At 47.4% G+C, this 57,671-nt stretch carries 58 protein-coding genes (2 of these 58 running past the window's edge); 9 read left to right on the forward strand and 49 right to left on the reverse strand.

Features of this window, described 5'->3' with window-relative positions:
- The 8 genes from KNO95_RS04470 to KNO95_RS04505 form a co-directional block, all read right to left on the reverse strand.
- Positions 1 to 251 carry the start of a M15 family metallopeptidase gene (locus KNO95_RS04470; RefSeq protein ID WP_214878381.1) on the reverse strand. 622 nt of this gene lie to the left of the window's left edge, so only the first 251 of its 873 coding nucleotides appear in the window; its start codon is at positions 249 to 251; the stop codon falls past the left edge of the window.
- A 78-nt stretch (positions 252 to 329) separates the two neighbouring features.
- Positions 330 to 746 carry an acyl-CoA thioesterase gene (locus KNO95_RS04475; protein ID WP_026825868.1) on the reverse strand — a complete coding sequence of 139 codons (417 nt, stop codon included), beginning with the start codon at positions 744 to 746 and terminating at the stop codon, positions 330 to 332.
- 31 nt (positions 747 to 777) lie between these two features.
- Positions 778 to 3,036, reverse strand: coding sequence for an AAA family ATPase (locus tag KNO95_RS04480; RefSeq protein ID WP_214878384.1), 2,259 nt, complete (start codon positions 3,034 to 3,036; stop codon positions 778 to 780).
- Between the two features lie 56 nt (positions 3,037 to 3,092).
- Positions 3,093 to 3,770, reverse strand: a complete 678-nt coding sequence (locus KNO95_RS04485; protein ID WP_214878386.1) for a hypothetical protein — start codon at positions 3,768 to 3,770, stop codon at positions 3,093 to 3,095.
- A 102-nt stretch (positions 3,771 to 3,872) separates the two neighbouring features.
- Entirely contained in the window at positions 3,873 to 5,438 is a 1,566-nt protein-coding gene (locus KNO95_RS04490) for a BCCT family transporter (protein ID WP_214701940.1), read from the reverse strand.
- A 125-nt stretch (positions 5,439 to 5,563) separates the two neighbouring features.
- Positions 5,564 to 6,058: a DUF3939 domain-containing protein gene (locus KNO95_RS04495; protein WP_251125023.1), complete on the reverse strand. Its 495-nt coding sequence runs from the start codon at positions 6,056 to 6,058 to the stop codon at positions 5,564 to 5,566.
- A gap of 107 nt (positions 6,059 to 6,165) precedes the next feature.
- On the reverse strand, positions 6,166 to 8,880 hold the full coding sequence (gene acnA, locus KNO95_RS04500) for an aconitate hydratase AcnA (RefSeq protein WP_026825863.1): 2,715 nt from the start codon (positions 8,878 to 8,880) through the stop codon (positions 6,166 to 6,168).
- A gap of 193 nt (positions 8,881 to 9,073) precedes the next feature.
- Entirely contained in the window at positions 9,074 to 10,672 is a 1,599-nt protein-coding gene (locus KNO95_RS04505; protein ID WP_026825862.1) for a peptide chain release factor 3, read from the reverse strand.
- Positions 10,673 to 10,850: 178 nt separating this feature from the next.
- Between KNO95_RS04505 and KNO95_RS04510 the strand changes: the two genes are divergently transcribed.
- The gene (locus tag KNO95_RS04510; protein ID WP_026825861.1) at positions 10,851 to 11,282 is read left to right on the forward strand and encodes a DUF2621 domain-containing protein; all 432 of its coding nucleotides are present in this window, start codon (positions 10,851 to 10,853) and stop codon (positions 11,280 to 11,282) included.
- A 315-nt stretch (positions 11,283 to 11,597) separates the two neighbouring features.
- Here KNO95_RS04510 and KNO95_RS04515 read toward each other — a convergent pair whose 3' ends face one another.
- A complete protein-coding gene (locus KNO95_RS04515; RefSeq protein ID WP_026825860.1) occupies positions 11,598 to 12,050 on the reverse strand; it encodes a CcdC family protein in 453 nt (150 codons plus the stop codon).
- Positions 12,051 to 12,069: 19 nt separating this feature from the next.
- Positions 12,070 to 12,768: a cytochrome c biogenesis CcdA family protein gene (locus KNO95_RS04520; RefSeq protein ID WP_026825859.1), complete on the reverse strand. Its 699-nt coding sequence runs from the start codon at positions 12,766 to 12,768 to the stop codon at positions 12,070 to 12,072.
- A 188-nt stretch (positions 12,769 to 12,956) separates the two neighbouring features.
- Here KNO95_RS04520 and KNO95_RS04525 point away from each other — a divergent pair, with 188 nt between their 5' ends.
- A complete protein-coding gene (locus KNO95_RS04525; RefSeq protein ID WP_026825858.1) occupies positions 12,957 to 13,139 on the forward strand; it encodes an aspartyl-phosphate phosphatase Spo0E family protein in 183 nt (60 codons plus the stop codon).
- A 76-nt stretch (positions 13,140 to 13,215) separates the two neighbouring features.
- Here the strand turns inward: KNO95_RS04525 and KNO95_RS04530 are convergent, their stop codons facing one another.
- Together KNO95_RS04530 and KNO95_RS04535 are read right to left on the reverse strand one after the other, a co-directional pair.
- Positions 13,216 to 14,979: an ABC transporter ATP-binding protein gene (locus KNO95_RS04530; RefSeq protein WP_214878388.1), complete on the reverse strand. Its 1,764-nt coding sequence runs from the start codon at positions 14,977 to 14,979 to the stop codon at positions 13,216 to 13,218.
- Entirely contained in the window at positions 14,969 to 16,723 is a 1,755-nt protein-coding gene (locus KNO95_RS04535) for an ABC transporter transmembrane domain-containing protein (protein WP_214878901.1), read from the reverse strand. The genes KNO95_RS04530 and KNO95_RS04535 overlap by 11 nt, the downstream gene beginning before the upstream one ends.
- 144 nt (positions 16,724 to 16,867) lie before the next feature.
- Here KNO95_RS04535 and tnpB point away from each other — a divergent pair, with 144 nt between their 5' ends.
- Positions 16,868 to 18,040 (forward strand): IS200/IS605 family element RNA-guided endonuclease TnpB, encoded by a 1,173-nt coding sequence (gene tnpB / locus KNO95_RS04540; protein ID WP_214878390.1) that lies wholly within the window; start codon positions 16,868 to 16,870, stop codon positions 18,038 to 18,040.
- Between the two features lie 176 nt (positions 18,041 to 18,216).
- Here tnpB and KNO95_RS04545 read toward each other — a convergent pair whose 3' ends face one another.
- From KNO95_RS04545 to KNO95_RS04565, 5 genes are all read right to left on the reverse strand, one after another.
- Positions 18,217 to 18,450 carry a YneF family protein gene (locus KNO95_RS04545; protein ID WP_026825854.1) on the reverse strand — a complete coding sequence of 78 codons (234 nt, stop codon included), beginning with the start codon at positions 18,448 to 18,450 and terminating at the stop codon, positions 18,217 to 18,219.
- A 125-nt stretch (positions 18,451 to 18,575) separates the two neighbouring features.
- Positions 18,576 to 20,567: a transketolase gene (tkt, locus tag KNO95_RS04550; protein WP_214701935.1), complete on the reverse strand. Its 1,992-nt coding sequence runs from the start codon at positions 20,565 to 20,567 to the stop codon at positions 18,576 to 18,578.
- Between the two features lie 199 nt (positions 20,568 to 20,766).
- Positions 20,767 to 21,000, reverse strand: a complete 234-nt coding sequence (locus KNO95_RS04555; RefSeq protein WP_026825852.1) for a DUF896 domain-containing protein — start codon at positions 20,998 to 21,000, stop codon at positions 20,767 to 20,769.
- 60 nt (positions 21,001 to 21,060) lie between these two features.
- Positions 21,061 to 21,705, reverse strand: a complete 645-nt coding sequence (locus tag KNO95_RS04560; RefSeq protein ID WP_214699933.1) for a YneB family resolvase-like protein — start codon at positions 21,703 to 21,705, stop codon at positions 21,061 to 21,063.
- Between the two features lie 71 nt (positions 21,706 to 21,776).
- Positions 21,777 to 22,013: a hypothetical protein gene (locus tag KNO95_RS04565; RefSeq protein WP_026825850.1), complete on the reverse strand. Its 237-nt coding sequence runs from the start codon at positions 22,011 to 22,013 to the stop codon at positions 21,777 to 21,779.
- A 203-nt stretch (positions 22,014 to 22,216) separates the two neighbouring features.
- On the opposite strand from KNO95_RS04565, the gene lexA reads away from it, so the two are divergent.
- The gene (gene lexA / locus KNO95_RS04570; RefSeq protein WP_026825849.1) at positions 22,217 to 22,837 is read left to right on the forward strand and encodes a transcriptional repressor LexA; all 621 of its coding nucleotides are present in this window, start codon (positions 22,217 to 22,219) and stop codon (positions 22,835 to 22,837) included.
- Positions 22,837 to 23,277: a metal-binding protein gene (locus KNO95_RS04575; protein WP_214701933.1), complete on the forward strand. Its 441-nt coding sequence runs from the start codon at positions 22,837 to 22,839 to the stop codon at positions 23,275 to 23,277. The genes lexA and KNO95_RS04575 overlap by 1 nt, the downstream gene beginning before the upstream one ends.
- 134 nt (positions 23,278 to 23,411) lie before the next feature.
- Here the strand turns inward: KNO95_RS04575 and glnA are convergent, their stop codons facing one another.
- The 4 genes from glnA to hflX form a co-directional block, all read right to left on the reverse strand.
- Positions 23,412 to 24,752 carry a type I glutamate--ammonia ligase gene (gene glnA / locus KNO95_RS04580; protein ID WP_214701932.1) on the reverse strand — a complete coding sequence of 447 codons (1,341 nt, stop codon included), beginning with the start codon at positions 24,750 to 24,752 and terminating at the stop codon, positions 23,412 to 23,414.
- A gap of 47 nt (positions 24,753 to 24,799) precedes the next feature.
- Positions 24,800 to 25,204, reverse strand: coding sequence for a MerR family transcriptional regulator (locus tag KNO95_RS04585; RefSeq protein WP_026825846.1), 405 nt, complete (start codon positions 25,202 to 25,204; stop codon positions 24,800 to 24,802).
- A 92-nt stretch (positions 25,205 to 25,296) separates the two neighbouring features.
- Positions 25,297 to 26,595, reverse strand: a complete 1,299-nt coding sequence (locus tag KNO95_RS04590; protein WP_214701931.1) for a methionine gamma-lyase family protein — start codon at positions 26,593 to 26,595, stop codon at positions 25,297 to 25,299.
- Positions 26,596 to 26,597: 2 nt separating this feature from the next.
- A complete protein-coding gene (hflX, locus tag KNO95_RS04595; protein WP_214701930.1) occupies positions 26,598 to 27,845 on the reverse strand; it encodes a GTPase HflX in 1,248 nt (415 codons plus the stop codon).
- 101 nt (positions 27,846 to 27,946) lie between these two features.
- On the opposite strand from hflX, the gene KNO95_RS04600 reads away from it, so the two are divergent.
- Positions 27,947 to 28,951 carry a tyrosine-type recombinase/integrase gene (locus tag KNO95_RS04600; protein ID WP_214701929.1) on the forward strand — a complete coding sequence of 335 codons (1,005 nt, stop codon included), beginning with the start codon at positions 27,947 to 27,949 and terminating at the stop codon, positions 28,949 to 28,951.
- Between the two features lie 42 nt (positions 28,952 to 28,993).
- On the opposite strand, the gene KNO95_RS04605 is transcribed toward KNO95_RS04600, so the two are convergent.
- A complete protein-coding gene (locus KNO95_RS04605) occupies positions 28,994 to 30,049 on the reverse strand; it encodes an enoyl-CoA hydratase/isomerase family protein (RefSeq protein ID WP_214878392.1) in 1,056 nt (351 codons plus the stop codon).
- An 88-nt stretch (positions 30,050 to 30,137) separates the two neighbouring features.
- Entirely contained in the window at positions 30,138 to 30,935 is a 798-nt protein-coding gene (locus tag KNO95_RS04610) for an enoyl-CoA hydratase (protein ID WP_214878394.1), read from the reverse strand.
- Positions 30,936 to 31,096: 161 nt separating this feature from the next.
- Here KNO95_RS04610 and KNO95_RS04615 point away from each other — a divergent pair, with 161 nt between their 5' ends.
- Positions 31,097 to 31,516 (forward strand): MarR family winged helix-turn-helix transcriptional regulator, encoded by a 420-nt coding sequence (locus KNO95_RS04615; protein ID WP_214701925.1) that lies wholly within the window; start codon positions 31,097 to 31,099, stop codon positions 31,514 to 31,516.
- 48 nt (positions 31,517 to 31,564) lie between these two features.
- Here the strand turns inward: KNO95_RS04615 and KNO95_RS04620 are convergent, their stop codons facing one another.
- Positions 31,565 to 32,113: a GNAT family N-acetyltransferase gene (locus KNO95_RS04620; protein ID WP_214878396.1), complete on the reverse strand. Its 549-nt coding sequence runs from the start codon at positions 32,111 to 32,113 to the stop codon at positions 31,565 to 31,567.
- Positions 32,114 to 32,531: 418 nt separating this feature from the next.
- Here KNO95_RS04620 and KNO95_RS04625 point away from each other — a divergent pair, with 418 nt between their 5' ends.
- Positions 32,532 to 33,080, forward strand: a complete 549-nt coding sequence (locus KNO95_RS04625) for a DUF4256 domain-containing protein (RefSeq protein ID WP_214878398.1) — start codon at positions 32,532 to 32,534, stop codon at positions 33,078 to 33,080.
- A gap of 257 nt (positions 33,081 to 33,337) precedes the next feature.
- Here KNO95_RS04625 and KNO95_RS04630 read toward each other — a convergent pair whose 3' ends face one another.
- From KNO95_RS04630 to KNO95_RS04735, 22 genes are all read right to left on the reverse strand, one after another.
- Positions 33,338 to 34,519 carry a glycine C-acetyltransferase gene (locus KNO95_RS04630; RefSeq protein WP_214701922.1) on the reverse strand — a complete coding sequence of 394 codons (1,182 nt, stop codon included), beginning with the start codon at positions 34,517 to 34,519 and terminating at the stop codon, positions 33,338 to 33,340.
- A 13-nt stretch (positions 34,520 to 34,532) separates the two neighbouring features.
- Entirely contained in the window at positions 34,533 to 35,609 is a 1,077-nt protein-coding gene (gene tdh / locus KNO95_RS04635) for an L-threonine 3-dehydrogenase (protein ID WP_214701921.1), read from the reverse strand.
- 166 nt (positions 35,610 to 35,775) lie between these two features.
- A complete protein-coding gene (locus tag KNO95_RS04640) occupies positions 35,776 to 36,036 on the reverse strand; it encodes a stage V sporulation protein S (protein WP_026825833.1) in 261 nt (86 codons plus the stop codon).
- Between the two features lie 26 nt (positions 36,037 to 36,062).
- Positions 36,063 to 36,857, reverse strand: a complete 795-nt coding sequence (locus KNO95_RS04645; RefSeq protein ID WP_214698846.1) for a TIGR00282 family metallophosphoesterase — start codon at positions 36,855 to 36,857, stop codon at positions 36,063 to 36,065.
- 48 nt (positions 36,858 to 36,905) lie between these two features.
- Positions 36,906 to 38,468, reverse strand: coding sequence for a ribonuclease Y (gene rny, locus KNO95_RS04650; protein ID WP_214701920.1), 1,563 nt, complete (start codon positions 38,466 to 38,468; stop codon positions 36,906 to 36,908).
- Positions 38,469 to 38,655: 187 nt separating this feature from the next.
- The gene (gene recA / locus KNO95_RS04655; protein WP_026825830.1) at positions 38,656 to 39,705 is read right to left on the reverse strand and encodes a recombinase RecA; all 1,050 of its coding nucleotides are present in this window, start codon (positions 39,703 to 39,705) and stop codon (positions 38,656 to 38,658) included.
- A 76-nt stretch (positions 39,706 to 39,781) separates the two neighbouring features.
- On the reverse strand, positions 39,782 to 41,008 hold the full coding sequence (locus KNO95_RS04660; protein WP_214701918.1) for a competence/damage-inducible protein A: 1,227 nt from the start codon (positions 41,006 to 41,008) through the stop codon (positions 39,782 to 39,784).
- 63 nt (positions 41,009 to 41,071) lie between these two features.
- Positions 41,072 to 41,650, reverse strand: a complete 579-nt coding sequence (gene pgsA / locus KNO95_RS04665) for a CDP-diacylglycerol--glycerol-3-phosphate 3-phosphatidyltransferase (protein ID WP_026825828.1) — start codon at positions 41,648 to 41,650, stop codon at positions 41,072 to 41,074.
- A 32-nt stretch (positions 41,651 to 41,682) separates the two neighbouring features.
- Positions 41,683 to 42,555, reverse strand: a complete 873-nt coding sequence (locus KNO95_RS04670; protein WP_214698850.1) for a helix-turn-helix domain-containing protein — start codon at positions 42,553 to 42,555, stop codon at positions 41,683 to 41,685.
- Positions 42,556 to 42,582: 27 nt separating this feature from the next.
- Positions 42,583 to 43,359 (reverse strand): YmfK family protein, encoded by a 777-nt coding sequence (locus KNO95_RS04675; RefSeq protein WP_012726484.1) that lies wholly within the window; start codon positions 43,357 to 43,359, stop codon positions 42,583 to 42,585.
- Between the two features lie 93 nt (positions 43,360 to 43,452).
- Positions 43,453 to 44,166, reverse strand: coding sequence for an elongation factor P 5-aminopentanone reductase (gene ymfI / locus KNO95_RS04680; RefSeq protein ID WP_235181838.1), 714 nt, complete (start codon positions 44,164 to 44,166; stop codon positions 43,453 to 43,455).
- Positions 44,145 to 45,404, reverse strand: coding sequence for an EF-P 5-aminopentanol modification-associated protein YfmH (gene yfmH, locus KNO95_RS04685; RefSeq protein WP_214878400.1), 1,260 nt, complete (start codon positions 45,402 to 45,404; stop codon positions 44,145 to 44,147). The genes ymfI and yfmH overlap by 22 nt, the downstream gene beginning before the upstream one ends.
- Positions 45,401 to 46,639, reverse strand: coding sequence for an EF-P 5-aminopentanol modification-associated protein YfmF (yfmF, locus tag KNO95_RS04690; protein WP_084483590.1), 1,239 nt, complete (start codon positions 46,637 to 46,639; stop codon positions 45,401 to 45,403). The genes yfmH and yfmF overlap by 4 nt, the downstream gene beginning before the upstream one ends.
- A 7-nt stretch (positions 46,640 to 46,646) precedes the next feature.
- Entirely contained in the window at positions 46,647 to 47,198 is a 552-nt protein-coding gene (locus tag KNO95_RS04695) for a cob(I)yrinic acid a,c-diamide adenosyltransferase (RefSeq protein ID WP_026825823.1), read from the reverse strand.
- Between the two features lie 49 nt (positions 47,199 to 47,247).
- Complete coding sequence (locus tag KNO95_RS04700; RefSeq protein WP_214878402.1) at positions 47,248 to 48,957, reverse strand: sensor histidine kinase; 1,710 nt, start codon at positions 48,955 to 48,957, stop codon at positions 47,248 to 47,250.
- The gene (locus tag KNO95_RS04705; protein WP_214701914.1) at positions 48,954 to 49,670 is read right to left on the reverse strand and encodes a response regulator transcription factor; all 717 of its coding nucleotides are present in this window, start codon (positions 49,668 to 49,670) and stop codon (positions 48,954 to 48,956) included. The genes KNO95_RS04700 and KNO95_RS04705 overlap by 4 nt, the downstream gene beginning before the upstream one ends.
- A 160-nt stretch (positions 49,671 to 49,830) precedes the next feature.
- Positions 49,831 to 51,015 (reverse strand): c-type cytochrome biogenesis protein CcsB, encoded by a 1,185-nt coding sequence (gene ccsB / locus KNO95_RS04710; RefSeq protein WP_026825820.1) that lies wholly within the window; start codon positions 51,013 to 51,015, stop codon positions 49,831 to 49,833.
- Positions 51,015 to 52,559, reverse strand: coding sequence for a cytochrome c biogenesis protein ResB (gene resB / locus KNO95_RS04715; RefSeq protein ID WP_214701913.1), 1,545 nt, complete (start codon positions 52,557 to 52,559; stop codon positions 51,015 to 51,017). Before resB ends, ccsB begins: the two co-directional genes overlap by 1 nt.
- 19 nt (positions 52,560 to 52,578) lie before the next feature.
- The gene (locus tag KNO95_RS04720) at positions 52,579 to 53,160 is read right to left on the reverse strand and encodes a redoxin domain-containing protein (protein WP_214701912.1); all 582 of its coding nucleotides are present in this window, start codon (positions 53,158 to 53,160) and stop codon (positions 52,579 to 52,581) included.
- A 136-nt stretch (positions 53,161 to 53,296) separates the two neighbouring features.
- The gene (locus KNO95_RS04725; protein WP_034771018.1) at positions 53,297 to 54,055 is read right to left on the reverse strand and encodes a pseudouridine synthase; all 759 of its coding nucleotides are present in this window, start codon (positions 54,053 to 54,055) and stop codon (positions 53,297 to 53,299) included.
- Between the two features lie 4 nt (positions 54,056 to 54,059).
- Positions 54,060 to 54,653 (reverse strand): SMC-Scp complex subunit ScpB, encoded by a 594-nt coding sequence (gene scpB, locus KNO95_RS04730; protein ID WP_026825818.1) that lies wholly within the window; start codon positions 54,651 to 54,653, stop codon positions 54,060 to 54,062.
- Complete coding sequence (locus KNO95_RS04735; RefSeq protein WP_026825817.1) at positions 54,631 to 55,401, reverse strand: segregation and condensation protein A; 771 nt, start codon at positions 55,399 to 55,401, stop codon at positions 54,631 to 54,633. Before KNO95_RS04735 ends, scpB begins: the two co-directional genes overlap by 23 nt.
- An 83-nt stretch (positions 55,402 to 55,484) precedes the next feature.
- Between KNO95_RS04735 and KNO95_RS04740 the strand changes: the two genes are divergently transcribed.
- Entirely contained in the window at positions 55,485 to 55,952 is a 468-nt protein-coding gene (locus KNO95_RS04740; protein ID WP_214701911.1) for a DUF309 domain-containing protein, read from the forward strand.
- Positions 55,953 to 56,094: 142 nt separating this feature from the next.
- Here the strand turns inward: KNO95_RS04740 and KNO95_RS04745 are convergent, their stop codons facing one another.
- The 3 genes from KNO95_RS04745 to KNO95_RS04755 all read right to left on the reverse strand — a co-directional run.
- Positions 56,095 to 56,451 carry a GCN5 family acetyltransferase gene (locus KNO95_RS04745; RefSeq protein ID WP_026825815.1) on the reverse strand — a complete coding sequence of 119 codons (357 nt, stop codon included), beginning with the start codon at positions 56,449 to 56,451 and terminating at the stop codon, positions 56,095 to 56,097.
- An 89-nt stretch (positions 56,452 to 56,540) separates the two neighbouring features.
- The gene (locus tag KNO95_RS04750; RefSeq protein WP_026825814.1) at positions 56,541 to 56,981 is read right to left on the reverse strand and encodes a peptidylprolyl isomerase; all 441 of its coding nucleotides are present in this window, start codon (positions 56,979 to 56,981) and stop codon (positions 56,541 to 56,543) included.
- 114 nt (positions 56,982 to 57,095) lie between these two features.
- Positions 57,096 to 57,671, reverse strand: the 3' portion of a protein-coding gene (locus KNO95_RS04755) for a pyrimidine-nucleoside phosphorylase (RefSeq protein ID WP_214698869.1). 726 nt of this gene lie beyond the right edge of the window; 576 of the gene's 1,302 nt are visible here — the last part of the coding sequence; the start codon falls outside the window, past its right edge; its stop codon occupies positions 57,096 to 57,098.

Raw genomic sequence — 57,671 nt, forward strand, 5'->3', positions numbered from 1 at the left:
TCCATCTCTGTAGATGGATCCGGTTCAGTTGGCTGTCCGTCGACTTCTGGTTTATCATCTGTCGACTCTTCGTCAGTAGGTGACTCCGTATCCACATCGTCTTCACGATCTGAGTTTGGTGATGTCTGTGATTCATCTATTGTTGGTGACTGTGTCGTTGGTTCTTTCGGTTCAACTTGCTCGTTTGTCATACAACCGACCAATGTAAACGTCAAGGCGCCGCAAACCATCAGGAATGATGGATAACGCATGCGATCTTCCCCTTTCTAAATATCAAAAAGTACCGTCAAGATATGATACCACACTGACGGTACGAAGACAGAAGATTCTTAAACAGGATTCATGACGCTCATGTACATCTCATGCCATTTTGGAAATTCACGATCGAGGCGAATCGGTTTAAAATCACCTCGTTTGACGACCACATGTGTAGTCGTTGCCTTACCGACAAGTTCGCCTTGTTGGTTCGTCAACTCATACCCATAAATCGTTCTGACTTTCGAATACTGATCAACCCATACGCGGACATGGACCGTATCACCGAATGTCACACTCCGTTTATAATCGACAGTAACGTTCGTCACGGGTGAAACAAATCCCGCCTCTTCCATATCTTTGTATTCGACCCCAAGTTGTCGTAACAATTCAGTACGCGCAATCTCTAAATAAACCAAATAGTTGGCATGATAGACGATTCCCATCATGTCCGTTTCTTGATATCTTACTGGAATTTGAATCGTATGCATTGAATCATCCTTCTTTCCTAACGTCAGTATATTATAGCTTGCTCTTAATATCTACTACTAATAACTGTTGAAGCGATGCTTCTTCCTCTTCATTCGATACGATACGATACGATTGACGCGCAATCGACTCATCAATGACGGAAAGAGCAGTTCGTGCATTCGCGTCCTTAATTTCTCCCAATCGAGTCGCCAATGCTTCAACCGCTTCATCGTCTATCACGTATCCGAACTGATTTGCATAATTTATAGCAATCTCCACCAATTGACTTTGTGAATAGTCAGCGAAATGGATCGTGCGTTTCATCCGACTGCTCAGCCCTGGATTCGATTCGATCAACCTGCGCATCGGTCCTTCATATCCCGCAAGGACGACGACAAGGTTCTCACCATGTTTAGGCATCTCGTCAACAAGCGTATCAATCGCCTCCCGACCGTAGTCATTCACTCCCCCATTCAAGCTATACGCTTCGTCAATGAGTAATACGCCACCAAGTGCGTCACGGATTGCTTCTTTTGTTTTTTGAGCTGTCTGTCCTACATAGCCACTGACCAAGTCGGCTCGACTGACGACATTAACATGTCCCCGCTTCAAGTATCCTGTGCGTTTCAACATCTGTGCATACAAGTAAGCAAAGGTCGTCTTCCCAGTTCCACTGTTTCCTGTAAGCGTCATATGGAGTTGGACGGGTGCAGCTTTCAAACCGAGCGCCTTTCGTTTCTTCTGAACCTTTACGAGCGCTTCAATCTCTGCCAACTGCGTTTTCGCTTCCTCCATACCGACAAGGTCATCTAAAGAAGTCGGAGACGATTCATCCATCGGCTGTTCGAAGTCTTCTTCCGTCAATAGGGCCATTTCGTCTAGAGGGGCATCTGCTCCAAACCGTGATCCTTTTTTAAACATCGCATCAAGTAAAATGTTATGGACGGTTCTGGCGTTCCCGAATGTCAAATCGACTCGTTCCCGGTCAATTCGAGAGAGTAGCGCACGTTTTGCATCTTCGGTCAATACGTAATTGTTCTCTTGCGCCACTTTTTCTCCGATGGCGACCAGTTCTTCGTCACGATAGTTCGGTAACTCATAATGATTCGATTCAGGGAATCTTGAACGCAAGCCCGGGTTCGCGAGTAAGAAATGGCGCATCTCCTCTGGATAACCGGCAAGGATGACGACAAACTTCCCGGCATATTCACCACTCGTCATTGCTGCGACAAGTGTATCGATGGCTGCTTGTCCATAATCGCTTCCACTCGCATCTTGACGCTTTAACGCATACGCCTCATCAATGAACAAGACGCCACCTTCTGCCTCCTTCACCTTATTCATCACTTGTTCCTCTGTTTGGCCGACATATGCCCCGACAAGGCTCGAGCGATCCGCCTCAACGAGATCTGGACGACCGAGCAAACCGAGCTCGAAATAGATTTCTGCCATAAGCCTTGCAAGTGTCGTCTTGCCGGTTCCCGGGTTTCCTGTGAAAACGAGGTGGAGGGAAGGCTGATGCTTCGAAGAGAAGCCTGCTTTCTCTCGTTCTTTTTGGAAGAGAAGAAAGCGATACCACGCCTTCACCCGCTCTTTAATGTTCTCGAGTCCAATCATCTCCTCGAGTGATTCAATTGCACTCGACCGAGTTTCGCTCTGACGTTCCGGTAACAGATTGCAGATTGTGTCCAGTCGCTCCTTAACGAATCCCACACGTTCCCCGAACCGACGAAACGCTTCCCGACTGAAATAGTTCCCTTGCATCGATGCAAGCAAGGACGCCGTATCATCTTCGAGAGATGCGACTTCTTGCATTGCCTCGATAATCGCCTCAAACAATTTCTCGAGCTGACCTCGCCATTCGGAATCACGCAAATCCGATTTTGCAGTCTCTACTTCATCATGGAGTTGGTCGAGTTGGTCGAGTAGTGCTGATGTTTTAGACTCGTACTCCGTCAAAATTTGTACCTTCATCGATGCATAATCTGCTTCCCGTAGTGTCGGCCAATCGATTTGAAGTGCCTGCTTTGAACGGCGCAACAGCTCATTCAATTGAAATAAACGCAACTCATTGGGTAACGCATTCATCGACTCCAACTCTTTTACCCAACGGTTTAGTAACGGGTCCATCGACTCCCTTTGTTCGAGCCGATTCGTTGCGAGTAAGGTCAACGAACGAATCAATTCTTCTTGATGCTGAGTCGCTCGAGACCAATGTGCATAGGATAACAATGCTGCTTCATTGATTTTTTCGCCCGCTTCCCAGTTCGCCAAATCCGTTTGAACTTGTTCTACTTGAATTTGTTTCATCCTGTTCTCCCTTTCAGACGACAAGGGAGCCGACATCATGTCTGCTCCCCATCGGATTATCTTGATTCAAAAGATGTCATCCGAATCGAATGGAATAACTTCCCGTTATTCCGCGATTCTGCCGCGAGCAAAATTCGTTCGTTCGCATCGACATAATATGTGACTGTTTCTTTATTTTCTTCCTCACTGAAAATCGATGGATAATTTTCAATCCATTCTTTCGGAACCGCTTCAGCTGTTTCGGACTTTACGTAAGCTTGCGCAGTACGTCCAACTAAATTCGTCTCTCCTTCACTTGAACCAAGAGTACCATCATCAAGCCATTTACGAATCTGTTCGTTCGTGGCACGTGACAAGAACGGGTGTGGCGCAACTGCTCCTGAATTCGTTTCTTGGCGTAGAACCTCTTCCCCATCCGGGTTAAACTCCAAGTACGTCTCTCCGTCCCATTCTGCTTTTGCACCGACATTCGGACCTGTAACGACTTCCGAGACAAAATGTCCGTCATCGTCATATGTGACAAGATATTCCCGTTCTTCGAGTTTTTCTCCTTCTTTCGGAAGTTTACGCTCTTGGTATCCGATCACGACATTTGAGTAAAAAGGTTCGACCTGTTCTTTCTCTTCACCATTTAAATTAAAGAGAACGTAAAAATTATAAGCGAGTAACGTCCCGACAATGAGGATGCCGGCCAATATCACCCAGCTCAACCGTTTTTTCATCTGTTGTTTCATAGCCTATCCTCCTCGTTTCTTCACTTACTATCCTACACTAGCGAAGAAGACAAGCAAAATATTTTTAACTAAAAAAGGGCCTCCATAGAGACCCTAACTGGTTTAACCTAACTTATCTTCATCTTTCTTTTGCATTTCGAGCCATTTGTCTCGCTCATCTGGTTCATCGGCCAAATCTTTGAACAAGGCGACGATCATAAAGATGAGTACGAAAACGAATGGGAATGCCGCAAGAATCGCTACAGCTTGTAAGGCGGCAAGGCCTCCTGAATAAAGCAGTACGGCCGCGATTGAAGATTGAATGATCCCCCACGTCATTTTAATACGCATTGGAGGAACGAGCTTACCATTCGATGTGAGCATTCCTAATACATAAGTTGCAGAGTCCGCAGATGTGATAAAGAATGTCGAAATCAAGAAGACAGCGACAATACTCAGTACCGTTCCAAATCCACCGAACGTGTCAAACAGTGCGAAAAGTCCGATTTCTGTACCGATTTCGTTTACTTGACCAATCAAGTTGTATCCACCGAACAAGTCAGCCCAAATCGCTGAACCACCAAAGACAGAGAACCAGATGAGCCCAAACGATGTCGGGACAAGTAAGATTCCGATGATGAATTCACGAATCGTACGTCCTTTCGAAACGCGCGCAATGAATGTTCCGACGAATGGTGACCAAGAGATCCACCATGCCCAATAGAAGATTGTCCAACCGTTGATCCATTCTCGTTCAATCGGCTCAAACGCGGCGGTACGGAAACTCATACCCGGTAGTTGTTGCAAATAAGTACCGACAGTTTGCGTAAACAAGTCGAAAATGAACGCCGTCGGTCCAGCAAACATCGTTGCAACGAGTAAGACGATGGCGAGGAAGATGTTTGTGTTACTTAAAATCCGAATTCCTTTGTCGAGACCTGTTGAGGCGCTGATCATATAAAGAACCGTTACGACGGCGATGATGATCAACTGTGTCACGAAGGCGTTCGGTACCCCAGGGATGAGGTAATGAAGGCCCCCGGCAATCTGTTGAGCACCAAAACCAAGTGATGTCGCTACCCCGAACGCCGTCGCAATGACTGCAAGGATATCGACTGTCTGTTTCACAGGTTTTTCATAACGATTGTGGACGAGCGAACCGATCGTTTCCCCAATCGTCGCCGGACGTCCTTTTCTAAACGTCGAGTAGGCGATGGCGAGTGCAATCATCGCATAAATCGCCCATGGGTGGAATCCCCAGTGGAAAAAGGCATAACGCATTGCTATCCTTGCGTCTCCTTCAGGCGTCAATGATGAGAATGGTGGTGAGTGGAAATGAAGTAACGGCTCTGCTGCTCCCCAGAAGATGAGGCCAATCCCCATTCCGGCACTAAACAGCATCGCGAACCACGACAAATAACTAAACTCTGGACGGTCCGAGTCTTTCCCAAGACGAATCGAGCCATACCGTGAAAAGATTAAAAAGATAGCAACGAGCAGGAATCCTGTCGCACTCAAAAGATAGAACCAACCCATCCCGTTTGAGAGCCAGCCTTGAAGTGTGCTCGTTATATTGAGTAGACTCGCATTTCCAATGACACTCTCGGGGAAGAGTCCCCAGATTGTGAATAAGCCTGTTATGATTGCAGATACGACGAACACGGTCGTCACACGGCTTTTCCGTTCCATAAAAATCACTCCTATTTAATTTTCTATTTTCATATACGTTTTCCACCCTAACATACTTTTTAAACAAGTAACAACCCCATCTGTCATTAAATGTGTCATTTACCGCAAAACATATAGGTGTCTTGTCAAGAGGTAGACTCTTTAGGTTCTAGTGAGACAATCAATGTTTCGTCCACCACGTAGTACGGTCGTTTTGGTAACGTTTTTAAATAACCACCTTCTCTTAATCGCGATAAATCTAGTTGTAATGAATCTTGAAATTTTCGTAGCGGTAATTTTTTTTCTTGATCCATATACAGATCGAGGGCACGTTGCACCTGATCCATCTCGTATATGACGTCTCGTTCTTCTTCAGGCACGATATGAAATGTTTCTTTTGACATATAAAAGCGTTGTTTCGGAATTCCGGATAAATGATGTTTCAATCGCTTCGTGTCGATTTCTTGCGTGTCATCCAACAGGACGGTGCGATTTACCCCTTTTGGCAACGCTTGTTCATATTCGTGAATCGCTTGCCGTAATTCAGAGAGCGTGATATCAATCTCGTGATCAGGCTCCACTTCTTTTTGTTGCATCAGCCGCTTCCACCAACTTTTTCCAACTTTTTCATCTCGATCCATGTGCATACCCCTCCCTCTCTTCCTGTTCCCGATTCCATTAAAACTTTCACCATAAAATCGCATATTCATGAAAAAAACCTTCCTTTTTTCAAAGGAAGGTGTGCAGCTTATTTCAATTTGTTGCGGAGAACCATCTGTAAGATTCCACCGTGACGATAGTAATCGATTTCAACTTCCGAGTCGAAACGAGCGATGACTTTGAATTCTGTCACCGTTCCGTTCTCGTGTGTTGCTTTAGCGTTTAAGATGTCACGCGGACGAACAGACTCATCGACTTGGATATCAATCGCTTCCTCACCAGTCAAACCGAGTGATTCTGAAGATTCCCCATCTAAGAACTGAAGTGGAAGTACACCCATCATGACAAGGTTTGAACGGTGAATCCGCTCGAAACTTTGCGCGACCACCGCACGAATTCCAAGAAGGTTCGTTCCTTTTGCTGCCCAGTCACGGGACGACCCCATTCCGTAGTCGTTTCCAGCAAGAACGATGAGACCAGTCCCTTGCTCTTTATACTTCATCGCCGCATCGTACATCGGCATGATTTCTCCAGTTGGCCAGTAAGTCGTGAATCCACCTTCTGTACCCGGAGCGACTTGGTTACGGATTCGGATGTTCGCGAACGTACCGCGCATCATCACTTCGTGGTTACCACGTCGCGAACCGTACGAGTTGAAATCGATTGGCTCCACTCCTTTTGAAAGGAGATATTGACCTGCTGGTGTCGTCTTCGAGAACGAGCCTGCTGGTGAGATATGGTCCGTCGTGACCGAATCAGCGAACTTCCCGATAACGCGTAAACCATTCAACGCGTGCACCTCACCCGCTTCCGGTTCGAGTTGTTCAAAGAACGGTGGGTTTTGAATGTATGTCGACTCATCAGAGAAATCATACAAGTTTCCTTCTGGCACTTCTAGCGCGTTCCAACGTTCGTTTCCAGTAAAGACGGTTTCGTATTCTTTACGGAACGCTTCAGGGGAAACAACGTCTTGAACGACCATCTTGATTTCATCGTTCGATGGCCAAATGTCTTTGAAGTAGACTTCATTTCCATCTTTATCCGTACCGAATGAATCATTCATGACGTCAAAGTTGACAGTTCCCGCAAGAGCATAGGCGACGACGAGCGGTGGTGATGCCAAGAAGTTCGCTTTGACGAGTGGGTGAACGCGTCCTTCGAAGTTACGGTTCCCTGAGAGGACTGATGAGACGAGCAAGTCGTTGTCTGTGATCGCCTCTTCCACTTCACGGTCGAGTGGCCCGGAGTTTCCGATACATGTTGTACAGCCGTATCCGACTGTATTGAAGCCAAGCTCGTCCAAGTAAGAAGTCAAGCCAGCTTTGTCGAGATAGTCTGTGACGACCTTCGAGCCTGGTGCGAGTGACGTCTTCACATACTTCGGAACAGTCAATCCACGCTCGACAGCCTTCTTCGCCACGAGTCCGGCACCGACCATGACGTATGGGTTTGATGTGTTCGTACAACTTGTGATGGCAGCAATCGCGACATCTCCCGTGCTCATGTCGACTGCGCCGTCTTCGTAGTTAACCGTCGCCTTTTTGTCGAGTTCTGAACGGTCGAGACCGAACCCGCTATTTCCTGCAGGAGCGCTCAAGCTATCGATGAATGATGTTTGAACGTCTGAAAGGTTGATTCGGTCTTGTGGACGTTTCGGACCCGCAAGTGAAGGTTCAACTTTTGACAAGTCGAGCGTCAACACTTTCGTGAACGTTGGATCCGCTTGATCTGGCGTATAGAAGAGGTCGTTCGCTTTTGAATATTCTTCAACGAGTGTGATCAACTCTTCAGAACGGCCTGTCGTACGCATGTAGTTCAGTGTTTCCGTATCCACTGGGAAGAACCCACATGTCGCACCGTATTCAGGTGCCATGTTTGCAATTGTTGCACGGTCTGAAAGTGGCATCGTGTGAAGTGATGGACCGAAGAATTCAACAAATTTCCCGACAACTTTTTCATGACGAAGCATCTCTGTCACGACGAGCGCAACATCGGTTGCCGTCACACCTGGGTTGACTTCACCGATGATTTTGACACCGACGACGTCTGGTACTGGGAAGTATGAAGGTTGACCGAGCATGCTCGCTTCTGCTTCGATTCCTCCAACACCCCATCCGAGAACACCGAGACCGTTGATCATCGTTGTATGAGAGTCAGTTCCAACGAGTGAATCTGGGTAAGCTACTGTACCTTCCGTATCGCTCTTCTCAAGCACGACTGACGCCAAGTACTCCAAGTTTACTTGGTGAACGATTCCTGTAGCTGGTGGAACGGCACGATAGTTATCGAATGCCGTCTGTGCCCAACGTAAGAATTTGTAACGTTCTTCGTTACGTTCGAACTCGATATCCATGTTTTTCATCAACGCACCAGCAAAGCCGTACGCATCTACTTGAACAGAATGGTCAACGACGAGGTCGACAGGGATTTCTGGGTTGATTTTGTTCGGGTCCCCGCCAAGGTCTGCCATCGCTTTGCGAAGTGAAGCGAGGTCTACAACCGTCGGAACACCAGTGAAGTCTTGAAGTACGACACGTGCCGGCTTGAACGGTACGTCAATATCTTTCGAGACGTCGGCAGTACCCCATTTTGCCAAGTTCTCGACATGTTCTTTCGTGATGGCACGACCGTCTTGTTGACGGAGTACCGATTCGAGCAGAACACGAATCGAATAAGGAAGACGGCTGATGTCCGTTAATCCCTCTTCTTCTAACTTTTTCAATCGATAAAAATCATACGATTGCCCGTTCACCTCGAATTTAGTTCGAGATGAGAAGGCGTCTAAAACATTCGTCTGTTCCATTGCAATTTCCCCCTTTTTGAAAGCGCCGACCACACGACAATGCGTAATCGCTTACTTTTCACATATTTATCATAATACAAGTATAGCGTGACGTAAAATACATTCCGTCACAAATTAGTCATAAGTAAAACTTATTACGTTATTCGTTAGGAGTTAAACACAAAAAACACCTCAAAAACGAGGTGTTTACAACTTATTCTTCTGTACCAATCTCTTCATTGACGTCAAGTGCCTCGACGAGAGTCAAGTCATCGGCATGACGTTCTGCAAAACGCTCAAACGTGAACTCGTTCGCGAATAGGAAGACCGGACGTTCCCAACGGTCAGTGACGAGCATATTCCGTGAGTCTTGGAACGGTTTCAGTGCTTTCAATTCCTTGTCTTTCACCCAACGTGCAACACTGTAAGATACCGGCTCCATTCGGATATCTACGCCGTACTCGTTGTTTAAGCGATATTCGAACACTTCGAATTGAAGTTGTCCGACAGCACCGAGATAAATCTCGTTGTACTCGTTACGATAGACTTGGATTGCCCCTTCTTGTGCGAGCTGCTCCACACCTTTGTGGAAGTGTTTTGACTTGAGTGAGTTGACCGGCGATACGCGCATGAATAATTCAGGCGGGAAAGTCGGCAACGCTTCGAACGCAATCTTTTGTTTCGATGTCGTAATCGTATCCCCGATTTGATACGTCCCCGAGTCATAGATCCCGATGACATCACCGGCAAATGCCTGATCGACCGTCTCACGGTCGTTCGCCATCAACTGTGTCGACTGGCTCAATTTAATTTTCTTTCCAGTCCGTGTGAGCGTCACGTCCATTCCACGCTCAAAAACGCCAGAACAGATGCGGACGAATGCGATCCGGTCGCGGTGTGCCGGGTTCATGTTCGCTTGAATTTTAAAGACGAATCCACTGAAGTCTTCTGACGTAGGATTGATTGGACCAACGTTCGACTTACGTGCCTCTGGGGCTGGCGACATCTTTAAATAATGATTCAAGAATGCAGTCACGCCAAAGTCGACAAGTGCTGTCCCGAAGAATACTGGCGTCAATTTACCACTTTGAATCTCATTCACATCAATCTCGTTCCCGGCTCCGTCGAGAAGGTCGATCTCGTCGCGAAGATTTGTCAAGTTCTCTTCTGATAGATGATCAGCGAGCACCGGGTCGTTCACCCCATCCTCGCCCAGTTGAAGCGTCGACTTCTCACCACGGAACAAATGAACTTCATTTTTCATTCGATCATACACACCTTCGAACTGCATCCCACTCCCGATCGGCCATGTGATGGCAACAGAAGGCATGCCGAGCACTTCTTCAAGTTCCTCCATCAATTCAAGCGGATCTTTTGCCTGACGGTCCAACTTGTTCATAAATGTAAAGATCGGAATCCCACGCATACGACAAACTTGGAATAGTTTTTTCGTCTGTGCCTCAATACCTTTCGCTGCATCGATGACCATGACCGCGCTGTCGACCGATGTCAACACGCGGTATGTATCCTCACCGAAGTCATTGTGTCCAGGTGTATCCATAATCGACACGACTTTATCTTGATAAATGAATTGCATGACGGACGATGTAACCGAAATTCCACGTTGTTTCTCGATTTCCATCCAGTCAGATTTGGCGTGTTTTGAATTTTTTCGTGCTTTGACCGTACCCGCCTCACGAATCGCACCACCGTGCAAAAGTAACTTTTCTGTTAATGTCGTCTTCCCCGCATCCGGGTGAGAGATGATGCCGAATATTCGACGTCTCTCAACTTCCTGTTTCAATTGGCTCATATACTATAGACCCTTCCTTTCTCGACTCAGATCATGCTTATTCTCGTAGCAACGCTCTCTATTCTAACGAAATCGATTCAGTTCGTCTATCCTAACAGGACGTGCGCCTTTTGCAATTTGATTCTTTTTTGTATACTTACGATGAAAGTAAGTGAATGAATAGAACGGGGGAAAGACGATGCCAGAAAACTTGATGATGTATTTCATTATATTCTGGGGATTCGTCATGATTGGTCTCATGACGATTGGCGGGTACTTCATGTTCCGCAAGTTTTTAAAACGAATGCCGAAAGAAGATGGACGTTCCCTACTTGATATTGAAGATGATTATATAGAGAGAACGCTTCACCTATGGACCCCGGAAACTCGGACGCTACTAGACCGGCTCGTCTCACCGGTTCCCGAGTTGTTCCGCGACGTCGCCATCCGAAAAATCGCCGGGAAGATTGGGCAGTTCGCACTTGAATCCCGGGCTAAAAAGATGACGACCGAACTCGTTGTAAAAGGATATATCGCTGCAACGCCAAAACGCGATCACAAGTTTCTAAAGAAAGCACTGGCCGAAGAAAAAATTGACTGGACACCTTACGAACATTATTTTCAGCAGTAGACTCTATCCGATTCGGCTAGAGTTTTTTTGTTTATCAAATTGGGCGATTTGACTATTTGGAAATAGTAACTTTTCTTCCGATTTATATAATCTAAGCCCTTCGTTCAATTTCCAGACAGCATTGAGAACGCTCGTAACTATCGTTGCCGGACTCGTCTTCTCAGCCGCTTCCTCATCCACTCATGACTTTTTTGAACACATCATCAATAGAGGATGCAACAAAACTTAACAAATATAAGAATCGATACGGAGACAGAAGTCGCCATCCTAAAAGAGAGGTAAACAAAAATGGAGCGGCTTTGAGCCACTCCATTTTCATGTGATTGCGATTCGTTTATACTTCTGATACATCGCAATTCGCCACGGAACAATCATCCCCCACGCAATTAAATAGAACAATCCTCCAGTGGAGAAAATATCAACTTCATGCCCGACCCAAACTTTCATCGCCGTGCGAATCGCAAGTAGTGCAAAAACAACGATGAAAAATGCTTTCGAGCGGGACAGATACACTTCCCCATCCCGTTTTTCAAAGTTTGATGTTTTGATTAAGAACAGACTAAAGATCAGTCCGACCGCTAGCGCTTCAAGTACTTCAATCCATGACAAGCGAAACGCAGGAATCAAAAACTGAATCATCCCTGTTGTCATCGCAAGCGGTGGAATCAAGATTTTTTTTGCATTCGTCGGTTTCGCCGATGCTTTCACACGAACGAAGCTTGCCACGATCCCCATCAATAATGCAATAAGAGTCGATCCCCATAACATTGACATCTCGATCAACCCCTTAAAATCCGGTGAATCCGACAAGTTCGCTCATCCAGGCCGCGAATCGATTCATTCCGTCAAAATATAATAGTACGCCGAACGCCATCATCAAATAGCCTCCAACTTTTGCAACTTTCGCGCTGTTTCGTGCTAAGTACTTAATTTTGCCTACGAAGGCGACCATCACTAAAAACGGAATCGCAAAACCGATGACATACGCCAACATGTAGCCGAGACCTTGGCTCGGATTCGTTGCGGCAAGTGCAATCACGCCCGCTAAAATCGGACCCGTACAAGGCGTCCAACCAGCTGCAAACCCAATTCCGATTAATACGGTTCCAAAATACCCACTCTTTCGTTCGCCGATATCCATTTTCTTTTCGCGCATCATGAATCGCGGTTGCCAAAGGCCCGCCAAAAAAACGCCGAATACGAAAATCAAGATGGCTCCGAACATCCGTAGACTATCTTTGTACTGGATGAAGACGTCTGCAATCAACGATGTCGATAATCCAAGTACGAGAAAGACAATCGAAAAGCCGAATAAGAACGAAAATGTGTGGAACCAAGCTGTACGCTGTTTCAATCCTTCATTTTTTAATTCAGATACGGAAACCCCGGTAATATACGATAGAAAAACCGGATACAACGGGAGCGTACATGGTGATAAAAACGATAAGACGCCCGCCCCAAATGCGAGCCATAATGTGACTTCCATGACGATTTCCACCTTTCACGACCATTATAGCGAAAACCTATTTAAATTGCTCGCATCTTTTCCTTCGCATCTCAATATCATTTTGTAATTTTTGAAATGGAAATGAAACTTGTCATCTGTAAACGAAGGTGCTAAGATTTGGATATTCTAGTTCACAAAATTCTAACTTACATGATGGGGGAACGAACGTGGCAGTCACCGCAGCAGATACACTACACCAAGCCATTGAACAAAAACGTGATGAACTGTATGAAATCGCGTCAGAGCACTCTTGGACCTCGCCAGAAGTCATATTGGTCAGTCAAGAACTTGACTCGCTGATTACTCATCACGTCCTATCAAAATATAAAAAAGAACAGCTCAATACTTAATTTTATTGGCTCGTCACCTTGTGTGGCGAGCTTTTTTCCATGGAAAAAGGACACCTAGGTAGGTATCCTTTCCAATTCAAGACATCAGACGTTGACCAGACTGAAGTTCATACATTTTTTTATAAAGACCATCCTGTTTCAACAACTCCTGATGATTTCCCCTCTCCACGATTTCCCCTCGATGCAAAACCAATATCAAATCGGCATCTTGAATCGTCGACAGGCGATGGGCAATCGCAATTGTCGTACGACCACGGCGCATCCGATCGAGTGCAATTTGAACACGTTCTTCCGTCTCGGTATCGATTGAACTCGTCGCCTCATCGAGAATGAGTATTTTTGGATTTCGCGCGACCGTGCGTGCAAATGCAAGCAATTGCCGTTCTCCACTCGAGAAGGTAGCCCCACGCTCCCCGACGATATGTCCATATCCGGCATCCAACTTCTCGATGAACGTATGTGCCTGAACAAATTCAGCGGCCTCACGCGTCCGTTCTGAATCGATGTTCGGATTGAACAGTTTTAAATTTTCTTCAATCGTTCCCGTAAACAAGAACGGGTCTTGAAGTACCAGTCCAACTTGCTGACGAAGTTCTTGTTCTTCAAATTGTTCGAGTGGCTGTCCATCGATCGTGATTTTGCCAGATCCATATGGGTAAAAACGTGTCAATAAATTAATGATCGAACTTTTCCCGCTACCGGTATGACCGACGAGCGCGACCGTTTCTCCTGGCTTGGCGACGAACGAGATATGTTTCAACACATCGACTTCACCGTCATAACTGAACGTCACATCCTCGAATCGCACCTCCCCATCCGAAACACGAGCTTCTCCTGGCAACTGTTTTCCTGGAGATGGCTCATTTGTATCTAAAATTTTAAAGACGCGGTCCGCAGATACGACGGCTTGTTGAAACTCGCTCATTCGTTGCATGATGTCAAGCACCGGTCGGAAAATACGCTCGATATAACTGATGAACGCGTAGACGACCCCGACTTGAACTTGCTCAGTCATCGAGAGGACTCCATAATACCCGAGAAGTCCAATGATGGAGAAGGCGAGCAACAACTCAATAATTGGACGGAGTAACATACTATCGAGCTTTAAGTTCCGATATCGTGCCTCTTGGTGCGCCTCATTCGTTTCTTCAAACTGACGGATGAGTCGTTCTTCTTGGCGGAATTGTTGAATGATTCCCATTCCATTGATGGATTCGTTCAACTGGGCATTGAGTTGAGACAACAGGTCTCGAACTTGAGCAAAATACTTCGTCGAGAAACGACGATACGCCCAGATGATGAGCCAAAAGAGCGGCAGTAGGACAAGTCCCATCGTCGCAAGTTGCGGCTCTAGTATGTATAGGAATATATACGTCCCAATCAATTGGACAGCCGACTGAACGAACGTACTCATGACACCGACGTATAGCTCTTTTACGGCCTCGGTATCATTCGTGATGCGGGATACGAGGACACCGGCTGGGGTACGATCAAAATAAGCGAGACGCATCCCCATGACGTGACGAAAAATATCCATTCGAATGTTCTGAACAATCTTCAATGCAATCTTTTGGAAGGAGATGGACTGCAGATAGTCAAATAGAATAGCTGACAAGTGCAGAATCATATAAACAGTGAAGAGGGCAATCACCCAGTTCGTCGGATAGACACCTGGCGTGACAAACTCATCGATGAACACTTTAATGAGAAATGGACCGGCCAACTTGGCACCTGTCGCAATCAATAGAAAAACGAAGGCGATACCGAGAGGTTTACCGTACCGTTTCGCGTAACTCAGCAATCGTTTGATGACTTGCCATTCTTGAATATCATGCTTCATCGTGCCCACCCCCTTCTACGATCGCCTCAAGCTGTTGACGGTCATATGTTTCTCGATACCAGCCTATCTCTTGAAGGAGTAACTCATGCCGTCCACGTTGTACAATTTTACCGTCTTCGATGACGAGAATCTCATCGGCATGTTCGACTGCGGAAAGTCGATGTGCGACGATGACTCGTGCCTGTTCCGGATTGCCGACACGAAAATGCTCGATAATCGATTCTTCGGTTTTCGCATCAACGGCAGATAGCGCATCATCTAAAATCAACACATCAGCCTCTGTCATGAGCGCCCGCGCAATGGAGATACGCTGCTTCTGTCCTCCTGATAATGTCACACCGCGCTCACCGACGAGCGTCGCGTACCCTTCAGGGAGGCGGACGATATCTTCATGTACCTCTGCGACCTTAGCCGCTTCGATGATTTCCTCCATGCTGGCATCGGGTCTTCCGAATGCGATATTGTTTGCGATAGAATCAGAGAATAAGAAGTGGTCTTGCGGCACGACTGCAATTTTATCCATGAGAAGTGACTTTTTCACTTGGCGGATATTGATTCCACCGATTTTGATTTTGCCATCTTTCACATCATACTCACGGGTCAACAAGCGTACAATTGTCGTCTTGCCTGCCCCCGTCCTTCCGACGATCCCAATCGTTTTCCCACGCTCGATTCGGAAATGAACGTCATCGAGTACGATAGTTTCATCATAAGCGAACTTTCGAACGGCAACTTCCACCTCTGAGTGCGCCAGAGTCGTCGCAGCCATACGATCGTCTTGAATCTCAGGCTTGACGGCAAGCATTCGCTCGATGCGGTCGTATGAGGCACGCCCCCGTTCCACAATGTTAAACAGCCAACCGAATGCTAACATCGGCCACGTCAAGAGTGCCAAATAGGCAGTGAAGCTGACAATCTGTCCAATTGTCAATTCGCCCTGCTCGATTAAGACTGCCCCGTATCCGACAGAAAGGATATAGGAAAGGCCGACAATTCCGAAGATTGTCGGATCATATAAGGCATCGATTTTAGCGACACGGACGTTTTTCGCCATGACCTCACTCGATAAGTTTTCAAATGAATCCACATCCCGCTCGACTTCCCCGGTCGACTTTAAGACACGAACCCCACTGACACTTTCCTGCACTTTGTCATTCAATTCTGAAAATGCCGCTTGAGCGACCCCGAATCGGCTATGTAACATCTTTCCATATCGTGTCGTCAAAGCGACCATGATTGGGAGTGGCAGTAAGGCGACGAGCGTCAGTTTCCAACTGATTGTCGTAATCATCGTGATGATCACGAACGTTCCGAGCGTCACGCTATCAACAAGCGTCAAAATCCCCGCTCCGGCCGTCATCGATACGGCCTGTACATCATTTGTCGCATGTGCCATTAAGTCACCGACACGTGATTTTTTATAAAATCGCTGGTCGAGGTCCGTAAAGTGCCGATACAATTGACTGCGAAGCTTTCTACCTAGACGAATCGAAGCACCAAAGATGAAATAGCGCCAAAAGAAGCGGGCAACATAATTCCCAATCCCGACCGCAGCTAGTCCTCCGAGTAACATCCAAAGCGTGTTCGATGCGAGTGAATCACTGTTGATTTCATCGACGACTCGTCCGATGATGCGTGGAGGAACCAACTCTAACCCTGCCACGAATATGAGTAAGACGATACCGATTGCATACGTCTTCCACTCGAGACGCAAAAACCAAGATAATTGTTTAAATACACGAATGAGAAACGCCCCCTTCTATCTTTATCAAAATTATGCGAGAATACTCCCACTTCTAAACGTTAAGGACAGGACTTGCGTGAAAGTGGGCGATGAATCGCCAACCTCTCTTTCGGGTAAAATATCTTCAAAAGGAGTGAACGTCACATGGTGAAGCACAAGGGCTATAAATTCCAGATCTATCCTACGAAGGAACAGGAAATTCTGATCGCCAAGACGATCGGCTGTTCCCGGTTCGTGTTCAACCATTTCCTGTCGAAATGGGACGCGGCCCATGAAGCGACCGGCAAGGGACTGTCGTATGATGCCTGCTCGAAAGAACTTCCCATACTCAAGCAAGAATTCATTTGGTTGACGGAAGTGGACAGTACGGCCGTCCAGAACAGTGTCAAACACCTGGCCGACGCGTATAAGAAGTTCTTCAAGAAGGAGGAAAATCATCCCCGTTTCAAGTCGAAGCGAAACCCCGTCCAATCCTATACGGCGAACATCCAAGGGAAGTCCCAGCTCCCCGAGGTCTCGATCGTCGGGAACAAGCTCAAACTCCCCAAGCTGAAATGGGTGCGTTTCGCCAACTCGAGACACGTCGAGGGTCGCATCCTGAACGCCACGATCCGACGAACAGCTTCGGGTAAATATTTCGTCTCCCTTCTCGCAGAGCAGGAGATCGGTGAACTGCCGAAGACCGGTTCATCGGTCGGCGTCGACGTCGGGCTGAAGAATTTTGCCATTCTATCGGACGGCACATTCTACAAGAACGACCGTTACTTCCGCACCCTCGAGAAGAAACTGGCGCGGGAGCAACGCAAGTTGTCCCGTCGTCAGCTCATCGCCCTGAACAAGAAGGTGAGACTTTCCGAGGCGAAGAACTACCAGAAGCAGAAGCGGAAAGTCGCACGCATCCATGAGAAGATCGCCAACAGACGCACCGACTTCCTGCACAAGGTGTCGACCGAGATCGTCAAAAACCACGACGTCATCGGCATCGAGACCCTGCAGGTGAAGGACATGCAGAAGAACCGCAAGTTGAGCAAGTCGATCTTCGAGGTCAGCTGGTCGGAGTTCTTTCGCATGCTCGAGTATAAGGCCGACTGGTACGGGAAGACCGTCGTGAGGGTCGGGAAGACCTTCGCCTCGAGCCAGCTCTGTTCGAGTTGCGGCCATCGACACAAAGACGTGAAACATCTTGGCTTGCGTGAATGGACATGCCCGAACTGCGGACTCCATCATGACCGTGATGTGAACGCAGGTATGAACTTGAAATTAGAAGCTGAACGCATGTTAGCTTCTTCAACCGTCGGGACGACGGGGTTAGCCTGATCACGTTTCTCTCGTTAGAGAGGATGACTCAGGAATCCTCCACCTCTAAGCGAAGCGTAGGTGGAGGTAGTTCAAATGAAGATTATTTCTTAATCGTAGCGAAAGTTTGTTCGATTGTCTAACAAAATGAGGAGACAAAAAAAGCACTTCGAGGACCGAAGTGCTTTCACGACTCATTATGACTTCTTTTCATCTTTCATCTGCACGTTCATGGCGCGCATCACTTGGTTGACTTTCTTCTGTGATGGCTTTTGACCCATCTGCATCATCAACGTACGAATCATATCTTCATTGATTGGCGGGTTTTGTTCAAGGTAGTTCATCATGTATTTACGCGCGATGAAGAATCCAATCGCGATACCCCCGATGAGTGCTGCCACGACAAGAAGAATCCAAAATAATGTACTCAAGGCTTTACCTCCTCTACCATATGAAACATCGTTTTTTACTATACACTAAATTGAACAACTTCGCTAGTCGTCCAGAAAAAAAGTGACGGCCAAATGAATGGCCGTCATAAATAATCAATTTAAGATTAAAGTGATTTTACTGCATCGACGACGTTGTCGACTGACATGCCGTATTCTTTCATGAGGAGATCTCCAGGCGCTGAAGCTCCGAACTTATCGATTCCGAGTACTTTCCCACCAAATCCGACATACTTGTACCAACCAAGTGTCGCACCCGCTTCAAGTGACACACGCTTTGTGATTGAAGACGGAAGGACAGATTCTTTATACTCAGCAGATTGCGCTTCGAAGAGTTCCCATGATGGCATCGAGACGACTGCCGCTTTCACACCTTCTGATGCGAGCTGTTCACGCGCTTCAACGAGGACGTGTACTTCAGAACCTGTACCGAGCAAGAGAACGTCTGCATCTTTCGATTCACCTGCAACGACGTAAGCACCTTTTGCTGCTGTTTCAATCGATGTGCCTTCGAGTTCAGGCAATGCTTGACGAGTCAAGACGAGAAGCGATGGTGCCGTCTTCGATGTCACAGCTTGTTTCCAAGCAGCAATCGTTTCTTTACCATCTGCCGGACGAAGAACAGAAAGGTTTGGCATCGCGCGGAAGCTCATCAAATGTTCGACCGGCTCGTGTGTTGGACCATCTTCACCAACTGCGATTGAGTCGTGTGTCAAGATGAACGTCGATGGGAGTCCCATGAGCGCAGCAAGACGAACTGCAGGGCGGAGGTAATCCGAGAAGACGAAGAACGTCGCACCGTATGGAAGTACTCCACCGTGAAGCGCCATACCGTTTACAGCTGCCGCCATCGCAAATTCACGTACACCGAACCAGATGTTACGACCGGCCGGGTCTTCATCGAAGTCCACTGCACCTTTGATCATCGAGTTGTTTGAACCTGCAAGGTCAGCCGATCCACCGAAGAGTGTCGGTACTGCTTTCGCGATTGCGTTCAACACTTCGCCACTCGTTTGACGTGTTGCTTTTTTCGAACCGATTTCAAATGTCGGCAACTCGCTGTCCCAACCTTCAGGAAGCTCATTGTTCATCGCAAGTTCGAACTGTGCACCAAGCTCTGGATGGGCCGCTTTGTATGCTTCAACGAGCTCGTTCCAGTCTGACTCGTACTTCGCGCCGGGCTCGACCACTTTCTCATTGAACAAGTCGTATACTTCGTTTGGAACGTAGAACGACTCGCCTTCCCATTTGTAGAACTGTTTCGTCAATTCGATTTCAGCATCTCCAAGTGGTGCCCCGTGCGAAGCCGACTTCCCTGACTTGTTCGGTGAACCGAATCCGATCACCGTCTTGACTTCAATCAATGTCGGTTTCGACGTCTCAGCTTTCGCTGCATCAATTGCTTTTGCGATTGAATCGATATCTGTTCCATCTTCGACACGAATGACTTGCCATCCATAGGCGTTGAAACGGTCTTCAACGCTCTCAGAGAATGACTTGTGAAGGTCACCATCGAGTGAGATGTCGTTTGAATCGTAAAGGACAACGAGTTTACCAAGTTTCAAGTGACCAGCGAGTGATGCCGCTTCCGCCGAGACACCTTCCATTAAGTCCCCGTCTCCGCAAATTCCAAATGTGTAGTGGTCAACGACGTTGAACTTGTCGCGGTTGTAAGTCGCTTCTAAGTGCTTCTCTGCCATGGCCATCCCGACAGCCATCGCGATCCCTTGTCCAAGTGGTCCCGTTGTCGCATCTACCCCAGCCGTGTGACGATACTCTGGGTGACCTGGTGTCTTCGAGTCCATTTGACGGAATGATTTAAGGTCGTCCATTGACAAATCATATCCAGACAAGTGAAGGAGCGAGTACAAGAGCATCGATCCATGACCCGCAGAAAGCACGAAACGGTCGCGGTTGAACCAGTTCGGGTTTTTCGGGTTGTGACGCATTTTGTCTGTCCAAAGTGTAAACGCCATCGGTGCAGCACCCATCGGCATTCCTGGGTGACCAGAGTTTGCTTTTTGGACCGCATCGATTGAGAGCGTCCGAATCGAGTTAATCGCTAATAATTCTTTAGTAGTTGTTTCCACTAATTTCATCCTCTCTGTGTTAAGAAGGTTTTCTACCCGTCATATTCTATCATACTCATTCGTGTGTCACAACTAATTAATTAGTATAACACATTACATGAAATCGTTTCCTTCAATTGCATGAAAAAGAACGCAATCCGTTCGTCTGATGATTGTTCGTGTATAACAAAAATGCACATCCTATGCGAAATAGGATGTGCATTCAGCATCACTCACCACGATGGCGTTTTTGTTCTTCTTTCAACTTCTCTGGCGTGACGTCGTTTCCTTCTGGGTCAACGACTTTCATGCCCATCATTTGAGACTTGAAAGATTGACGGAACGCCTTCAAATATTCTTGACGCAAGTCTTGTTGTTCGTTCATCTCTTCTTGAGATAGTCCTTCTGTCTTCGCTTTGTTGGCGAGGAAATTGATTCGCTCCAATTGTCCGGGTGCTAACATATGACTCGCCCCCTCTCTCGTGAATTTGTTCTTCTACTTTACAAAATCAGAGAGGAAGAATCAAGTTTCAGCAACTGACCGGTGTTCGAGATAGCGTCGGTTGACCGTTGCTTTTGATACTTCGTATCCGAATCCGCGAAGTGTCGCCGCAATCTCGGCAAACGTCAACCCCCGCTCGCGCAATTGAATAATCTCTTCAATCGGAACTTCAATCCGATGTCGGCCACCTTGATCATTGTTCTCAATATTACGTTGTGGATTGAAACCGTTGGCGACCGCACGACGCATTCCGCGGGAAATCTTCGCGTTATGAATTTTCCGTTGATACTCTTCGACGACACTAACAATCTCTAACACCATCTTCTCAGCATCAGAAACAACGTAATCCGAAGTCGACTGCATCGTCAACAATCGCACATCATGCTTCATTAATGTGTGTAGTATCGCAATTTTGGCATTTCCTCGTCCTAAACGACTGTCATCGGTGACGAGCACGGCATCCAACTGAGATGTCGATACGTGGTCAAGTAAATTGAGCAGCCCCTGTCGATTAACTTCATAACCGCTCTCTTGTTCTGTGATGACATCTATAATGTCGGCCCCTAAACGCGAAGCTAGTTCTTGTAATTCTTCGACTTGCCGACTGAGTGATGTCTCTTGGGTAGACTTGTTCGTCGATACCCGACAATAGATGACGACTCGCATCGCATCACTCCCTTTCATCGCATTCATTCCTTACGATACACAGTTTGAGAACGGTTCGCAATGCTGAACGATCACTCAGCGGCATACCATTTTGTTTTTCGTTCATTATGTTCTTCTCGCTCTGCCATGATTTGCGCTTCAATCGACTCTGCCTCGACATAGGCGACCTCTTCTTCAATCGTACGTTCCGATGTCATGATCGGTTCAACTGGTGTCGTTCCCCCACGCACCTCCCCAGCTAAATAAAAGGCGAACATCCCGACTAAGAGCATTCCGACTAAAATGATTCCGTTGAGTGTATCTTTCATGATTCCCTTACCTCCTGTATAAGAATATATGTTCGTTAGAACGTTTGTTCGTTTATCTGTTCTTATCATAAAACAAGAACTCGTGTTCGGTCAAGGGAAAATAACGAACGAATGTTTGTACGCTCATGTGTTCTTGTGTTACACTAAATACATAAAGAATAGGATGCGATTGCAGTTTATTCGATTATATCGAGGTGAACATAATGAAAAAAATGTCAGCGCGACAACAACAGATTCTTGATTTCATCAAAGACGAAGTTCGGGCAAAAGGCTATCCACCTTCTGTTCGTGAGATTGGAGAAGCAGTCGGTCTTGCCTCTAGTTCGACCGTACACGGTCATCTAGATCGCCTAGAGAAACGCGGTTTGATTCGTCGGGATAAGACGAAGCCCCGTGCAATTGAAATTCTGAGTGAAGATGCATCCACAATGGACGAGCAAGAGTCCGTCATGTACGTTCCGGTCATCGGGAAAGTCACCGCGGGGACACCGATCACCGCCATCGAAAACGTGGAAGAGCACTTCCCTCTTCCGGCACATATCGTTGGTTCAGATAACGTCTATATGCTGTCCGTTTCTGGAGATTCAATGATCAATGCAGGGATTTTGGACGGAGACCGTGTGCTCGTCCGCCAACAGAGCACTGCCGACAATGGAGAGATTGTCGTCGCCATGACAGAAGAGGGCGAGGCGACTGTGAAGCGTATTTATAAGGAAGCTTCAAAAGTCCGTCTTCAACCGGAAAACGACGAGTTAGAAGCGATGTATTTTGACAACGTCTCAATTTTAGGGAAAGTTATCGGCGTATACCGGACAATTCACTAATGGCTAGCGGTAAGACCCATACCCGTACGAATCTCGTGGCAACCGGCGCACTTGCGGTTGCCACGCCTTTTATTGATTTAGACGTCCCGCTCGCATTCATAATCGGTGCGATTATTGGAACGCTCTGGCTCTCCCCGGACCTCGATTTAAAATCAGATGCGTATTATCGATGGGGACCACTCAAATTGATTTGGCTCCCATATGTGAAACTTATGCCGCATCGCTCTCTACTATCACATTTTCCTGGTTTGAGCGATGTGATTCGGATTGTATATATCGGTTTCCCACTGGTACTTCTCTTACCATTCACGGCATACGAAACGGAAATTCGCTCATGGGTGGACGTTCATGGCATGTCTTTCTTTCTAGGACTCGTCTTCGCGACGACACTCCATACGACACTCGACTATACATCAACGTTTTTTAAAAAAGCGTTTTAACTAACAAAGGATCACTTCCACGCTCGTGGAGGTGATCCTTTTGCATTTCTGCTTCATCTGAAACTCAGCAAAAAAGAGCAATGAACGATACTTCTGAAGAAGGTCATTCATTGCTCTTTAGCATATTTCTTCTATTAGTAGAGCGTCAAGTACTGATCGCGTTCCCACTCTGTTACTTGCATACGGAACATATCCCACTCGATTTCTTTTAACTCGAGGAAATGCTCCCCAATGTGTTCACCGAGCGATTCCATGACGACCTTGTCTGCACGAAGGACTTCGAGTGCGTCAAAGAGTGTCGCCGGGAGATCGTCGATTCCGTTCGCTACACGCTCAGGCTTGTCCATCACGTAGATGTTGCTGTCGATTGGTTTTGGAGCATTCAAATCTTTTTCAATTCCGTCAAGACCTGAAGCCAAGAGCGCAGCAAGTGCGAGGTACGGGTTCGCTGCCGGGTCAACCGAACGTACTTCGATACGAGTCGAGAGACCACGTGCTGCCGGTACACGTACGAGTGGTGAACGGTTACGTGCGCTCCATGCAACGTAGCAAGGTGCTTCGTAGCCTGGTACGAGACGCTTGTATGAGTTCACAGTCGGGTTACATACTGCAGTGAAGGCACGAGCGTGCTCCAAGATACCAGCCGTGAATGCACGAGCTGTGTCTGAAAGTTCCATGTCGCCATTCGGATCGTAGAAGACGTTCGTGTCGCCTTTGAAGAGTGACATGTTCGCGTGCATTCCTGAACCGTTCACCCCAAAGAGTGGCTTTGGCATGAATGTCGCGTGAAGACCATACTTTGCAGCGATCGTTTTGACGACGAGCTTGAACGTTTGGATGTTATCTGCCGTCGTGACAGCATCTGCGTATTTGAAGTCGATTTCGTGTTGTCCTGGTGCGACTTCATGGTGTGACGCTTCGATTTCGAAGCCCATGTTTTCAAGTTCGATGACGATCTCTTTACGGCAGTTCTCACCGAGGTCAACTGGCGCCAAGTCGAAGTATCCACCTTGGTCGTTGAGTTCAAGTGTCGGACGGCCTGATGCATCTTTCTTGAACAAGAAGAACTCTGGCTCTGGACCAACGTTGAACGCTGTGAATCCAAGTTTTTGCATCTTCTCAAGGTTACGTTTGAGTGTACCGCGCGGGTCACCGCTGAATGGTGTACCGTCTGGGTTATAAATATCGCAAATTAAGCGAGCGACTTTTCCGCTGCCATCTGTCCACGGGAAGACAACCCATGTGTTGAGGTCTGGATACAAGTACATGTCTGATTCCTCGATGCGGACGAATCCTTCGATTGACGATCCGTCGAACATCATTTTGTTATCAAGTGCTTTGTCCAATTGGCTGATCGGCACCTCGACGTTTTTGATTGTTCCGAGGATGTCCGTGAATTGAAGACGAATAAAGCGTACGTCTTCCTCTTGTGCGATGCGTTTGATGTCTTCTTTTGTGAACGTTTTTCTGGCCATGGTAAAATGTCCCCTCTCACATTGCGTAATGGTTGATGTGTGCGGCGTTATCGATAAAAACGAGAAAGCTCGCCTTGAATGAGCGACGTCTTATTGAAGCGACCGGCTTCTTGAAGCTGTGTTTTCAACAAATGATGTAACTCTTTTTCTGAAATCTTCGGAGTTTCATCAACCGGTGTAGCCGGAGCGGACGTTTCTGCTCCTTTTCCACCTTCTTGCTCTAACATATGGCGAATCGCTGCCAAGTTAAAACCTTGGTCAATGTAATCCTTAATTGCGAGTAGACGTTCGACATCATTAAAGGAATAAAGTCGTCGTTTCGATTCTGTCCGACTAGGAGAAACCAGACCCTGTTCTTCATAATACCGAATCTGCCTACCAGTCAGCTGCGTCAAATCTTGGACGATTCCAATCGGAAACAACGGGTTGGAGCGACGAAATTGATCGGCCATCCTTACCCCTCCTTTTCTGTCTCACAATGTGAGAATAATACATGACAACAATCCTGTCAATAGATGTTAACAAAGTTAACATGACAGAACAGTTACAAAAGCGTTGACTGATTTTGCTCGTCGAATGCTACTAAGCCCTTGCCGTGTAATTGGCTCAACGCCAACATCAAAGCGACCTTTACGTGAGCATACGTCAGACCACCTTGGACGTACGCTGTGTATGGTGCTCGAAGTGGTCCATCAGCCGAAAGTTCGATGGACGAGCCTTGAATGAATGTCCCCGCCGCCATGATGACATCATCTTCATAACCCGGCATATAGGCCGGCACAGGTAATGCATGTGCATTTACAGGAGATGCCATTTGGATGCTTTGACAGAACGCAATCATTTTGTCACGGTCACGGAACGTCACCGACTGAATCAAATCCGTTCGTTCAGTCGTATAGTGCGGATCGGTCTCAAACCCCACTAGTGACAAGAGACTGGCCGTCAAGTGTGCCCCTTTCAGCGCTTGCGCAACCGTATGAGGAGCCATATAGAAGCCTTGATACATCTCCTGGAGCGAGTAGAGTGACGGTCCGGCTTCACTTCCGATACCTGGGGTCGTCATCCGGAACGAACAGCGTTCAATCAACTCTTTCGTACCGGCGATATATCCACCCGTCTTCGCCAATCCACCTCCCGGGTTTTTGATGAGGGAGCCGGCCATCAAGTCTGCCCCGACATGTGTCGGCTCCATCGTTTCGACGAATTCACCGTAACAGTTGTCAACGAACACATACACATGCGGATGCGCCGCTTTGATGCGCTCGATGGCAACTTTGATCTCTTCGACCGGGATACTGCGACGGTTCGCGTATCCTTTCGAACGCTGAATCCCGACAAGTTTCGTTTCGGGACGAATCCGTTCGATGACGCAATCGACATCGATTTCACGACCTTCTTTTAATTCCACTGTGTCATACAAGACACCGAGCTCTTTCAACGAGCCGCGACCATCGCCTCGGATCCCGACAATCTCCTCGAGCGTGTCATACGGCTTCCCTGTGATATAGAGCAGTTCATCACCTGGTAGAAGGACACCGAACAAGGCAATCCCAATCGCGTGGGTACCAGAGATAATCTGTGGTCGACATAGCGCGAGCTCGGCTCCGAACACATCCGCATAAATCGACTCGAGCGTGTCTCGACCGATATCATCATACCCGTACCCCGTCGTCGGATTGAAGTGGAAATCAGACACCTTGTGTTTCTTAAAAGATTCAAGGATGCGATACTGGTTGTATTCGGCCGTCTCGTCAATCTTCTCAAAAAATGGTTTGACCCGCGCCTCCGCTTTTTTCACGAACGGCGCGAGCGTATCATAATGTTCAATCTTTTCTTGCCACATACTTACACCTCAAATTGTTTTAGCGTCGCGTATAGACGCGTGTCTTCTCTCATATAACCGACCAATTCGACAGAGCCATCCTCTAAGAAGTTTTCTTGAAGACGATACATCACCTCTTTGGCTGGATGATAATGTTCAAAAGCCGTCACCGGTAGGATGACATGAACTTTTGTCAAAATGTCCGCAATCTTATCCTCGAGCGCACCTGTCAACGTCTCGATATCTTCTGGTGCGATTGCCGAGATTAACAACGGTCCGCCGACAAAGTCTGTCGTGAGACGGTCTTTTTTATTATACACCTCGAGTTGGGGCACCTCACTCGCACCGAGTTCTTCAAGTACCGCATTGGTCGTATCGATTTGGTTCAAGTAATGTGGATTCGATGCGTCAATCACATGGAGAATCAGGTCGGCACCGACCACCTCTTCTAATGTCGAACGGAACGCAGCGACAAGCTTAGTCGGTAGGTCGCGAATAAATCCGACCGTATCCGTGATGAGCACTTTCCCACCACGCGGGAGTTCGAGCTCACGCGTCAACGGGTCGAGCGTCGCGAACAATTCATCCTGCTCATACGTGTCCGCATCCGTCAACCGGTTGAAGATTGTCGACTTCCCAGCGTTCGTATACCCGACAAGAGCGACTTGGAACACACGATTTTCTTTCCGGCGTTCTCGGTAACGATCACGGTGCGCGACTGTTCCTTCGAGTTGTTTTGTGATCTCATCAATGCGACGCTTGATATGGCGACGATCCGACTCAAGCTTCGTCTCACCAGGACCACGTGTCCCGATCCCTCCACCGAGCCGTGAGAGCTGTGTCCCTTGTCCGATTAGACGGGGAAGCAAATAGTTCATCTGCGCGAGTTCGACTTGTAGCTTCCCTTCACGTGACTGGGCACGACTTGCAAAGATGTCTAAGATGAGTTGCGTACGGTCGATCAGCTTCATCTCGTCCGGGTCGTTCAGGGCGATGCGAATGTTCTTCGACTGCGCAGGCGTCAACTCGGCGTTGAAAATCAACAGGTCCGGCTCGAACTGCTCGACGAGCATCGCAAGTTCTTCTATTTTCCCTTTCCCGATAAAGGTACGACGGTCGATTTGTTGGCGTTTTTGGTCGAGCCGGGCAACGACGTCACCTTGCGCCGTGTCCACGAGTTCGACGAGCTCGCTCATCGACTGTTCATATGTCCAATCATCGACATTCGGTAACTGACAGCCGACGATAATAACTTTTTCACGTTCAATCATGTAATCCCTCATTCCATAAAGTCTCACCTTTCATCTTACCACGAATCAGCGCATAGAGAACGTCCGTTTGTGGTAGGATAAAAGAAGAAGGAGGCTTGACCATGACGAAACGTAGAAAAGACTATCCGCTTCCCGAGTTTATCGAAACTTACTTGTATCATCTCGGTGCAAGCGGTCGTCAACCCTCGACGCTCAAACGATATCGCTACGACTTGATTGACGTGCATAAATACTTTCACGACCACAATGTCGAACTAAACGAACCGACGGACTGGCTAGACGTCCCAATCGAATCGTGGAAGACGTTCGTGAACGACTTCTTAATCGAAGAGAAGCATTATCAACAGGCGACCGTCGCCCGCATCGTCACGGTCATCAATAGCCTGACCCACTTTTTAAATCCGCTTCGGAAAAAGATGCTTGCCTATTCACAGCCGGCGCATACGCTGACAATCGATCAAATCGCACTCGAGTCTGAATTCGACCGGCTCGTTCAAACGATTCGATCGACGAGAGGATTGAGTGAGAATCAGCTCCAAGCTCATCCCTATCTTGTCAATCGGAACGAACTGATTGTGACACTCTTCTATAAATATGGATTACGTGTCCATCACATCATTCGTTTGCGAATGAGCGACTTACATTTGGCCGACCAGACCTTTGATGTGTATGACCGGCTTGGCAACCAGTTCACGTTGAAGCTGTCCCAAGAAGACCAATCGTTACTCATGAACTACTTGGCCGATATCCCGACGCCAGTAAGACCACGCTGGTATTCAGAAGACCCCGTCTTCGTTTCATTCGATTTCGCACGGATGACGTTCCGCTGGGTGTACGCGAAAAATCAACCGAAGCAATTGACGATCGTCATGATCACGAAGATGATGCGTCAATTAAATGAACGGAGCGGATTCGCACGTTCCGTCACCCCGTCGATGCTCAGGAACGCCCACGTGTTAAAGACATATGCGACCGACATGACGCCAATCGAGCGGATGAACATCACGTGTATGCATAAAGAGTCTTCCCTTCGCCGGTACGAGCAGGCGTATGAGGAGTTCGGAACCGAATTATTCGATTCAGACGAAAGACCCGCCCTCTCGTAAAGGGCGGGTCTAGTACTGTTATTAAACGTAAACAATCCATCGCTATACCGTTTCAAAAAAAGAATCAACTTGCCGTTCTGTCACTTCGCTAAGTGTAGAAGGATTCCATATCGGAGTACGATCTTTATCAACAAGAACTGAACGAACCCCTTCATAGAAATCATGACATTTCATAAAATGCAATGCGAGGTTTTGTTCCATATCAAAACACGCTTGAAGAGATTGCTCTTTCCCTTTCTGCATTTGACGAAGGGTCACTTTCAATGACGTGGGTGACATAGATCGGAGTGTCTCTATCGTTTTCTCTGCCCACTCATCGCCTGTTCTCGCACCTTGTTTAAGCGATGAAATAATCTCTTCAATTGTTTCAAACCGAAAGTACTGATCGATTTTGTCTTGTACGGATGATATTGACGAAGGAAGAGAAACAGGTCTCCGGAACGAATCCAATAGCTGATTGAGGTCCGTTTCAACTGAATCAGGCGTCCAACGTTTTTCCATCATGCCTTCTTTTAATTTGGGCCAATCCTTGCTCTCAATGAAATGGTCAGCCGCTCCGATATAGAGCGCATCTTGTGCATGGATAACGGTCGCGGTTAAAGCAAGATATCTTCCTACTGAACCAGGCATCTGATTTAAAAAATAACTTGCCCCGACATCAGGGAAAAAACCGATGTTCATTTCTGGCATTGCCCATTTGGACGATTCAGTTACAATCCTGTGTGAGGCACCTATTGATAGTCCGACGCCACCACCCATGACTATACCGTTCATGAATACGACGACTGGTTTTGGATAATGATGAATCTCATAGTCCAATTCGTACTCGATCGAAAAGAATTGTTTGGCGTATGCTTCTATATCATCTTCTTTTAAATCATATAAGGCGCGCATATCTCCACCTGCGCACAGACCCTTTTCGCCTTCTCCGTAAATACATACGAATGATACACTGTCATCTTGCTTCCATTTTTTTAGCTGTTCATTCATCGTATCTACCATATCAACGTTTAAAGAGTTTAACGCACGGGGGCGATTCAGCTTGATCCACCCAATTCCATTTTGAACTTCTGTGACGACACTTTCTCGAGCGTCCACTATCGATCACCGCCTTGATGATTGTATAAGTTGCTATGACTTAAACGCAAAGTACACTTACTGAGAACAGGTTGAAATGATCCAATCATTATTTATCTTGGAATTCCGCCTCACGCTTTTCGATAAAAGCATTGACCCCTTCTTTCATGTCTTCCGTTGTAAACAACCCTGCCCAAAGGTTTGCTTCAATCGCCAGACCTTCTTCTAATGTTGTTTCCAAACCTTTATTTACCGCCTCCATCGTTGCCGCAATCGATGATCGACTCTTTTTAAGAGCAATAGTTTCGGCAAGTTGTTTCGCTTCATCCATTAATTCAGCAAGAGGCACTGATTTGTTCACTAATCCAATTGATTCCGCTTCTTTCCCCCCAATGATTTTACTAGTCAAAATCATTTCAAGAGCCTTTGACTTATTCGTAAGACGTGCCAAACGCTGCGTACCTCCAAAGCCCGGGATCAATCCCAAGTTCAGTTCGGGTTGCCCAAGTTTGGCTTCGTCTGCAGCAATCCGCATGTGACAACTCATCGCAAGTTCCAAACCTCCACCTAAACACGCTCCGTTGATTGCAGCAATGACAGGTTTGTGTAATTGTTCAATCTTGTTTAAGACAGTCTGTGCATTTACAGATAGTGACTTCCCTTGTTCTTCACTATCGAACGCAGATACAAATTCTTTGATATCAGCACCCGCAACGAAGAATTTCCCTTCCCCTGTAATCACAACTGCCTTTATGTTTGGTTCTTCCGCGACATAATCAACGCAATCTGACAATCCGTTAACCGTTTCTGAACTGATTACGTTTGCCGGTGGATTATTTAAGAATAAATAAGCCACATGATTTTCTACTTTTACTTTGATGTTTGAAAATTGTTTTTCATTGCTCATTTTTTTGTTCTCCTCCTCATTTTAGATTGCATTTAAGCGTTGGTTTCTTTCATTAAAACCTTAAGCTAGAATTCGTAACCAAAATTGTTTTGTAACAAAACTGTTTCACCACGAAATTTAACATGCTATGATGAACAGTGTCAAGATAAGGGGAGAACGATATGGAATTGAAAGATTGTATTAACTTTTTACTAAGCGCTAGCCAGAATAAGGTTTTTAAATATTTCAGCAAGCTACTAGAAGAGTATGAAGTGACTCCAGCTCAATATGGTGTATTAAACTGTTTGTGGAGAGACGGACAGCTTTCCCCGAAACAGATTGGAGAAAAGTTGTATCTTGAAGCTCCTACGATTTCAGGAATACTTGATAAAATGCAAAAATCAGGACTGATCGAGCGTTCGATTGATCCTGATAATCGTAGAAACGTATTGGTTGTACCTACTCAAAAAGCTGAAGAATTGCGAAGTGGAATCGAAGCTGCGACAGTCGAGCTGAATGAAAAAGTTTTCGAAAGTTTATCGGATCGAGATGTGGAAATTTTAAAAAAATCATTAGAGATTATCATCCAAATCGATTATTGATTTGCAGAAAGGACATTCTCCCATCATGAGAGAATGTCCTTTCTATCGTTATCTTACCCATTCATCCCGCAACAACCCGTAGACGACATGGTCGACATAACGGTCATATAACCATTCCGCATCTCGAATGAACCCTTCTTCTTTAAAGCCAAATCGTTCCGGAAGTGCCCGACTCTTTACATTCTCTGTCGCGACTCGAATCTCAATTTTATTTAGTTTAAGGTCTCCGAACCCATACTCGATGATGGTCCCGAGTGATTGAGTCATGATGCCCTTTCCCTGAAAATCTTGTCCGAGCCAATACCCGATCGTGCCACATTGGATTCCACGATTGATTTCGTTAAATCCGATTGTCCCCGCTAGTGTACCCTTATACATCAAAGCGAACGATTTTGGGCGCCCGCCCGTTTCAATCAATCCTTTAATCCGTCCCTCAATGTTCTGCTTTGAGTCTTCCACTGAATCGATATAATCGAGCCACCCGAGCCACTCTCGCAGATAAGGCTTCGATGCCATCGTCAGTTGAAATAATGCTTCAGCGTCGTCTACATTAAACATTCTTAGCGTGAGATCGTCATTTATTTTGTATTCAAGCATATAGACCCTTCCTTCTCAATCATCAAATTATGTATTCACTTTTAATAGGTCACTGCAACTTTTAGCAGACCCTGAAACGCTTTCTCTGCAGAACAAACACTATGCGTTTGTAGTCCATAAAAAGAAATCAACCGATCGCCAAGTATTGAGCGTAGCCGCATCTTCTCATTTACCACTTTCCAAGGTAGTGAAAAATCGAATCAGTTAAATCAATTTATCAAACTAAGAAAGTTCTACATCGATGCTAATCGAGATCGCTATTGCTTCAATCAAAACATGTTCCACCTCCAGAGCAGACACTCGCAATGACATTCAACCGGATTCTATTCATTACTAGTTTCAAAGGTTTTGAATCAAGAAGTATTAATCATATACATAGCTTATACTAAAAGAAACAATTAATAAGGAGCGATGCCTTATGCCTAACCCTTCAAAAGAACAAGTTCTTGATCTACTAAGCACGCTGAAATTGCGTTTTGATGACCATCCAGAGCGGCATAAACATGTGTCATGGTCTGACATTTCAACAAAAATTGAAGCTGCGGAAGAAAAACTTCTGTCCTTATTTCAAATGGAACAAACCGGAGGAGAACCGGACGTGATTTGTCTACCTAGTGGTGGCCTTGCTTTTTGCGACTGTTCAGTCGAGAGTCCGAGTGGTCGCCGAAGTCTCTGTTATGACGAACCAGCGCTCGAAGCACGTAAAAAGAATAAGCCTGTCGGAAGCGCGGTCGCCTTATCTGAACAGATGGGCATAACCCTTCTCGACGAAGACACATACCGACACTTACAAACACTCGGTGCATTCGACTTGAAGACATCGAGTTGGATTCAAACACCTGATACCATCCGTCAAAAAGGCGGTGCGCTGTTTTGCGACCGTCGCTATGGACACATATTCGTCTACCATAATGGTGCAGATTCTTATTATGCCGCTCGAGGATTCAGAGGGATGTTCATGATTTAAGCAAGGCGTTATATCTTGTTTATTGTAGAAAGAGCAGACACATTAAGAAAAACTTGTCATGATGGTAAAAGTCAGCTTTTAACACTCGACTCACTTGAAAAAATCGAAGGGTGAAGAATATAATTTCTTAACTTTTAGGATTCATATAATTTTTTCAAATACGGTAATTGAAATAATAATAACTAGTCTCTCAGCTTGATTAGATTTCACATACATTTCCATCAAAAAACTGCAGACAATCTGTCTGCAGTCCTCGTTTATGCGTGAAGTGTCACATTCAACTCTTCCGCGACCGTTTTGAACGCTTCGAGTGCCCGTTCGAGGTCATCTCGCGTATGTTCCGCTGTGACGATGGTCCGGATACGGGCTTTTCCGCGCTCGACCGTCGGGAAGGCGATACTTTGTGCGAATACACCATGCTCCTTCAACTTGTCCGAGAACGTATGCGCAAGCGTCTCTTCGCCGAGCATGACCGGTGTGATTGGTGTCGTCGCATGTCCGATATCGAAACCGAGATCACGTAAGCCGTTCTTGAAGAATTCGGTGTTCACCCACAGCTTGTCGAACAACTCCTCTTCTTCTTTCATGACACGGATCGCTTCACGGTTCGCCGCCACGACTGCCGGTGGATGTGATGTCGAGAAGAGGAACGGGCGACCTTTATGGATCAAGTAATCGCGAACGTCTTGTGAACAGGCTACGTAACCACCAAGTACCCCGATTGCTTTTGAAAGCGTCCCGACCTGTAGCGCGACACGACCGTCCAGACCGAAGTGATTGACCGTCCCACGACCATTTTTCCCAAGGACACCTGATGCGTGCGCATCATCGACCATGACCGCAGCGTCATACTTCTCTGCGAGTTCGACGATGGCTGGGAGCGGTGCGATGTTCCCATCCATCGAAAATACACCGTCCGTCACGACGAGACGCGTGCGATAATCTTGTGTCTCTTTCAACGCCTTCTCCAAGTCTTCAAGGTCGACGTGCTTATAAATACGACGCGCCGCTTTCGTGAGACGAATCCCATCAATGATGGACGCATGGTTGAGGGCGTCACTAATGACGACATCCTCCGGTCCGAGCAGTGCAGACAACACCCCGAGGTTCGTCGCAAATCCTGATTGGAAGACGAGTGAGGCCTCCGTATGTTTGAACTCGGCGAGCTCGCGCTCAAACGCTTCGTGCATCTCGAACGTCCCGGCAATCGTCCGGACCGATCCCGTTCCTGCCCCATATTGCTCGACCGCTTCAATCGCCGCTTGTTTTAATCGCGGATGGTTCGCGAGTCCGAGGTAGTTGTTCGAGGACAACTGGACGAGTGATTTCCCATCGATTGTCACTTCATTCCCTTGTGCCGATTCGAGTGGGACGAGCTTACGGAACGTCCCCTCTTCTTTCATCTCATTGATTGCTTGTGTAATATGTTCAAATGCCATGTTGTTTCCCCCTTTAAGGTATTAAGACGACCTTTCCACATTTCCCTGCCCGCATGAGTTCGAACCCTTTCTCGAACTCCTCGAGCTTAAAGACGTGCGTGATGATCGGTTCGACGTTCAACTGACCCGTCGCAAGCATCGTCGAGACTTGGCTCCACGTCTCATACATTTTTCGTCCTGTGATCCCTTGGACACGGACCCCTTTAAAGACGACGTCCCGCGTGAGGTCGATGGCGACCGGACGAGCCGGGAGTGACAAGACGTTGACGTCTCCACCTGCCGTGACCATCTTGAACGCCTGATCAATCGCAATCGGGTGTCCGCTCATCTCGCAGACGACATCAATCCCGTCTCCGTTTGTCTCACGCTCGATCAATTCGAGCGGATTCTCTTCTAAACTGTTGATGACGACATCCGCCCCCATCTCTTCAGCGAGTTTTAAGCGATACGGATTGACGTCGACCGCGTATACTCGGCTTGCACCTGCTGCTTTGGCGACGCCGACCGCCATGAGTCCGATCGGTCCACAACCGACGATGGCGACCGATTTGGCAGACACGTCACTCGCTAACACCGTATGGACCGCATTGCCGAGTGGTTCTTGAATCGAGGCGAGTTTTGCCGGCATCGATTCCGGATTCACCCATAAGTTCTCTTCAGGCATGACGACGTATTCTGCGAAGCAGCCTTGCGTGTCCACGCCGATGATTTTTGTGTTCTTACAGATGTGATACTGTCCGCGCAAACATTGTTTACACTGATGACAGACGATATGCGTCTCTGCAGACACGGTTTGTCCGATCTGGATACGCTTCGTCCCTTCCCCGAGCGCCACGACTTCTCCCGAAAATTCATGACCAAATACGTACGGTGGTTTGACGCGACTCTGTGACCACTCATCCCACTCATAGATGTGGACATCGGTCCCGCAAATCGATGTCGCTTTTACTTGAATGAGCACTTCTCCAGGCCCTGGTGTCGGAACTGGTACGTCGACCAGTTTTGCCCCAAAACCGGCCGTGTGTTTTTGAATCGCTTTCATTACTGGTGTCGTTGTTTCCTTCTCTGTGGTTGACACGAGTTGTTCCATTGAAAACGTCCCCCTCTTGTCTCTTATGATCGAACGATACGTTCTTTATCATCTTGTCATAAAATGACGAAACTGAGAAGATGGAACGTCCGATTTTCATAAAAAAAGAGGAGCCATCCGCGCCGATGGCTCCTCTTAACAAGAATAGGACCTATGTCCCTACTGCTCATCGTGGCTCGATGATGAGCTTGATGGCAGTACGTTCCTCACCGTCTATCATAATATCCGTAAAGGCTGGAATGCAAATCAAATCGAGACCGCTTGGCGCGACAAAGCCTCGGGCGATTGCGACGGCTTTGACGGACTGATTCAGCGCACCTGCCCCAACCGCCTGTATCTCACACGTTCCTTTTTCACGTAGCACACCCGCTAAAGCACCCGCAACGGAGTTAGGGTTCGATTTTGCCGAAACTTTGAGTACGTCCATTCTTGTTTCCCCCTCGGGTAGGTTGTTCAATCAAACCAGACGGTCTGATCATCTAGGTGTATTCGTTCGATTTTTGTCGCTCGTTTCGTCTGATCATCGATTGTAATGAAAACTCCATTAAGTTGTTCCCGTCCCTCGGCAACTTCAAACCGAACTGGGAGTTGTGTCATAAATTTTTTTAAGACGACCGATGCATCCATCCCGAGCACCCCGTCTAGTGGGCCGGTCATGCCGACGTCTGTAATGTAGGCCGTTCCGTTCGGTAGGACACGCTCGTCCGCTGTCTGCACGTGTGTATGTGTCCCAACAACGGCTTGAGCGCGGCCGTCAAGATGATACCCCATCGCAATCTTTTCACTTGTCGCCTCGGCGTGGACATCGACGAAGATCGCATCGACCTCGTCCCGCACTTCTTCAATGAGACGGTTGACAGTCCGGAACGGGCAGTCAAGAGATGGCAAGAAGACATTTCCCATGACGTTGATGACGGCCAATTTCTTCCCATTCTGCTTTAGCTTCATCATCCCGACACCCGGTGTCCCATCCGGATAGTTGGCCGGACGAACGATCCGGTCGGCATCGTCGATCCAATCAAAGATGTCGCGGTTGTCCCACGTGTGGTTCCCCATCGTCACCCCATGAAAGCCGAGCTCCAAAAACTGTTGATAAATCTTTTTCGTGAGACCGCGTCCGTTCGCCGCATTCTCCCCGTTGACGAGCATGAACGTCGGGTTGTATTTATCTTTCAACCGACCAATCTGATTGCTTAAAATATCTCGACCTGGTTTACCGACCACGTCACCGATAAATAAAATTTTCATATAAAATCCTCCCTCAAACAGAAAAAGCGGAGAAATTCTCCGCTTCGTTTACTTCGCATAATCGACGGAACGTGTTTCACGAATGACCGTCACTTTAATTTGTCCAGGATAATCGAGTTCATCCTCGATTCGCTTACAAATATCGCGTGCCATCTTGCCGGCGACGACATCGTCGACGACATCAGGACGAACGATGATTCGGACTTCACGTCCCGCTTGAATCGCATACGATTTTTCGACACCTTCAAACGACTCACAGATTGACTCGAGTCGTTCGAGACGGCGAATGTAGCTTTCAAGTGTCTCTTGGCGAGCTCCAGGACGAGCTGCTGACAAGGCGTCGGCCGCTGCCACAAGTACCGCAATCGTCGATGTCGCCTCGACGTCCCCGTGGTGGGAAGCAATCGAGTTGATGACGACCGGATGTTCTTTGTACTTCGTCGCAAGTTCCACACCGATCTCGACGTGACTACCTTCGACTTCGTGATCGATCGCTTTACCGATATCGTGTAAGAGCCCTGCCCGTTTCGCGAGCGTGACGTCTTCCCCGAGTTCGGCTGCCATCATCCCGGCAAGGTGTGCCACCTCGACCGAGTGAGACAAGACGTTCTGACCATAACTCGTACGATAGCGCATGCGACCTAGTGTTTTGACGAGGTCTGGATGGAGTCCATGAATCCCGGCTTCGAACGTTGCTTCTTCTCCGTACTCACGAATGCGCTCATCCACTTCCCGACGCGATTTCTCGACCATCTCTTCAATTCGAGCCGGGTGAATCCGACCGTCTTGAACGAGTTTTTCAAGCGTCATTTTGGCGATTTCACGGCGAACCGGGTCGAATCCTGACAAAATGACGGCTTCTGGTGTGTCATCAATGATGAGGTCAATCCCAGTCAACGTCTCGAGCGTCCGGATGTTACGACCCTCACGCCCGATGATGCGACCTTTCATCTCATCACTCGGTAAGTTAACAACGGATACCGTCGTCTCAGCGACATGTTCAGCAGCGTATCGTTGCATCGTGAGAGATAAGAGGTGTTTCGCTTTTTTATCCGCTTCTTGTTTTGCTTTTTGCTCGATTTCTTTTTGAAGGAGAGCAGCATCGTGAAGCGCTTCCTGCTTCGCTTCGTCCATGATGATGGTACGTGCTTCATCTTTCGAGAGGGATGCCACGCGTACAAGTTCTTGGCGTGCCTCTGCGTATAAGTCCTCCACTTTGCTTTCAAGCATTTCTGCTTCACGCTTGCGCTTTTCGAGTCCTCGTTCCTGTTCATCAAGTGAGTCTTCTTTCCGCTCGAGCATGTCTGCTTTGCGGTCGAGAAGCTCTTCTTTTTGAACGAGGCGATTCTCTTTTACTTTCTGTTCTTCGCGACGTTCACGTAATTCCTGTTCCGTCTCATTACGAAGTTGAATCATCTCTTCTTTTACTTCAAGCCGTGCTTCTTTTTGCATCGCTTCCGATTGTTGTTTGGCTTGCTCCACAATCTTAGTCGCTTCCGTCTCGGCACCTTGAATCTTCGCTTCGGCGATCGATTTACGCACAAAAAAACCTGCAACAAAAGCTATCGGCAAAAGGAGGATCAGAATAAGCCAGTATAGCCATTCCATCATGTTCACCTCCCTTTCGCAAGGTTATTTTATTTTTTTAATAAGTGAGTAGCACGGGCAAGCCCGCGCATAACTTTATTGTACTTATTTAAGAGTGAGAATGCAATGCACGGACAGGATAGAACTACCAATTGTCTAAAAATTATACTAAAAAAATCTCACTCGGATGATTCCAAGTGAGACAATCTGCTTATTCGTCATCGAGAAGTGAAATAACTTCGTCGTCTTCTCCTTCGACTGTGACCGTTTTTTCTCCGTTCAAGCCGTAGTGGTCGCGAATTTGTCGTTCCACTTCGGCAGCGATTGCTGGGTTTTCTTTCATGTACTGCTTCGCGTTCTCACGGCCTTGACCGAGACGTTCCTCATTGAATGAATACCAAGCTCCACTCTTTTGAACGATATCGAGGTCTGCACCGATGTCGATGAGCTCCCCTTCACGTGAGATTCCTTCTCCATACATGATATCGACTTCTGCCGTTTTGAATGGTGGCGCAATCTTGTTTTTAACAATCTTGATCTTCGTACGGTTCCCGACCATATCTTGACCTTGTTTGAGTGTTTCTGCACGACGAACTTCAAGACGCACCGAAGAGTAGAACTTCAAGGCGCGACCACCTGGAGTCGTTTCCGGGTTACCGAACATGATACCGATCTTCTCACGGATTTGGTTGATGAAGATCACAATCGTCTTCGACTTGTTCGTCGCACCAGACAGCTTACGAAGTGCCTGAGACATCAAGCGGGCTTGAAGACCAACGTGTGAATCTCCCATTTCCCCTTCGATTTCGGCTTTTGGTACGAGTGCCGCAACCGAGTCGACAACAAGGATATCAACCGCACCAGAGCGAACGAGCGCTTCAGCGATCTCAAGCGCCTGCTCCCCTGTATCCGGTTGAGAGAGAAGCAACTCATCGATGTTGACACCAAGGTTTTTAGCATACTTCGGATCGAGCGCGTGCTCGGCATCGACGAATGCAGCTTGACCTCCGCGTTTTTGAACTTCCGCAATCGCATGAAGGGCGACAGTCGTCTTACCTGAAGATTCTGGTCCGTATACTTCAATGACACGACCACGTGGATATCCACCTGCTCCGAGCGCGACATCGAGAGCGATTGACCCTGAAGGGATGACCGACACTTGTTGGTCTGTATTTTCACCAAGGCGCATAATCGAGCCTTTACCGAATTGTTTTTCAATCTGGCGCAATGCCATTTCTAACGCTTGTTTACGATCACTCATAGATAAATGAGCCTCCTTTAATTGATACTTTCATTATACGTGAACAGTTGGCGATACACAAGTTTTTTACGAACATTTATTCGCCTTTTTCAATTCGCTGGATGAGGGCCCACAACCCGTCTTTTGCAGCTCTCATACGAATCATATTACGTTCCTGATGTGGATACGTTCGCTCGATGACCTCGGTTCCCCCTGGCGTTTTCACGCCGATATAGACCGTTCCGACCGGACGACCCGAATTTGATGTCGGTCCAGCTTCACCTGTGAATGAAAGGGCATAATCGGCTTTCGATTCATGAGCCAACCCCACGACCATCTCATAGGCAACTTCTTTTGAGACGACTGAGTGCTGTTCAATTGTATCAAGGGCGACCCCCAAATACCTATTTTTTAGCTCATCCGAATACGTCACCATCCCTCCTAAAAAAACAGCTGACGAACCCGGTGTCGATGTGATCATCGACTGGACCTCACCACCGGTCAATGACTCGGCAACAGCGAGCGTTCGATTCATGCGAGTCAGCAATTGAACAAGATGCGAGGCAATCGTTTCTTCATCCGATCCGAAATAATATGAACCGACCCGTTCTAAAATTTTAGACTTCACTTCTTGAATCATCGCTCTCGCCGTCATCTCATCGACAGCACGAGCGCTGATTCGGAGTCTTGCCTCTCCAGTCTCGGCATATGGCGCGACGGTTGGATTTGCACCGTTCAACAAGTCTTTCACTGCATCGTCGAGGGCGGATTCACCAATCTCATAAAATCGTAGCGATTCCGAGACGAGCGTCGCACCTGAAAACTTTTTCGGAAACGTCTCATCGACGAGCGCTCGCATCTCACGCGGTACACCTGGGAGTAGCATCCATGTCGTATCACCAGGAATCCACATACCCGGAGCAAGCCCTACTGGATTTTGTAGCACGTCTGCTCCGCTCAACACATCGGCTTGGCGTGCATCCCCCTCATTCATCGGGCGATTACGCGAGCGAAGGAATCGTTGAATCGTCTCAAACGCTTCCTCATCCCGTACGATCGGACGTTCGAGCAGTTCAGAAAGGACCTCTTTCGTGACGTCATCCGCTGTTGGACCTAGCCCACCTGTGACGATGACCAAGTCAGAACGACGACGGGCGATCTCAAAAGTCTCTCGCATTCGTGCCGCGTTGTCCCCGACAACTTGATGATACAAGACCGGCACGCCGTACTTCGACAGTTGTTCTGATATGTAACTGGCATTCGTATTGATGATTTCTCCTAAGAGCAACTCGCTTCCTACCGCAATGATTTCGGCTCGTTTCATCTTAATTCCTCCTCGACTTCAAAAAAAAAGACGAGCTAGATCAACCAACTCGTCTCTGTCGACTTACATCGACTTCACAATTATCTTGTAGTTTTGTGCGAAGTACTCAGCACCTGAATAAATCGTCAGCGCGAGTGCCAACCACATCGCCCATTCGCCAAATGGGATTCCGACATAGCTGAAAATCGGATTACCGAATAGCAAGAAGATGATGGCAAAGAGTTGCACCCACGTCTTCGCCTTCCCAGATTTTCCGGCCGCGACGACAATCCCTTCGTCAGCAGCGACAAGGCGAAGGCCAGTGACAGCGAATTCGCGTGAAAGAATCACGACGACGACCCAAGCCGCAACGAGGTCCATCTCGACGAGGAGCACGAGTGCCGCCGTAACGAGAAGTTTGTCTGCGAGCGGGTCCATAAACTTACCAAAGTTCGTGACCAAATTGTGTTTGCGGGCCAAGTGACCATCCAGCCAGTCCGTAATGGCCGCAATCGTAAAAATCACACCAGCAATAAATTGGTGAAGTGGGATGTCAGCACCTAAAAAGGCGATGTTGCCCCAATCAAAATCAATAGCGAGTAAGACGACGAATACGGGAATGAGTACCACGCGTAACATCGTCAATCGGTTAGGTAGGTTCATGTAGAACGCCTCCTCTTAGAAGGAGAGTCGACTTATTCAGTGTCAACTCTCTTTACAAAAATATTTTGTGTGACCGGAGACTCTTGAAGCTCGAGCTCGCGACCGTTGACGACGATTTTCTCAACACCTGCGATGAGCCCGATTCGAATACGTAGCGTGTCCGTCTCAGCGTCTTCAATGACAATCGGGTTTTGTTTCGATTGATTTGGATATTCAGGCGCTAGGAATGCTCCTTCAAGTGATGTATCACGTACGCCAACATATGAGGCCGGGGACTCTTTTACATAAATCTCAGTTGATAATTTTTCACTCGTCATAAGTTCATATGTGATATCCGCACCGTTCGATTCTGTCACCGTAACCGGACCGGATTCTGCAGGCGGTTCTTCCTCAGCCGGATTCTCTTCAGACGGTTCTTCCTCGACAGGCTCATCTGCCGGAACATCCTCGTTTTGGTCGACCGTAACGCTAGAACTTGGCGGTTCAGTAGGACTCGCATCCTGCCCACCAAAGTCGATGCTTCTCACCGCAAAATAAACCGCAGTGATGAGCAAAAAGACAGTGAGGACAAGCAGTACTTTTGGAACCCACCTTGAAACCCGGCTCGTAGACTCCGAAGCCTTGGAATACGTTTTCTTCCGAGATAACTGAGCGGTCGGCTGTGCCTCGATTTTTGGTAAGTCTTTTGCATATGTTCCGTACAGTTCATCTACATCTAGACCGAGTGACTCCGCATACGTTTTAATGAACGCCCGTGCATAGAAAGAGCCAGGGAGATTTTTGTAATCACCTTCCTCGATCGCGATGATATAGCGCTTTTGGATCTTCGTCGTCTGTTGGATTTGGTCGAGCGTCAATCCGCTCTCCTCACGCTTTTGTTTCAAAAAAGTCCCTAGTTCTGTCACAGGGGTCCACACCTTCCATTCACATTATTATTCAAACCATTCTGACTCACGATGCGTTTCTTGTGGGATGATGATCGTTTCATCCGGGTTGTTTCTCAATTCAATAATATAATCAAAGTCTTCATACACGCAATCGGTGTTTCGGACATATAAGTCAGGATGTTCAATAACTTTCACTGCAGGCAATCGCATGACTTCACGGATGAGCTGTCGATGTCGTTCATCCATTGTACGAGTGGAGACGGCTCCATCAATTATGTATACGTGATCGCCTTCCCGTTCTTCTTCAAATAATGAGGTTCGAACGGTCTGTTTCATCAGTGTTGATGACAAAAACAGCCATCGTTTGTTTGCACACACACTCGCCGCAACGATAGATTCCGTCTTTCCGACGCGAGGATTACCGCGTACGCCAATCAATAAATGTCGCTCTTCCTTCATCAACTCTGCGACAAAATCGACGAGAATCCCTAAGTCTTCTCGCACGAAACGGAACGTCTTTTTATCATCGCTGTCATGATCGATGTATCGACCATGTCGAATCGCAATCCGGTCCCGTAGCTTCGGACGTCGTAATTTGATAACAGCGATAGCTTCCATTCGCTTCAAAATATGTTCGAGCCGATGGACATGATCAGCAGCCGGGGCTTTTAACAACATCCCACGGCGCTGTAGATCGACTCCATTGATGGTGACGATGGATATTTGAAGCATTCCCATGAGAGACGCGATATCTCCGAGGATACCCGGTCGATTTTGACACAGTTCATACTCGAGATACCACTCTTCGAATTTATGTTCCATCCCCAACCATCCTTTCGAGCGAGTTCACTACCTAGCCTATTTTAAATTATTTTAGAAGAATTGAAAAGAACTCGTTTATGTACAGTGACTAGATCATTGCCAGCCACCGTCGATGCGTAACACCGTTCCTGTCATATAGGAGGCGTCCGTTGAGCATAAAAAACGAATGGTTTTAGCAACATCTTCAGTATTCCCGAGTCGTCCAAGTGGAATGTCGTTCATCACGGATTCCTTCGACTCTTCTACCGTATCATTCATTGGCGTATCAATCCACCCTGGTGTCACCGCATTGATTCGAACATTGAACGGTCCCACTTCTCTGGCAAACGCTTTGACGAAGCCGAGCTGGGCTGCCTTGACTGTGGAGTAAAATACCTCGGCGGCCGCACCGACCTCACCCCAGATGCTTGAGACAATGACAATATCGAGTTGATGATCATACGGCTTCTTAGCTACAACGGACTGGACCAATCGAATCATCGCACGGACATGAATTTCATAGAGACGGTCGAGCTCATCGATTGCTTGGTCGACGACGAGACCATGAAGAGCGTGTCCGGCCACGTAGACGATTCGGTCGACGTTCGGCATTTCTTGTACCCACGACTCAACGGCACCTCGGTCTGTTAGGTCACAAGGGAAAAGTTCTGCCGAAAGATTTTCTTCATCAATCAAATGACGTAGTCTTTCGTGACCCTCGTTCGCATGCAAAATCAATTCATCTTCACGAAAAGCGAGCGAGACGGCACGTCCGATGGCACCGCTCGCTCCAACAATCAACGTCTTCATGGCTTTTTGACGATGCATACGGTCCGTTGCTCTTGACGGAACAACCGCTCGTACGCTTCGTATAGTTCATCTAATGTGATGTCATCAATCAAATTCGGAATCTCGAACAAGTTTCCGTCATTGAGCGCATAACGAGAAAACTGATTGGCGATGAATTCCGGTGAATTCAGTGCTTTTAAAAATTGTCCTTGCATCATGCGTTTCTTACGGTCAAGCGTTTCCTGATTGAGTTGAAGTGGACGTTCCAGTGCCTCCGTCACACGACCGACAAACGCATCGACTTCCGACGTCTCCATCGACAACGCAGCAAAGGCGAATGTTTCTTCTGACGTATAGTCAAACGAGAAGGCATCGTCAATCAGTCCTTCAGCATACAGTTCAGTATAGAGAGGGGCTGTCGTATCAAACAGTGCATGCATAAGCAATTCTACCGTCAACTCTTGCTTCAGACCCGCTTCGCCAGCTTGCGGGGCATCTTTATAGCCAATCATCACTTTCGGGACAGAGACATCCATCTCGATGACTCGTTCCGACAAACGAACCGCGATCGGCTCTTCAACCGTTTCACGGGCACTCAGCTTCGGTGCATCGAATGATTTGGTCGACTGATTGTTTCGAATCAATTCGAGCATCTCATCCGGTTCAATGTTTCCAACGACGAACAACGTCATATTGCTCGGATGGTAGAACGCTTGATGACAAACGTATAAATCTTCTGCAGTAATCTTCGAAATCGATTCGATAGTGCCCGCAATATCGATTTTAACGGGATGTGTCTCATACATTGCTTCAATCAAACCGAAATAAAGACGCCATCCCGGATTGTCTTGATACATTTGGATCTCTTGACCGATGATGCCCTTCTCTTTCTCAACCGATTCTTCCGTGAAATATGGAGTTTGAACGAAGTCGAGCAACGTTTGAACATTTTTCTGAATGTTCGACGTCGCACCGAACAAGTACGCCGTCCGTGTGAAAGAGGTGAAAGCGTTCGCCGAAGCGCCTTGACGTCCGAACTGTTGGAAGACGTCCCCATCTTCTTTTTCGAACATCTTATGTTCTAAGAAGTGCGCAATACCATCGGGAACCTCGATCCAGTCTTCTAGTTTAAAGCGTCGGTCAATCGATCCATATTTGGTCGTGAACGTCGCGAATGTTTTTTCATATCCAGTCTTTTTCAACAAGTAAACGGAGAGGCCATTGTCGAGCACGTGGTGATGTAATGTCTCTCCGACGCTTGGAAAGTCTAGTTTCATGCTTCTCCTCCTTTCAAACAATAGACAGCTTCAAGCTCTATCTCATTCGCAAGGGCGATGACATGATCGCGTGTCGTGTTTTCGATAATCGCAATCTCTTCGTCTAGCGAGAATGGACGAACGTCCGCTCCGCTCATCCAAGCAATCAACTGACGCGGACTATCTCCGAGTTGACGACGTTGGTGGAACAAGAGTTCTTTCGTCTGTTGTAGCGTTTCATCTTCAAACTCGCCCGCTTGTAAAGCCTTCAATTGCTCTTCGATGATCTGTTCAGTCTTCTGCTGATTCGTCGCATCAATTCCTGCGTATACGAATAACTTTCGGCTGAGTGAACTATATTGTGAAGCAGCATAATATGCCAAACTTTCTTTTTCACGGACGTTCATAAACAGTTTCGAATGAGGAAATCCACCGAATAACCCGTTTACAATTTGCATACGTATCGCGTCTTTTGTACGTGGGTCGACATCGAGCGCATAGGCGAGATGAAGCTTGCTTTGTTTGATATCTTGATGCTCCTCTAATCGCTTAAACTCACCTCGACTCGCTTCAGGTAACAGGCGTGGTTGACGTGTCCCAAGAGATTCCAATGGGTTAAAGGCCTGTTCGACTTGTTCACGACTGACATCCCCGACGACATAAATGTCGACACGGTCGTCTTGAATCATCGATTGATAGGCATCGTACAACGATTTTGGCGTGACATGGTCGAGTTGTTCAAGCGTACCGAGTGACGGGATTGCGAGTTCTCCTCCGAGCATCTCTTGTAGACGCTGTTGGGCGAATCGCATCTTGTCATCATAGACCGATTCGATGCGCTGGCGTTGTAGACGGCGCTCTTGCTCCACAATGAGCGGTTGGAATGCACCGTCATAGGCGTTTGGACGAAGCAGTACGTCTTCAAGCAATTTGATTGCTTGGCTCAGGACGTTTTCCCCGACAAGGTTGTCGTTGACGACTTCAAGTTGGAATTGGATGACATGCTCTTTTCCAATTTTTGAAGCGCCTGCATACAAGTTTGTGTCATACAAATCTTCTAGCGGTGTGTGAAATAACTCAATCGAAGGATAGGTCTCCGTCGATTTTTCCATAATGAATGGAAGTAGGGCTCGATCTGCTACCGTATCTGTAGAAAGTGGTGCAGCGAATGAGACGAGACAAGTCGTCGTCTTAAATTTCTTGGTCGGATAGACCGAGTAGTGCAATTGATGCTCGAACTGCTCGATTCCTTTCATCAGCCGATCACTCCTTTTTTCGTTTTGGTTGGAACACGGCAGCGCCGCGTGCATATTCTTGGTCCGGTATGCCTGCCACGACATTCGCGTAACGTGCAACCGTGAATAAATAATCACTCAATCGATTAAAGTACGGAAGCTGCCGGTCGGCGACACCGAGTGCGGTCAAGTCACGCTCGACCCGTCGGCAGACAGAACGGGCCACATGCAGGCTCGCTGCGGCAACACTGCCACCCGGAAGAATGAAACGTATGAGCTCCGGGCATGACGTCTCCCACTCATCTATCCAGTTTTCAAGCTCCGTCACGATTGACAGATCGACCTTTTTTGGAGGTTCTCCAGTGTACATCAGTTCCGACCCGAGATCGAATAGGTCGTGTTGAACCTTCGTCAGCTGTCCACGAAGTGACTCGTCCTCTTGATGGGCAATCGCCAAACCAATGTGACTATTCAACTCATCTAGATGACCCATCGCTTCGATTTGAGGATGATGTTTGTCGACACGGCTACCGATTAAAGAAGTTTCACCCGTGTCGCCAGTTCGTGTATATCTTTTCATACGACTCCCCCCTTAAAATGCCACAAATGGTGACTCAAACGAGTCACCATTACGAGATGTGTGGTTGTTCAAATGGTAAGTAAATCTCAAATGTCGTACCGACACCAGCTGTACTCGATACGTTGACCGTCCCATGATGGGCGTCGACCACATTCTTCACGATGGCAAGACCAATCCCGGTCCCTGTTTTCGAACCACTCGTCCGCGCCTTATCGGCTTTGTAGAATCGCTCGAACACGAACGGTAAGTCTTCTTTCGGAATCCCGTGACCCGTATCGGTCAATTGAATCTGTATCCCGTCGGACATTTCGGTCGCCTCAATTCGAATCTCTCCGGAGTCGGTATGGGCGATGGCGTTGCCGATCAAGTTCGTGAACACTTGTTCGAGTCGGTCGCCGTCCGCTTCGATGAGTCGATGCGGTACGTCTGTCTGTAATTGAATTCCCTTCTCAGACGCCATTTGGTTAAACTTCCGCATGACGCGCGGCAAGAACTCCCCGATATCGAACGAGCTGAACTGCATCGTCTCTTTACCCGATTCGATGCGTGCCAAATCCAGCAAATCGTTGACGAGTCGGGCCAAGCGTAGTGATTCATCGTAGATGATTGAGGCGAACTCCTTCGTTGCCTCGTCACTCTCTGTCATGCCGTCGATAATCGCCTCTGAATACCCTTGAAGCGTCACGAGCGGTGTCCTGAGTTCATGACTGACATTCGCCACAAAATCGGTCCGCATCTTATCGAGTCGATGACTCTCAGACGTGTCCCGAATGACGACGACGGCCCCTTCAAAATCATCCTCACCGACGAGCGGTGTGACCGTCAAAGTGTAGTAGCGGTCATCCTGTTTCACTTCAATCGTCTTTTCAGATGTCCCATCCATCACTTCCTCATAAAGAGAGAGCACGACTTCATGGGGCTGCCCGTCTTGAAGCAACGGACTCGCTTGCGGATTCGTGACAATGATGTTCGCATGACGGTCGAGCGTAATGACGCCGTCCGCCATCGAACGTAGAATCGATGCAAGTTGCAATCGTTCGCGGTCAAGGGCATCGACATACTTCGCCAACTGGCTACTCATCGCATTGAAGGAAGCGGCGAGTTCACCGATCTCATCTCGCGTCTTCGTCTCGAGACGTAAATCGAATTGCCCTTCACCTGTCTTGTTGACCGCGTCCCGCATTTCTCGAAGAGGCGCCGTGATCCGTGTCGATAAGAAGAACGCGAACACGGTCGTGACGATGATTGCCGAGGCGACGGTCCACAAGATGATGGTCCGCGCACCCGTATTCGCACTCGAGATTGCATCAAGGGGTTCTAGTAAGTACAGCGTATATTGACCGTTTGATAACGAGAATGTCGTTCGGTAAGCAAGGGCCGCTTGATCGTTAAACGATGAGAAGTTCCCGATGGCCGTTTCCCCGACCGCCTGGTACGTTTCCCAATCTTGTCGCTCAAGTTCAACCATCAAACCGTCCACTTGATTGCCAAAGTTGGATCGAACCGAACCGTTTTCGAGAATATAATTCGCACCATAAACTTCGATGATTTGATCAATCGTCTGTGACTTATCCCCTTCATTCAACAATACCGATTGAACCTGACCTCCGAGTTTGGCGAGATGCCCTCGTTCTTGGTCGATGTGAAAGGAATTAAAAAATTCAAGCATCAATACCGAGACAATGAATAAGATTACGCTGACCAAAACGAGAATCGTCAGCCACAGTTTCGTGACGATACTATTTCGACGAATCATCATTCACTGGCAGCTTCGAACTTGTACCCGACACCCCATACAGTCGTGATCATATGAGCGGCGTCTGGAGAGACCCGATTCAATTTCTCACGAAGACGTTTCACATGTGTATCGACGGTCCGAAGGTCTCCGAAAAATTCGTAGTTCCATACTTCTTTCAATAACTGTTCACGCGAAAAGACTTTGTCCACCTGTTTTGCGAGGAAGAATAATAATTCGTACTCTTTCGGTGTGAGTGCGATCTCTTCCCCATCTACCGTGACGCGGTGAGCATCGTTATCGATTGTCAGGTGTGGAAAGACGATCAAATCTTTTGACTTTTCGCTCGTCTGCATGAATTTTGTTGAGCCTGAACGACGAAGGAGCGCCTTGACGCGAAGCACAACTTCACGTGGGCTAAACGGTTTGACGATGTAATCGTCCGCTCCGACCTCAAATCCTTGAACACGATCGATTTCTTCACCTTTCGCCGTGAGCATAATGACGGGTGTCGCTTTTGTTTTTCGAAGCTCTGTACACACTTCAACACCATCCATCTTCGGCATCATCAAATCGAGCAAGATGACATCGTATTCGTTTTCAAGGGCGATTGCGAGTGCCTCTTCGCCATTGACTGCCTCTTCAATCACATATTGTTCGCGTTCTAAGTACATCTTCAAAAGTCGGCGAATTCTTTCTTCGTCGTCGACTACTAAAATTTTCGTTTTCTCAGCCATTCCTGAAACCCTCCTAAGACCCATTACGAGTTGTAGAGAATGTTGCACATTTGTGAACATTCTACTCTCTGCCATAACTATACCACTCTATTATTTCGCTTCACAACGATGATTTGATGGACCAAATGAAAAAGAAGTCACAATCGTGACTTCTTTTAAGTCAAGCATACGAATGTAGGCCCGCAATGACCAAGTTGACGAAGACGAGGTTGAACATGATGATGGCAAATCCACCGACACATAACCATGCTGCTTTCGTTCCTGTCCAGCCGCGCTGAATACGCATATGCAAGTAATATATATAAATGAGCATCGTAATGAGGGCCCACACTTCTTTAGGGTCCCAGCCCCAAAAACGGTTCCAGGCGATCTGTGCCCAAATCATCGCGAAGATGAGGCCGCCGAGAATGAAGACAGGTAATCCAATCGCAACCGAGCGATAACTGATTTCATCAGCAAGGTCGAGGTCGACTTTTTTCGCAAGCGGTTGAAGCGCTTCTGCGACACGTTTCCGCAAAATGACGAAGCGAAGCAACGCATAAATCACGACACCGCCGATGACCGACCAAAGAAGTGTGTTCAACTTGAGTGTGTTGATCCAGTTTGGAAGTTCAAGCGACAATCCGCTTGCGCCAGACAACAGTTGTGCTCCTTCTGGGGCGAACAAGATTGGCATGAAATATTCATACGTTTCTACTTGACCACGGTCATTCGTAAATTCGACGACCCCACCGGCACCAATTCCCTTAAAGAGCATCGATACGATGATGAAGCCAAGCGTACACATGAGGACGAACATTGTCACTTCAAGCCACGTCCGCGATTTTGACTGTTCTTTCATCGACGTCTCATTTAACAAGAAAATAAGACCCGATGCAAAGCTGATCGCCAAAATGCCTTGACCGAGTGCGGCCGTCGTAACGTGGATTTTCAGCCAAACACTGTTGAGTGCAGGGATTAGCGGTGCGACCTCGCTCGAGAACATCGAGGCGAAGGCGATGACGAGTAACGCCACCGGCATCGCGAACAATCCAAGTACATCATTTCTATAAATACCGTATACGACAAGAAACCCTAGCACCATCATCATTCCAAAGAATGTCGTATATTCATACAGGTTTGATACAGGCGCATAACCGACACCTGCCCAACGCATAAAGAAATACGTCAATTGAGCAACAAAGCCGATCACCGCCAAACTGAATGCATATTTCCCATAGGCGACTCGGTTGACGTTCCGATCTTTACGCATTCCACTCACGGCGATCGTAAAGAGCACCGTTGAGATTGCATAAAGGAAGAACGCGATAAACAGCATCCGGCTGCTCCATTCAATCCATTCCATCAAGATTCCCCTCTTTCATCTGTTGACTCATTCTCCGATTCCGATGTGAATCTCGCCTGGTCCTCCCACATCGGTAAGCCTGTCTGTTCTAATAACGGCGAAACTTCCCGGCGGAGCGAAGACGGGTTTTTGTTCGTAAAGCCTGCAACGAGCACGCTGTCTTCGTGACGGCGAACCCATACGCGTCGATGCGGCCAGTACATGCCCATCACAATCCCAATCATGAAGATGGTGGCACCGACAATTAAGATTGGATACGTGGAATCACTCTTCACACGGAGTCCGCTCGTGCTCGCCATTTCTGTACCTGCAAACTGGACATCATAACGGTTCTCTTCATCGGCGACGTTGAGACGAATACCGACCAAGTTTGATTCCGTCTCTCCTTCAGGTGATTCGATATTGAAGAAGAAGGCAGGGTTCAGAGCACGAGGTGATTTCGTGTTCGGTTGCCCATCTTTCACTTCAAAGTCCGGATACAAATCTTTCAAGGTGACAGTGACCCCATCAACCTCATAGGATTTCTCTGGATTCTCCAAATCGACTTTGAACGGACCATATTCGTCGCCGGTTTCTTTATCTGCCAACATGAACGACATCGATAAGAATTCCGGACGGCTCGAATATTGTTCCTGATACACTTCAAATTGATCAAATTTAAACGGGTGGTTGACTTTCGTCGAACCGACATCGACTTGTTCTAGTTGCGGCGATCCGTCCTCGTTCGTTCCCGTTTTTTTGAATAACGTCAGTTCTGTCTCATAGTTTTTCGGAACGGCCCCCGCTTTTTCAATGGCGGCTGCGAACTTCGCATCCTCCTCATTGTTCTCCGGGTCGTACATCTCAAGAATGAACTGATCGTTCCGTAAATAATACTCCCCATCAGTCGCTTCTAGTGAGACCGTATCTCCTTCACGCACCCACTCGAGTGTGTCTGTATGAAAAGCAGGGAATACTCGGAGCATCGCCCCGAGGAAGAAGATGACAAGTCCGACGTGGTTGACATACGGACCCCAACGACCGAAGCGGTGTTTCTCCGCTAACAGGGCATCGCCGTCACGTTTGACGGTATATCGTTTCTTTTTGAGTAAAGTTGTGACTTCGTCAATTTGAGCTTCTGTCCCTTTACCTTGACCGAAGAGACGTTGACCTTTCATGAAGCGTTCTGTCCGTCTGACCGGTTGTTTCTTGAGCGCCTTATAAAGTGGGATACCACGGTCAATCGACACAACGATGAGCGAGAGTGTCAGCATGACGATTAAGCTGATATACCACCATGACGTATATAAATTATGGAATCCGAGCGCATGATAAATGGATCCCGGTGTCCCGTATTCCTGCGCATAGTATTGTTCAGCAGGTAACTGTTGCGGAATATACATTTCTTGAGGAAAGATTGTTCCGATTGCCGAACCGACAATAATCAAACCAATCAACCACAACCCCACTTTGACCGATGCAAAAAAATTCCACACGCGGTCAATGATCGATTTCGGACGACGTTTCGATCGTAAATCGGCGCCTTCATATTTCATATCTAGCATCAGTGCGTCCCCCGTTCGCTTACAATGACTTCTCGGCTAGCTCCATCAATTTTTCTTTCGAGAGTTCACCTTCATACTTTTCAATTACAATCCCTTCACCATCGATGACGAATGTGACGGGTAAATTATAAATGCCATAGGCTCCCTCGACTTCACTCTTCGTATCCATCAAAATCGGATAATCGAGACCTACACCGAGGTCGTTGATGAAGTTGTCGACGCGAAGTGGCGTTTCGCCCACGTTCACAGCCCAAAAATCGACGCCCATATCCTGAAGTGTCGCATAATTCTCTTGAACGACAGGCATCTCTTTCTTGCATGGTTCACAGAATGTGCCCCAGAAATTCAACAACATACCCTTTCCTTCGTAGTTATTTCGTTCGTAAAGGGTCGAGCCGTCGAGTGTGACGAGTTTGAAGTTCGGTGCCTCGTCTCCCGCCTCGATGCGTCCGTCGTTACCGGCCTGGTCGAACAGTTGCATGACGGTAATGGCTCCCGCAAAGAGAACGACCGTCATGATCATTAATCGCCAAAATGACCTCTTTTTCTTTTTTGCGACCGCTTGTTCCATCCGGTCGTCTTTGTTTTGATCTTTTGTCATCGTTTTCACACCATCCTTCAGTTGCTATTGTACTGAAAAAACATTAAAAACGCACATTAACAGACTTTTTTCATTTTTTTGTCACACAATTTACACAATCAAAAAAATCATCCCATTTCAGGACGATTTTTTATTGTTATTTTTTCTTCTTTTTGCCTCGTGGATTCGGCGGAACAGTCGGGTTCGCGAGTTCACGAAGCTTACTGATTTCTTTGTGTGAGAGCTCACGCCAGTCACCTGTGTTGAGACCGTCCAGTGTCAAGAAACCGAACTGTTCACGTTTGAGTTTAATGACCTCGGAACCGACTGCCTCGACCATGCGACGAATTTGACGATTATGCCCTTCTGAGATGACGATTTCAAGAATCGCCGTGTTCTTCTTGTGGTCCACAGACTTCATCTTCACTTTCGCGCTTCCTGTCTTAAAGCCATCATCGAGCTCCACGCCTGACTCAAGTTGTTTAATGGCCAAGTATGACGGGACATTCTTCACTTTCGCCACATAGCGCTTTTGGATTTTATATTTCGGGTGCGTCATCATGTTTGAGAACTCTCCATCGTTCGTCAAGATGATGAGACCTGTCGTATTGTAGTCAAGACGTCCGACAGGGAAAACACGTGCCCCTGGTGGTACGAGGTCTGTGATGACTTTGCGCCCTTTGTCATCTTCTACCGTCGATACATAGCCGCTCGGTTTGTATAGTAAGTAATAGACATGTTCTTCTTGTTCGATTTTGACACCATCGACCTCAATCTCCGTTTTCGGCCCAACTTTTGTCCCGAGTTCCCGGACAACTTTCCCATTGACGCGGACGCGACCATCTAAAATCATTTCTTCTGCTTTCCGGCGTGAGGCGATCCCCGCTTGTGCGATTACTTTTTGTAAACGTTCCATATCATTAATCCTTCTCCAATCTCTCTTCTTGCTTCGATGATTCCTGACCGAAGAACAAATCTCCTTCGTCCGTCAGTTCATCTTCAAATGTTAATGGTGGTAATTCCTCGAGTGAATTAAATCCGAAGTGATCGAGGAAGTGCTCAGTCGTGCGATATAACTTGGCACGGCCGATCGTTTTTGCACGTCCTGCCGATTCAATTAACCCTTTCGACAGTAGCGTATGAATGACACGCTCCACTTTGACACCACGAATTTCTTCGATATCTGCCCGTGTGACCGGCTGTTTGTAAGCGATGATGACCAAAGTCTCCATCGCCGCACGCGAGAGCGCCTGCTCAGCCATCGTCCCGACATACTTTTGAATGTAGGGAGCAACGTCAGGAATGGTCACGAGCTTGTAGACTCCTGCCGACTCCATTAGTTGAAACGGTCGATTCGATTTGTTGAATGAGATCTCTAGCTTACTGAGCTGTTCGCGTGCCGCGGCTTCTGAGATATCGAGTGTCTCGGCGAGAGCACGCACTTCCATTCCCTCATCACCGACGACGAATAGCAATCCTTCGATAATCGTTTCATAAGACAACAACCGCTTCATCCCCTTTCTTTGATGATTCGATGAACGAAATTTGAATGTCTTGGTCGAGTTGTTTCGTCTCGACGACCCTGAGCTTAATCAACTCAAGGAGCGCCATAAACGTCACCACGAGATCCGAGATGTTCGGTCGTTCTACAAAGAAGGCGAAAAACGATGTTTGTCGCGTCGAGGACACGTGGTCATGAAGTCGTATCATCTGTTCTTCAAGAGTTCGCTCTTCACGTTTGATCGTCTTTTTGCGTCGCTCTTTCCAACGTTTACGTTCAATCATCTTTGAATAGGCGTGGAGAAGATCCGAAAAGTTGAGGGGGCCGTCATACTTCGACACCTCGTCTGACATGTACGTCGTCAAATCTTCACCTGGTCGCGTATACAGTTCAAGACGGTTTTCTTCTTGTTCGCGCATAAAAACGACTGCTTCTTTATAAGCTTTGTATTCGATCAATTGACGAATGAGTCCTTCACGCGTCGGTTCATCACTGAAATCTGGAACATCCTCGTCATCCTCGACCGGAACGGGCGGTAGCAACTGCTTACTCTTCAATTGGAGCAACGTTGCCGCCATGACCAAGTATTCACTGGCCACGTCGAGTTCAAATTTTTGCATCGTGCGAATATAGCCGACATACTGGTCAGTGACTTCTGCCACGGAAATGTCGACGATATCAATCTCCATTTTTCCGATCAAATGGAGCAACAGGTCGAGTGGACCTTCGAACGTATCAATTTTAACGTTATAGGCTTCCATAGAGACACCTGCCATTTTACATTTTTGCGCTTTAGTATAACATGTTTTATAACACCGTGGACACGAAAGGAGAAAATTGATTCATGACCCCTTTTATTCATTATACGTTGCTTTTTGAATGTCATGCCGATTATTTCGAATGTCATGAGGTATTAGAAGAGGCATGGCAGGAAGGTGGACGACAACATCACGGCTATGCGGCACTCATTCAATACGCCGTCATTCACTATCATCTTCGGCGCGATAATCTCATCGGTGCGAAAAAGAGCTTGCGTCTCTTACGTCAAAAAGTGGACGTCGCTTCTCCCTATTTGAATGAGCTCGGTCTAGATGTCGAAGCATTTATCTCACAGCTTGATGAATGGCCGTTAATAACGACACTTCCCTTGCAACAAGAAGTTCGTAAGACGGTCGAATCACTGAAACCGTCGTTCCCGACAACGGAGCTGTCGTTCGAGGAGCTCGTGCACAAGCATCTTCATCGTGACCGCAGTGACGTCATCACGGAACGGGAGTTAGCGCTTTTAGAACGGCAACGCGCGAGAGGATGATCCTGAGCCTTTGACAAATCATACGTTGTGTTTTTTCAAAAGCTCGAACTCAATCAACCAGCTCTCCAGATTGCTTCGATTAACTTATAACGACGTGTAAAACCCCCGCAGTCACGGATGTGATTGCGGGGGCTTTTTGTCATCAGACGACCAATTGATTCCATTTGTCCAATAAATCGCCCGTCTTGCCTGTACCGGTTAACGTCAAATCAAGTGGAAGGACGTTTCTTACCTCGTCTAGAAGCTCGTAAGAACGTTTCTCGCCACGGAATGATGGCGACAAGGCGATATGGTCGATGACCATCGTCGTGCCTTTTTGCTCCATACCAATGATGCCAACGAAGTCTTCACCGACTTTCCACAAGTAGAGGAACTTCGACTCCTCCTCGTCGTACAATCGGACGAGTTCAAGCAAGCTGAGCGGAGATTTGTCACTACATGAGAATGCGAGTAGACCCATCGCCGTCTTTTCATGAGAACGTTTATATTTTACCAGCATCGCTGGGTTCACCACCTTTAGTCATTCAAGTTTCACGACGTGAACACGTGAGAGACATGGTTCATTGTGCCATAACCTTCAGGCAAAAATCAATTCTCGTCCCAAACTTTCACTTCAGCCATCTTCGTTCCTTGACGAAGCTTGACTGCGTGCTCAAGTCCAGATGTCACTTTACCGAATACGGTGTGAACCCCATCCAAGTGTGGCTGTGGCTCATGGACGATGAAGAATTGTGAAGATCCTGTGTCACGTCCTGCGTGTGCCATCGACAGTGACCCTGCTTCGTGTTTGTGAGGGAACGATGTCGATGTCTCGCATGGAATCGTGTAGCCAGCGCCGCCCATTCCTGTCCCTTGTGGGCAACCGCCTTGGCTGACGAACCCAGGGATGACACGGTGGAACGTCAATCCGTTATAAAAGCCGCTGTTCGCAAGTTTTTCGAAGTTTTCAACCGTGATCGGTGCTTCATTGTGGAATAAATCAAATTCAATCATTTCGCCATTTTCAAGTTTCATTGAGCCTTTTTTCATGTGTCAAGCAACCCCTTTTTCGTATATGTATCCTGCTGTTCTTCATTCACATTACCCATCTTATCAAAAAAACACGTCTGTCTCCACTTTTTTTGTGGAAACAGACGTTCTGTCTTATTGGATGACAGCGTGAACGAGTGGACGGGCTTCTGGTTTCGTCGCACCAATCGTATACGCATGGTCTAAACGTTCGACAGCTGAAGACATGTCTTCGATGTTCGAGCGAAGTACTGCAATTACGTCTCCCGCCTCGACACGGTCACCGACTTTCTTCTCAAGCGTGATGCCTGCCGCAAAGTCGATTTTATCTTCTTTCGTCGCGCGTCCTGCACCGAGGAGCATCGCCGCGACACCCACTTCGTCTGCGATGATCGACTCGACGTATCCAGCCTCTTTCGCAACGAATGTCGCCTCGTACGAAGCTTGTGGCAATTTGGTCACGTCATCGACGAGTGACGCGTCTCCACCTTGGGCTTCGATAAATTTGCGGAACACCTCGAGGGCATGACCGTCCGCAATCCGTTTCTCGAGGTCCGCATACGCTTCTTCAAAAGTTGGATAGAAATCACCCAGTACTGCCATATGTCCTGCGATTGTGAGAGCGATTGTTTTCAAGTCTTCAACTTCTTTACCAGACAGAACTTCAATCGCTTCTTTCACTTCGTTCGCATTGCCGATTTCAAACCCGAG

It is taken from the genome of Exiguobacterium sp. ERU653, assembly GCF_018617775.1.
Taxonomy (GTDB): Bacteria; Bacillota; Bacilli; order Exiguobacteriales; family Exiguobacteriaceae; genus Exiguobacterium; species Exiguobacterium marinum.

What these genes read in the sequence shown, in the direction of transcription:
- KNO95_RS04555 (WP_026825852.1), bottom strand. Translation starts at nt 21,000, where the DNA reads ATGTTAGCACCCGGACAATTGGAGCGAATCAATTTCCTCGCCAACAAA.
- resB (WP_214701913.1), bottom strand. Translation starts at nt 52,559, where the DNA reads ATGCTAGATATGAAATATGAAGGCGCCGATTTACGATCGAAACGTCGT.
- ccsB (WP_026825820.1), bottom strand. Translation starts at nt 51,015, where the DNA reads ATGGAATGGATTGAATGGAGCAGCCGGATGCTGTTTATCGCGTTCTTC.
- KNO95_RS04660 (WP_214701918.1), bottom strand. Translation starts at nt 41,008, where the DNA reads ATGAAACGAGCCGAAATCATTGCGGTAGGAAGCGAGTTGCTCTTAGGA.
- KNO95_RS04490 (WP_214701940.1), bottom strand. Translation starts at nt 5,438, where the DNA reads ATGGAACGGAAAAGCCGTGTGACGACCGTGTTCGTCGTATCTGCAATC.
- KNO95_RS04735 (WP_026825817.1), bottom strand. Translation starts at nt 55,401, where the DNA reads ATGGAAGCCTATAACGTTAAAATTGATACGTTCGAAGGTCCACTCGAC.
- hflX (WP_214701930.1), bottom strand. Translation starts at nt 27,845, where the DNA reads ATGATTGAACGTGAAAAAGTTATTATCGTCGGCTGTCAGTTACCGAAT.
- KNO95_RS04575 (WP_214701933.1), top strand. Translation starts at nt 22,837, where the DNA reads ATGGCTAGCGGTAAGACCCATACCCGTACGAATCTCGTGGCAACCGGC.
- scpB (WP_026825818.1), bottom strand. Translation starts at nt 54,653, where the DNA reads ATGAAGCGGTTGTTGTCTTATGAAACGATTATCGAAGGATTGCTATTC.
- KNO95_RS04700 (WP_214878402.1), bottom strand. Translation starts at nt 48,957, where the DNA reads ATGATGATTCGTCGAAATAGTATCGTCACGAAACTGTGGCTGACGATT.
- KNO95_RS04585 (WP_026825846.1), bottom strand. Translation starts at nt 25,204, where the DNA reads ATGGCCGATCAATTTCGTCGCTCCAACCCGTTGTTTCCGATTGGAATC.
- KNO95_RS04565 (WP_026825850.1), bottom strand. Translation starts at nt 22,013, where the DNA reads ATGAAAGATACACTCAACGGAATCATTTTAGTCGGAATGCTCTTAGTC.
- KNO95_RS04510 (WP_026825861.1), top strand. Translation starts at nt 10,851, where the DNA reads ATGCCAGAAAACTTGATGATGTATTTCATTATATTCTGGGGATTCGTC.
- KNO95_RS04645 (WP_214698846.1), bottom strand. Translation starts at nt 36,857, where the DNA reads ATGAAAATTTTATTTATCGGTGACGTGGTCGGTAAACCAGGTCGAGAT.
- glnA (WP_214701932.1), bottom strand. Translation starts at nt 24,752, where the DNA reads ATGGCCAGAAAAACGTTCACAAAAGAAGACATCAAACGCATCGCACAA.
- KNO95_RS04615 (WP_214701925.1), top strand. Translation starts at nt 31,097, where the DNA reads ATGGAATTGAAAGATTGTATTAACTTTTTACTAAGCGCTAGCCAGAAT.
- tdh (WP_214701921.1), bottom strand. Translation starts at nt 35,609, where the DNA reads ATGGAACAACTCGTGTCAACCACAGAGAAGGAAACAACGACACCAGTA.
- rny (WP_214701920.1), bottom strand. Translation starts at nt 38,468, where the DNA reads ATGATGGAATGGCTATACTGGCTTATTCTGATCCTCCTTTTGCCGATA.
- KNO95_RS04625 (WP_214878398.1), top strand. Translation starts at nt 32,532, where the DNA reads ATGCCTAACCCTTCAAAAGAACAAGTTCTTGATCTACTAAGCACGCTG.
- yfmF (WP_084483590.1), bottom strand. Translation starts at nt 46,639, where the DNA reads ATGAAAGGAATCGAGCAGTTCGAGCATCAATTGCACTACTCGGTCTAT.
- pgsA (WP_026825828.1), bottom strand. Translation starts at nt 41,650, where the DNA reads ATGAACCTACCTAACCGATTGACGATGTTACGCGTGGTACTCATTCCC.
- ymfI (WP_235181838.1), bottom strand. Translation starts at nt 44,166, where the DNA reads ATGCATCGTCAAAAAGCCATGAAGACGTTGATTGTTGGAGCGAGCGGT.
- recA (WP_026825830.1), bottom strand. Translation starts at nt 39,705, where the DNA reads ATGAGTGATCGTAAACAAGCGTTAGAAATGGCATTGCGCCAGATTGAA.
- KNO95_RS04720 (WP_214701912.1), bottom strand. Translation starts at nt 53,160, where the DNA reads ATGACAAAAGATCAAAACAAAGACGACCGGATGGAACAAGCGGTCGCA.
- KNO95_RS04745 (WP_026825815.1), bottom strand. Translation starts at nt 56,451, where the DNA reads ATGCTGGTAAAATATAAACGTTCTCATGAAAAGACGGCGATGGGTCTA.
- KNO95_RS04705 (WP_214701914.1), bottom strand. Translation starts at nt 49,670, where the DNA reads ATGGCTGAGAAAACGAAAATTTTAGTAGTCGACGACGAAGAAAGAATT.
- KNO95_RS04515 (WP_026825860.1), bottom strand. Translation starts at nt 12,050, where the DNA reads ATGTTATGGGGATCGACTCTTATTGCATTATTGATGGGGATCGTGGCA.
- KNO95_RS04640 (WP_026825833.1), bottom strand. Translation starts at nt 36,036, where the DNA reads ATGGACGTACTCAAAGTTTCGGCAAAATCGAACCCTAACTCCGTTGCG.
- KNO95_RS04725 (WP_034771018.1), bottom strand. Translation starts at nt 54,055, where the DNA reads ATGGAACGTTTACAAAAAGTAATCGCACAAGCGGGGATCGCCTCACGC.
- yfmH (WP_214878400.1), bottom strand. Translation starts at nt 45,404, where the DNA reads ATGAAACTAGACTTTCCAAGCGTCGGAGAGACATTACATCACCACGTG.
- KNO95_RS04520 (WP_026825859.1), bottom strand. Translation starts at nt 12,768, where the DNA reads ATGGAAGTCACATTATGGCTCGCATTTGGGGCGGGCGTCTTATCGTTT.
- KNO95_RS04475 (WP_026825868.1), bottom strand. Translation starts at nt 746, where the DNA reads ATGCATACGATTCAAATTCCAGTAAGATATCAAGAAACGGACATGATG.
- KNO95_RS04485 (WP_214878386.1), bottom strand. Translation starts at nt 3,770, where the DNA reads ATGAAACAACAGATGAAAAAACGGTTGAGCTGGGTGATATTGGCCGGC.
- KNO95_RS04590 (WP_214701931.1), bottom strand. Translation starts at nt 26,595, where the DNA reads ATGTGGCAAGAAAAGATTGAACATTATGATACGCTCGCGCCGTTCGTG.
- tnpB (WP_214878390.1), top strand. Translation starts at nt 16,868, where the DNA reads ATGGTGAAGCACAAGGGCTATAAATTCCAGATCTATCCTACGAAGGAA.
- KNO95_RS04620 (WP_214878396.1), bottom strand. Translation starts at nt 32,113, where the DNA reads ATGCTTGAATACAAAATAAATGACGATCTCACGCTAAGAATGTTTAAT.
- KNO95_RS04505 (WP_026825862.1), bottom strand. Translation starts at nt 10,672, where the DNA reads ATGAGCCAATTGAAACAGGAAGTTGAGAGACGTCGAATATTCGGCATC.
- acnA (WP_026825863.1), bottom strand. Translation starts at nt 8,880, where the DNA reads ATGGAACAGACGAATGTTTTAGACGCCTTCTCATCTCGAACTAAATTC.
- KNO95_RS04495 (WP_251125023.1), bottom strand. Translation starts at nt 6,058, where the DNA reads ATGGATCGAGATGAAAAAGTTGGAAAAAGTTGGTGGAAGCGGCTGATG.
- tkt (WP_214701935.1), bottom strand. Translation starts at nt 20,567, where the DNA reads ATGAAATTAGTGGAAACAACTACTAAAGAATTATTAGCGATTAACTCG.
- KNO95_RS04610 (WP_214878394.1), bottom strand. Translation starts at nt 30,935, where the DNA reads ATGAGCAATGAAAAACAATTTTCAAACATCAAAGTAAAAGTAGAAAAT.
- KNO95_RS04600 (WP_214701929.1), top strand. Translation starts at nt 27,947, where the DNA reads ATGACGAAACGTAGAAAAGACTATCCGCTTCCCGAGTTTATCGAAACT.
- KNO95_RS04530 (WP_214878388.1), bottom strand. Translation starts at nt 14,979, where the DNA reads ATGAAGCATGATATTCAAGAATGGCAAGTCATCAAACGATTGCTGAGT.
- KNO95_RS04480 (WP_214878384.1), bottom strand. Translation starts at nt 3,036, where the DNA reads ATGAAACAAATTCAAGTAGAACAAGTTCAAACGGATTTGGCGAACTGG.
- KNO95_RS04630 (WP_214701922.1), bottom strand. Translation starts at nt 34,519, where the DNA reads ATGGCATTTGAACATATTACACAAGCAATCAATGAGATGAAAGAAGAG.
- KNO95_RS04560 (WP_214699933.1), bottom strand. Translation starts at nt 21,705, where the DNA reads ATGCGAGTCGTCATCTATTGTCGGGTATCGACGAACAAGTCTACCCAA.
- KNO95_RS04750 (WP_026825814.1), bottom strand. Translation starts at nt 56,981, where the DNA reads ATGAAAAAAGGCTCAATGAAACTTGAAAATGGCGAAATGATTGAATTT.
- KNO95_RS04695 (WP_026825823.1), bottom strand. Translation starts at nt 47,198, where the DNA reads ATGAAAAGATATACACGAACTGGCGACACGGGTGAAACTTCTTTAATC.
- KNO95_RS04740 (WP_214701911.1), top strand. Translation starts at nt 55,485, where the DNA reads ATGACCCCTTTTATTCATTATACGTTGCTTTTTGAATGTCATGCCGAT.
- KNO95_RS04675 (WP_012726484.1), bottom strand. Translation starts at nt 43,359, where the DNA reads ATGGAACATAAATTCGAAGAGTGGTATCTCGAGTATGAACTGTGTCAA.
- lexA (WP_026825849.1), top strand. Translation starts at nt 22,217, where the DNA reads ATGAAAAAAATGTCAGCGCGACAACAACAGATTCTTGATTTCATCAAA.